Here is a 46,604-nt window from a genome sequence, read left to right as displayed (position 1 = left end):
GGGGTAGCCTCCGCGGGGCCCCCCACGTCGTGTTCCCCCACGTCCGCGCCCCCGCCCACCCGCGGGCGGGGCGCGCTGCCGTCGGACGGACCGGCGCCACCTGCGGGCCAGTCGAGCACGGGTGCGGAGCCGAGGTAGGCGCTCCATTCGGCCGTGAGGGTGCCGAGGTCGAGGGTCGCCAGCACCCGCTCGTGGGCGGCGAGGTGCGCGGCGGCGGTGTTCTCGGGAACCGCGTCCCGAGGGCCCCCGGCCGCGTACGCCTGCTCGATCTCCCGCTCCAGTACGGGCAGGGCGGCGCCGTCCACGGCCGTGCCGGGAGCCTGGACGACCAGCAGGGTGCCGTCCTCCCAGCGGTGGAGCACCGCGCTGAGCAGCGGGCCGTCCGCCGGGCGGGCCGGACCGGCGGCGCGGGCCTCGGCCAGCTTCAGGGCGCGGTCCACCGCCCCCCAGCCGGTGCCGGGCACCTCGACCGTCTCGACCCCGCCGGCCCGGAGCGCCGGGTGGAGCGGGGCCACCCGGTCGAGCGCGGCGGCGAGCCGCTGCGCGTCGACGCGGCCCGTCCCCAGGTACGCCAGCGTGGCGACGGGGGCGTCGGGCCCGGACGGGCCCGGACGACCCTGTGCCGCGGGGCGTTCCGTGCGGTCCGCCTGCTCTCTCGTATCCATGGCTGTTCCCCTCTTTTTCCTGTGCGCTTTCGGGTGCTCGGACGGGTCGGCCGGCAGCGGGCGCCCGGTCGCCGTCCTCCGCGCCCGTGGTGAGCCGTCCGGCGCCGGAGCCCGCCGACGCGGCCGTGCCGTACGCGGCGTCGAACCGGCCACGGGGCCCGCAGTCGGCCGTGGCGTCCGGAGCCGGCCGGGGAGCCGGCCGGTTGGTGCCGCCGGTGGCCGGTCGGCGTGGGCCGGCTCAGAGCACGGGTGCCTCCAGGACCCGTACGACGGGAGCCCGGTCACGTTCCGCCCCGACGCTCGCCACGGCGCCGAGCGGGACGGTGAGGACCGGGTCGGTGTGGCCGAACGGCAGGTCCGTCACGATGGGGACGTCCCCGGGGAAGGCGTCCAGCAGGATCCGGTGGAACGCCTCGTCCCGTTCGGGTGCGTGCGGGCCGCCCGGCGTCCGGCCGACCAGCACCGCCGTGGCCCGCCCGGCGATCCCCAGGTGCCTGAGCTGGGTGAGGCTCTGCTGGAACGCCGGTACGGACGCGCCGGCCGCGGTGCCCTCCAGGCACAGGACGGTCGGTCCGTCCGGAGGGCGCAGCCAGCGGGTGCCCGCGAGCACCCCGAGGGTGGGGACGTTGCCGCCGAACAGCACGCCCTCGCCCCGGCCCGGACGCAGCACGCGGGGACCGCCGGAGTGCCGGGGGCGCACCTCCTGGTCCGCGGACGCCCAGTCGCCGCACGGCTGGGTCCACCAGTCGGGCAGCGGCCAGACCCCGCCGGAACCGGCCGTCAGGGTCGCGCGCAGGTGGCTGGTGGTCTCGGGGAACGGCTCGGGCCACTCGCCGAACTGCGGGAGCAGCGCCGGACCGTAGAAGACCGTGGCGCCGGTCAGCGCCTGGTAGCCCAGCAGCAGAGCGGTGTTGTCGCTGTAGCCGACCAGGATCTTCGGCGGCAGACCGGCCAGCGGGTCGAGGTGCTCCAGCAGGTCGTTGGCGTTGTTGCCGCCGATGGTGGTGAAGACGGCCTCGACCTCGGGGTCGGCGAACAGCTCGATCAGCGCGCGGGCGCGCTCGCGGCCGGTGCCCGCGATCGATCCCGCGTACCGGCCCTCCGGAGCGAGCCGCACGGTGCAGCCCAGCTCCCGCTCCAGCGCGGCCACGGCCCGCCGGGTGCGGACCGGGAAGCGACCGGCGGCCCAGGCGCTGGTCGCGGCCACGCCGACCACCGCGCCGGGGGTCAGCCGGGGCGGCGGCAGTGTCCCGGCCGTGCCGGTGTTCCGTTCGCCGGTCACGAGGCGCCGAACAGGAAGCGCAGGGCGTTGCCGGACAGCAGCGCGTCGGTCTCCGTGCCGGAGAGCCTGAGCGAGCCGAGGATGCGGTCGAGCGCCTCGGGTATCTCCGCGCCCAGCACCCGCCCGTCGTCCCAGGGCTGGAGGTGCCACGGCGTGTCCAGGGAGAACATCAGCCGCTGTCCGTACCGGCCGATCAGCTCGGCCAGCCTGGTGTCGGCGTCCGCGGGCCCGGGGTCGCCCACGGTCCGTTCGCAGACGGCCTCCCAGGGCCCGAGGTCGGCGTACACGCCGGGCCGGGCCAGCACCTCGTCCAGGCCCGGGTTGAGGAAGCCCAGGTGGGCGATGCTGATCCGGGCTCCGGCGCGGACCGCGGCCTCGACGACCGAGTCCGCGATCTCCGCCAGATCACCGAGGCGTCCCTGGGGGGAGCAGTGCAGCACCGTGGGGACGTTCCAGCGCGCGGCCAGGTCGAGGTAGCCGCGGTCGACGTACTCGGCGAGCGGGGTCTCGGCGGCTGGCGGGTGCCACTTGAGCGCGAACACCTCGTCCGTACGGGTCTCGTAGTCGGCGGCGAAGTCCTCGGCCGAGCGGAACGGGTCGACCATCAGGGCGGTCAACGGCAGCCCGGCGGAGGCCGGGTTGTCCCGGCGGAACCGGGCGCACTCGTCGAGGAGTTCGAGGTTGCGCTCCCGGATCACGCCGCTGCACGTGGCGGGGTCGACGGGGGTGCCGGTCGGCTTGAACCTGCGGTAGTACGGCATCGGCAGCACCAGCGCACCGGTGACCGCGGGCGGTCCGGACGGCAGCGCGGCACCGAGCGAGGTGAGCAGGCCCATCAGCTCGTCGACCGACTGGCGGTAGGTGTGGTGCGAGTCCTCGCGGTGGTAGACGAGTTCGGCGCCGGCGTGTTCGTGCGAGCTGATCAGCGCGGGCCCGGTGGACAGCAGCGCGCGCGTCCGATCGCGCAGCCGGCCGGGCCGGTCCGGTGCGGTGGGGGCGGCCTGGACGAGGTCGGCGGGGAGCAGCCCGTAGACCACGCTGTCGACCCGCCCGCCGTGCGTCGTCAGGGCGCTGCGCAGCACCCCTTCACGGACGAACCCGGCCTTCTCGGCGACGCGTTGGGAGGCCCGGTTGCCGGTGGCCGCGAGGAGCGTGATCCGGCGCACCGGGGTGACCTCGAACGCCCAGGCCGCCAGGGCGCGCACCGCCTCGGGGGCGAAGCCCCGGCCGCGCGCGGCGGGTGCGGCCCAGTAGCCGATCTCCGTGGTGGACTCGGTCCAGTTGGTGGACTTGAGGCCGAAGCACCCGACCAGTTCGCCGCTCTCGGCGTCCTCGGCGGCGAACTGCACCCCGTCGCCGGAGAGCAGCGACGCGGGGGCGCCTTCGGTGCACCACCAGTGGGCGTGGTCGAGGGTGTAGGGGCGCGGCAACGGCAGCCACTGCTGGGTCAGTTCGTCGTCGCAGGCGGCCTGGACCGCCGGGACGTCCTGCACGGTGAAGGGACGCAGGACGAGCCGTTCGGTCCGCAGGGACGCGTCGGGAAACCTGGTCATCTCGCTACTCCTGGATGGGACTTGAGAATGCGGGTGCCGCGGTTCGGCGTTCGGGCCCGCCCGGTCGGCGGGTGTGTCCGGTGCGGGGTGTGTCCGGTGCGGGGTGTGTCCGGTGCGGGCGTCACTTCTCGCCGCGGAACTTGCGGCCCAGCAGCACCGAGTCCGCGGTCGCGCTCCCGCAGTGCGCGCACGGCCGGGTCGCGGCGGCGCCGTCCCCGCCGGGCGTGCCGAACACGCCGTACGCACCGCGCGGGCGGCCGATCACGTCGAGCACGTCCTGCGCCAGTGCAGCCGACACGCAGGCGTCCGCCGCGCAGAGCGGCAGCCGGGCCGCCGCCGGGACGCCGTCGAGGTCCGCCCGGGTGGGGAACCCGGTCAGATCGACCACCCGGGAGCGGTGCTCCTGCTCCCTGGTGCGAACCAACTCGCGTCCCAGTGATTCCAGTTCGGAGGTGACGAGATCCGCGAGCCGGTGTTCGGCGACCGGCTTTCCGGTGCCGGCGTCCTCGCCGAGGAGCAACTCCCCTCCGTCGGCCTGCTCGTCCCGGACGGTCAGGAAGAGCGGCGCGCCGTGGGCCCTGGCCCGGGTGACCCGGGCGGCGTAGCCGCGGTGGTCGTCGAAGACCGTGGCGCGCACACCGTGCGCCAGCAGCGCCTCGGCCAGAGCGTTCGCCCAGTCGGTCCCCTCCCGCACGGCGGGAACGACCGCGACCTGCACGGGGGCCACCGAGGGGTGGTACACCGGCTTGTCGGCCTCGGCGTGCGAGTGGACGAGCAGCGCCAGCACCAGCCGGGCGGAGAACCCGAAGTTGAGCATGGACAGGGCCCTGCCCTCGCTGCGGATGCCGAACGTGTCGCTGAACCGGGTGCCGAGTTCGTACACCGAGGTCAGCGTGGTGGACGTGCCCTCGGGCAGCAGGGTGACGACCTCGTGGCGGCGGTCCGCGTACACCCGTCCGTAGTCGGGCGCCTGGAGCCGCTCCACCGCGACGGTGGGCAGGCCGATGGCCGAGCAGACCCGCCCCGGACCGTGCAGCATGAAGTCGACGTCCGAGTCCGCGTCGTCCAGGAACGCGGCCTGCGCCTCGAAGAACGGCCAGACGAAGCGTTCCATCCACAGCGGGCGCATGCCGTGGCCCTCGTGGCGGCCGACGGTGCGGACCGAGGTGACGCGGAACGGCGGCAGGCGGCCCTCGTCGAGCCACTGCGCCATCACGGTGGAGATCTGTGCCTCGATGGTCGAGGCGAGCGCGTGCGGCGCGGTGCCGCCGTCCGCGCCGTGCAGCACGTAGATCCGGTCCAGGAAGCTCTTGATGGAACCGGCCTGGCGCTCCAGCACCTCCAGCGGCACCGCGGAGGGCAGCCCCAGTTCCTCGTAGCCGGCGTCGGCGAACAGCCGCCGGAAGCGGTCGAGGACGTGGGAGCAGAGTTCGTAGCCGTGCGGCAGCCAGCCGCTGGCGCCGGACACCGGGTACTTGGCGTTGATGATGTGGGACCGCTGAAGTGCCGCGGCATCCCCCGCCCACCGCTCGGTGCTCATCGTGCGGTCACCTCCGTGCCGCGCAGCAGCGCGTACTGACTGATGTGGAAGAAGGAGACGGACAGGGGCTGGAGCCGGTTGTCGGCGTCCATGTAGCAGGCGCTGTACTGCTTGGCGGCCGCCGCGGGCAGCCGCTCCAGGGAGGCGGTCACCCGCCCGTCGTGCCGCCAGACCAGCGCCGTGCCGCCGTCGCCCTCGCCGCTTCCTCCGCCCTCGCCGCTGCTGCCGCCGCCCTTCAACGCCCAGGTCTCCGGGGCGGGTTCGGCCGGTACGTCCAGCTCGGTGAGGATGCGTCCGATCAGTGCCGCCAGGTCGGTCTGCCGTTCCTGCGGTTCGGCGAGCAGTCCGTCCACGCAGACCAGGTCCTCGGCGTCCGGACCCGATCCCGCCACCGGTGCCACGGCCGGCCCGCCGGTCCAGTAGCCGACCGGGAGGTCCCGCCAGCTGAAGCGCTGCTTGGCGACGAGCGGAAGCCCGCGCAGGCACAGCCCTGCCGTCGGGTACCAGCCCTTGGGCTGGTCCGATCCGTGCGTGGTGAGCACGACCTTGCGCAGCTCCGGGTTCAGCCAGTCGCGCACGGGATTGGTGAGCAGCGGGGGCACGAGCACCGGCAGGTGCGTGCGGCGTACCGAGACCGAGCGCAGCAGCGGCTCGATCCGCAGCTGCGATTCCCGCAGCCGCTCCAGGGCCCGGCCGGTGAGTACGTAGTGGCCCTCGGGGCCGTACTCACGCCGGATCAGCCTGTCCTCGGCCGGGGCAGGCGTACTGCTGGGGGGCAAGAGCATGGTCAGTCCAGTGGGAGGGTGCGGCTCGCCGGGCCCTGGAGCGCAGGGCCCGGCGACGAGCGTCACGGGGTGAGGGAGACACCGTTGAGGCGCGGGGCGAGCTGGAGCTCGCGGATGTCCTTCTGCTGCAGGACCCACATCAGCCAGCGCTCGATGCCCAGACCGAAACCGGAGGTGTGCTGCGGGTGGGTCTCCTTCATCCGGACGTACCAGTCGTAGTCCTCCTCGGGGACCTCGTGGTGGGCGAGGGCCTTGCGGGTCTGCTCGCCGTCGATGTGGCGCTCGCCGCAGCCGACCGTCTCGCCGATGCCGAAGAGCAGGTCGCCGTTGAGCGCCGTGCGGCCCTCCTCGTCGCCGTACGCCTGGTAGAAGGGCACCGACAGGTGGTCGTAGTGGGTGACCCACAGGATCGGGCTGATCTCGTTGAGCAGGCGGCGCTCGCCGTGCCGGGAGAGGGTGCGCCAGCCGTTGTGGTGCTCCACGGCCTCCGGGTCGTCACCGAGGTGGGCGACGGCCTCCTCGAAGGTGATGCGCGGGAAGGTCTCCAGGCCGGCCATCTGCCGGAGGTGCTCGGTGGTGCCCGCGATCGCCTCGACGTCGTCGGCGTAGCGGTCGAGGACCGCCTGGGCCAGGCGGCGCATGTAGGCGTCGACGGCCTCGATGCACTCGTCGAGGCCACCCGGAAGCTCGGCCTCGCTGTGGAAGAACTGGTTGAGGTGGGTCTCGTCGGCGTCCTCGCCGCGGAAGCTCGGCATCAGGTACCAGCTGCCCGTGGGGCTCAGGCGACAGCCGTACTCCAGCATGAACTGCATGGAGTCGGCGAGGTAGGTGCGCTGCCCGAACAGGTCGATCTCCACCGGCAGCGAGTCACTGCCGAGGCCCATGGGGCTGGAGATGCTGTTGGTGGTGATCGGCAGGTGAACGGACTTGACGCCGCGCTCGCTCCAGAAGGCGGCGGTCTCCGTGGTGGTCAGGTCCTGGAGGTCGACCAGGGTGCGGAACAGCGGCTGGTCGACGATCTCCAGGAAGCGGTCCGCAGAGGGACGCCATCCGCCGTGGGTGTACGTGGGCGTAGCCAATTTAATTCCCCTTGAGTGAGATGCGGTTCGCGTCCCGGAATTGGACGGACCGTCGCAGACGGGCGCGATTTTCTCGGTGCGGTACTTCTGCCGCTTCCGCCGCGCACTGCCGTCTTTCTGTGTCTCCATCCTGGTCGACCGCCGGCCGAAAAGCAGCAGATTTCGCTGGCGCGAGGATGCCTGGCAGTTTGGTGCTCGGCCGGGGGAAAGGCGGAATGCAGAAAGAGGCCGGCGTCCTCAGGAATCCCTGAAGACGCCGGCCTCGCCGGTCGGAACACGCGGGCGGTCGTCCGCGCGTCCGCCGGTGGAAGAGAGGGCTAGCCCATGTCCACGGCGTGCATCCAGCCGTACGGATCGGCCTGCTGCCGGTACTGGACGGCAGCCAGCTCGTCCCGCAGCCGGGTGGTGACCTTTCCGGGCCGGCCGTCCCCGATCCGGGCGCGACCCGACGGCGTCGTCACCGCGCCGATCGGTACGACGGACGCGGCGGTGCCGCAGGCGAACGCCTCGGTGACGCGTCCGTCGGCCGCGGTGAGCTCGTCCACGGACACCGGCCGCTGGACCACGTCGAGACCGAGGCCGGCCGCGAGCGTGAGCAGGCTGTCCCGGGTGTTCCCGGCCAGGATCGTGCCCGACAGGCCGGGAGTGATCAGCTGGTCCGTGCCGTTCTCCCCGCGTCCGACGCAGAAGAAGTTCATCGCGCCGAGCTCCTCGACCCAGCGGTGCTCCGCCGCGTCCAGCCACAGCACCTCCTGGCAGCCGTTCGCCAGCGCCTCCGCCTTGGCGGAGAGGCTCCCGGCGTAGTTGCCCGCGCACTTGGCCGCCCCGGTACCGCCGGGAGCGGCCCGGATCTGGTCGGTGGCGCACCAGACGTCGATGGCCTGGTAGCCACCGGCGAAGAAGTAGTCCACCGGCGAGGCGATGACCGCGAACAGGTACTCCTGGGCCGGCCGTACGCCCAGACTCGGCTCGACCGCGACCATGAAGGGCCGCAGGTAGAGGCTCTGCCCGTGTCCCCTGGGCACCTCTGCCGCGTCGGCGCGGACCACGCGTTCGCAGGCGTCCAGGAACATCTCGACGGGCAGTTCGGGCATGGCGAGCCGCCGGGCACTGAGCACGAACCGGTCCGCGTTGGCACGCGGGCGGAACAGTGCGAGCGAACCGTCCGCCGCCGGGTAGGCCTTGAGCCCCTCGAAGACCGCCTGTCCGTAGTGCAGGGCCATGGCGGCCGGGGACAGGCTCAGCGGACCGTGCGGGACGAGTTCCAGCGGCGTCCAGCCCCCGGCGGGGGTCCACCGGGACACCACCATGTGCGGGGTGAAGTGGACGCCGAACCCCAGGGCGGGTGCGTCCGACCCCGTGCGTGCGGTCGGGCCGCCCGTTGCGGTGGTCACGGCGTCACTCGGCCATCTCGTAGGCGGGCAGCAGCGCGGCCTCCAGCTCGGCGGCCCGCTCCCGGAACTGCTCCTCGCTGTCCGCGCCCAGGACCAGCAGCAGGCACCACACGGACGGGTGCAGCTCGCCGATCTCGGACCCGGCGTGCCGCGACCGGACGGTGTCCAGCACGTACGGGAAGCGGGAGACCAGCTCGTCGGAGGGCTCCGCGACGATCGTGCCGGGCCGGTCCGGAGCGAGGTTGATCCAGCCGACGTACGGGTACGGCGGCTCCTGCAGCTCCAGCGGCTCGCGGCCCTTGCCCATGATCGCCTCGACCCACAGTTCGCGCAGGTCGGCGCCGAGCGGACCGAAGCTCTCGGGGATCGCGCCGCCCGCCACCCGGGTGGCGATCTCGGAGAACCACAGCTGCCCGTCGGCGCGGCGGAAGAGTTCGAGGTGGGTGATGTCGTCCGTGATGCCGAACCCGGTGTTGATGCGCTCGTGCAGCGCCTCGACCTCTTCGTACAGGGCCTGCTCGCGCTCGCGCGGCAGCAGGATCGAGCCGTTGTCCCGGCCCGGCGTCTCCACCAGCATGCGCGGCCGCAGGTAGCGGCTGACGCCGAGGACCTGGGCCCGGCCGTCCTCCCAGACGGCGTCGACGTGGTACTCGTCGCCGTCGATCGGCTCCTCGGCCAGGAGGAACTGGGCGAGCGTCTCCCGCCCGGCCGCGCGCAGGATCGCGGCGAGCTCCTCGGGACCCTCGACCTTGGAGGTGTCGACCGAACCGAGTCCGGCGGCGGGCTTCACGATGACCGGGAAGCCGATCTCCTCCTCGACCCGGCGGACCGAGCCCTCGACATCGGCCGTGGAGAGCGAGACGTACCGGGCACAGGCGATCCCGGCCTGCCGGGCGCGGTCCTTCATGGCCCGCTTGTCCCGCATCAGGACGGACTTCTCGATGGCCGGCTGCTCCAGCCCGAGCAGCGTCGCCAGGTACGCGGCGCTGAACTGGCTGAACTCGGAGAGGCTGAGCACCCGGTCGATCTTCACCCCGGAGGACCGGATCTCCACCGCGAGCTGGGCCATCTCGTCGAGCGCGTCGAAACTGCGGATCACGTAGTGCCGCTCGACCCTGGCGATCAGCTCCGGGTCGATGGCCCGGTTGGCCGCCTCCCACTCGTCGTAGACCAGGGTCACCCGGGCCCCGCGCTCAAGCAGCGATCGCAGGGTTGTCTGATCCCACCGGCACACCAAGACGTTCATTCGCTCTTCCCCTGCCTCTTTCCGTCAGCTCTCTTCGTCCGGCCGTCCCGGTCAGTCCCAGTTGAGGCTGTCCTGCGCGAGGGGGGCGGCGGCGGCCGTCTGCTGGATGGGGCTCCTGGTCACGTCCGCGGCGGCGGAATTCGCGGCGCTCAGCGCGAGAACGGCGGCAATGCCGGAAAGGACGGCGGCAGTACGAGTCAGGAGCTTCATTTCTTTTTCCCACCCTGGTTCACAGATACGGCAGAGTTCTCGTCGGCCCGGCGTCCGAACGCCGGCCGCGACCCCCTCTGGACAAAATCTTGCAACGCCCTCCGTCCCAGGCCAAGCGTTCCGTTTGGCATCTTCCGGTCTGGCACCCAGGTGCAATGCCCGCGGGCCTCGATCTGTTCTGAAAGCACCCGGAGTGTCCGGGTCCCGCGGTCCGCCCGCCCGGCCGTCGGTGCGGGCGGGAGCCGCGGACGCGGGGGCTCCGGTGCTCCCCCCGGCGGTCGGCCGCCGACCGGAAACCCGGCGGATCGATCTTGCGGAAGTTAGGATCCACGGTTGTGGAGCTGAGGCAGTTGGAGTACTTCGTCGCGGTCGCCGAGGAGCAGAACTTCACCCGGGCGGCCGAGCGGGTGCACATCAGCCAGTCCGGTGTCAGCGCCCAGATCCGCCAACTGGAACGTGAGCTCGGAGCCGAGCTGTTCGACCGGTCGGCACGCAGCGCCACCCTCACCGTCGCGGGAAGGGCCGCGCTCGGCCACGCCCGCGCGGTGCTCGCCGCCGCCGGGGCGGTCGGCCAGGCGGTCGGCGAGGTGACCGACCTGATCCGGGGCCGGCTCACGGTGGGGATGGTCACCGGCTGCACCCTCACACCGCTGTTCGACGCCCTGGCGGCGTTCCACCGGGCGCATCCCGGCGTGGAGATCTCGCTGCTGGAGGACAACTCGGACCGGCTCGTCGAAGGGGTCCGCGCCGGCACCGTCGACCTGGCCCTCATCGGGACCGCGACGGCCACCCCCGAAGGGCTGGACGCGCTGACGATCATCAGCGAGCGGCTCGTCGTGGCCGTCCCGGCCGGGCACCCCCTGGCGGAACGGCGCCGGGTCGTGCTGGCCGACCTGGCGGCCCATCCGGTCGTCTGCATGCCGCCCGGCACCGGCCTGCGCACGGTGCTCGACCGGGCCTGCGCCGCCCAGGGCCTCCGGCCCGTGATCGCGTTCCAGGCCAGCGCCGCCGACGCCATCGCCGACCTGGCCGCCCGTGGGCTCGCCGTCGCCGTCCTCAGCGAGTCGATGGCCGCCCGCTACCGCGACCGGCTCACCGCCCGCACCATCGACGACGTCGAGACCCCAGCACTGCTCGCCCTGATCTGGAAGGGCGCGCACGGCCCGGCGGTCCGCGAGTTGCTGGCCCACAGCCGGCAGGCGTTCGCCGGGCCCGCGGCCGGCTGAGGGACGGGTGCCGGTCAGGGTCCCGGTCCTGACCAGGGGTCAGAACCCTGACCGGCACCGCCGGGTCGGGCCGACGGCTCAGACGTGTGCCAGCGCCGTGGCGTCGTCGAGCGAACCGAGCCCGAGCAGAGACCGGCTCCGTTGCGCCAGTCCGTGCGCACTGATCCCGTAGTGGGCCAGCACGTCCAGCTGGGAACCGTTCACGATCGGCTCGTCGGGGATGCCGAGCGCCGCGAACCGGCAGGAGGTGCCGGCGGTCAGCAGGACCCTGCCGATCGCCTCGCCCAGCCCGCCGTGCACGCTGTGCTCCTCCGCGACGACCACCGCGCGGTGGGCCGCGGACAGGCGCACCAGACCGGCCTCGTCCAACGGCCGGATGGTCGGGATGCTCACCACCGACGCGCCGACGCCCTGCGCCTGCAGCAGGTCCGCCGCCTGCAGGCAGACACCGACCGTCTCGCCGGTCGAGAACAGCACGACGTCCTCGCCGGTGCGCAGCTGCGCCGGCTCGGTGATCGACGGTACGGCGGGCAGGTCGCCGTGGACGCACTCGAGCGGGCGCTTGCCCAGCCGGATGTACACGGGTTCGTCGGCGGCCGCGGCGTACTCCAGCGCGAGCTGCGTCTCGCAGTTGTCGGCCGGGGCGATCACCGTGATGCCCGGTATCGCGCGCAGCGAGGCGTAGTCCGAGATCGAGTGGTGGGTCGCCCCCAGCGGGCCGTAGCTGATGCCACCGCTGATCCCGATCAGGCGGACGGGGTTGGCGCAGTACCCGACGTCGACCTTGACCTGCTCCAGCGACCGCGCCGTCAGGAAGCAGGCGGGGGAGATGACGAACGGCTTCCGGCCGCACGCCGCCATGCCCGCCGCCACACCGACCAGGTTCTGTTCGGCGATCCCGATCTCGACGACGTACTCGGGGAACTGCCGCGCGAACGGCTCCAGCCGTCCTGATATCCGGGAATCCGCCGTCAGCACCCGGACCGTCGGATCCGACTCGGCCAGCCGGCGCAGCGTCCGGTCCAGCACGTCCAGGTTCGGCAGGCCGTCGGCGAAACCGTGGGCTTCGCTGAACGCGCTCATCGTCCACTCCTCAGCAGCTCGACCGCGTGGTTCACGTCCGCCACGGCGGTCGCGTACTCGGCGTCGGTGGGTACCTTGTGGTGCCAGCGGATGTTGTGCTCCATGTACGAGATTCCGCTGCCCTTGACGGTGTTCATGATGATGACTCCCGGCTTGCCCTCCTGGACCGGAAGCGAGGTCAGGGCCTGCTTCAGCGCGGTGACGTCGTGGCCGTCGACCTCGCGGACCGCCCAGCCGAAGCTCGCGAACTTGTCGGCGAGCGGCTCGGAGCGCATCAGGTCGTCCGTCCGTCCGGCGATCTGCAGCCGGTTGCGGTCGACGACCGCGACCAGGTTGTCCAGGCGGTAGTGTCCGGCGCACATCGCCGCCTCCCACACCGAGCCCTCCGCCAGCTCGCCGTCTCCGAGCAGGACGAAGACCCGGTAGTCGCGCCCGTCCTCCTTGCCGGCGATCGCCATTCCGGCGCCCAGCGACAGTCCGTGCCCGAGGGCGCCGGTGCTCTGCTCGATCCCGGGCACCTTGCGGGTCGCGTGACCGACCAGGTCCGAGCCGAACTTCAGGTAGGTGTCGAGCAGTTCCCTGTCGAAGAAGCCGCACTCGGCGAGCACCACGTACAGCGCCTCGACCGCGTGGCCCTTGCTCTGGACGTAGCGGTCCCGGTCCGGGTCGTCCAGTGCGTCGGGCGAGATGTTCAGGACCTCCTTGTACAGCACGTACAGGAAGTCCAGGCAGGACAGGCTGCCGGCCATGTGCCCGTTCCCGGCGTTGCGGATGAGATCGATGACGTCGATCCTCAGCTGCCGGGCCCTGATGGCGAGTTCCGTGTCGGTTGAATCGGTCATCCGCAATGCCTCACATTCCAACGACCGGTGGACGTTCGCATCCGTTTCTGCACCGTCCCGGATCACCTCGCCGGGACGCCGTCGAAGCCGCCCTGGTACAGCACCAGGTCGCCCTTGCGGAGGTGGCCCTCCAGCAGGACCCGGGCCGTCACATCGCCGCTCCTCGCGCCGACCGCGAGCTTGCGGTCGTAGTCGACGTCGAACTTCGGGTCGAACCGCCGCGTCCATTCGTGCATCGCGTTCGGGTTCCCGCTCCGGACGGACTCGTGCAGCCAGTACTCGGCGGCGTCCACCCGGCCCTGTGCGGCGAGCAGCCGCCACAGCCTGAGCTGCGCCTCGTCACACCCCAACGAGGCCGCGAGCGCGACCGGTTCCACCGCCTCGTGGCCGTCCTCGGCCGCGTACGACTGCCGGATCGCCTGCCGGCTGTCGACCGCGACGGACACCGGACGGTCGGGGAGGTCGACGCCGTCACCGGAGTCCGCACCGCCGCCGTGCAGCAGTTCCCGTTCCTCCCGCAGGACCGCCGACTCGAAGGCGGACAGGCCCTCGTCCGAGATCTCGGGGGTGTCCATGCCCAGCCGCTTGCGAAGCCGCCATGCCAGGATCCGGCCGAATCCGGCCGCTTCGCCGGCTGCCGCGTCGTACAGGTCGAGGGCGTCCAGGAACAGACTGCACACCTCGGCGGTCACGCCCAGGGCCAGCGTCGCGACGTGGGTGGCCTGGTCCCGAAGGGCCGACAACTCCTCGGCGCCGACCGGGACCAGGGGGATGTCGTTGAAGTTGAACCAGTGGGTCGGCGAGTTCCCGCGGCGGATGAACTCGGCGACGTTTTGCACGTAGGCACCCGCCACCTCGACGGCCGAACGCCGCGGGAGCACCGCGTCGGCGACCGCGCCGACCGAGATCTCGACCGGCGTCAGCAGCGACTGCGGCGGCAGCAGCCGGCGCCGCACCCGGTGAACGCGCTCCCGCCACTCGGCGGCGCTGATCGCACCCTCGCCGCCGGCTCCGGACAGCGCCAGCCTGTGCACCGCGATGGCGGTGTCCGTGGCCACGTCCAGCGTTCCCCACGAGTCCGCCTCCGTGCGGTACGCCAGCCGGACGTCCGTGCGGTCGTTGGTCCCGGTGCCGTCCGCCCCGGTGTCACCGGCCTCGATGCCGACGTCCAGATAGCCGGCCGAGGGCAGCGCGGGCGCCGGATCGACGATCTCGAAGCTGACCGGCTTGATCTTCTGGCTGGTCACGTGGTCGTAGCCGACCTCGGCCCGGCGCTGCCAGTCCTCCCCGTAGGTGCGGGCGAGGTACACCCGGCAGGCCGCCTCCGGAGGGGCGGGCAGCCGGATCGGGCCGAACGGATGGTCGACCAGCCCGTCCAGGTCGGCCGCCGGGAACCACTGGGCCGACCACCGTTCCCGGCAGGCCGGTGAGCTGAACGCGGCCCGGTCCTCGAAGGAGCGCCACGGGAAGATGTCGACGATGGGGTAGCGCGGCCGGCCGATGTTGCCCTCCGAACGGAGCCTGCGCCCGTCACCGGAGAAGATCTTGAGGTTGCCCATCCGGCCGAACGAGGAGAAGATCCCGCGCCGGGCCAGCACCGGCAGCACCTCCTGGCGGACCCGGGGGAAGTCGGCCTCGCTCACGCCCAGGTCGCCGTCGTCGTCCCAGGGGATCACTCCGCCGTGGCGGATCGCCCCCAGCAGGGTCCCGCCGGTCATGAAGTACGGGATCTCGTGTTCGCGCAGGACTTCGTCCAGAATCGCGTAGGTGCGGTAGAGCGAGTCGATGACCGGCTGGGCGGTCCGCATGTCCTGGTGTCCCATTCAGTGTCCCTCTGTCGGTCGGGTGGGTCGGGTTCGGTCTGGTCGGTCTGGTCGGCCGGGCCAGGCAGGTCAGGCGGGTCAGGGTCGGCCCGGCCGGTCAGGTGGGGCGGCGCGGCAGTGTGCACGCGAGCGGCCCGGCGGCTGTTCCGGCACGATCACTCCGGGGCACCGGAGAGGGCCGGGACGGGTGTCCGGCCGAGTTTCAGGAAGAGCGTCGACAGGCCTGACAGGAACAGCACGGCCGCGGCGACGGCGAAGGTCGCGCCGGTCCCGTAGAAGTTCGCCAGCACACCCCAGACGATGCCACCGACGCCCATGCCGCCCTGGAGCACGATCTGATAGATCGACATGCCCCGGGCGCGCATGTCGTCGGTCAGTGAGTGCTGCATCTCGGCGCTGAGCGTCGACAGCGCGGCGATCGCCAGGAACGCGGCGGGCAGCAGCGCGACGCAGGCGATCCAGAGGGTGTGCACCGAGGGCAGCACGAGGAGCGTCGCGGCGAACACCCAGCAGGCGGCGCGGTGAACCGCGTCCATCGAGAGGAACTTCCGCAGCGCAGGCAGGCAGAACGCCGTCACCCCGGCGCCCAGGCCGAAGGCGGCCAGCAGAACGCCGTACTCGCGCGAGCCGGCGTGCAGGGTCCGGGAGGCGTAGACCGGCAGGAGCGGCCAGATCACCCCGGAGACCGGGCCGAAGGAGACGAGCCGCCAGATGACGGTCGACTTCACCCGGCTGCTCAGCACGTCCACCACGGCGTCCGTGATCCGGCCACCGGTGCCGGCGGCCGGCGCCGGCACCGTCTGCTCGCGCCAGCGCCCGAAGACGACCGCGGTCACCAGGTAGCTCAGCGAGTTGAAGGCGAAGGCGCCGCCGATGCCGACGGCCTGGACCAGGGAACCTCCGGCGATCGGGCCGAAGATCCTGGCCAGGTTCATGCTCGTCCCGTTCAGGGCGGCCGCCTGCGACAGTTGCTCGGCCGGAACGAGTTGCGGCTGGATGGCGTACCAGGACGGTGCCATGACGGCCTGGCCGCAGCCGATCAGGAACAGGACGGCCAGGGCCACGACCGGCTGGACACTTCCGGCGAGCGCCAGCAGGACCAGCAGGACTCCGCCCGCGAACATGAAGAGCTGGGTGCCCACCAGGATGGGTTTCTTCCGGTGGCGGTCGGAGAACCGGCCGGCCGGCAGCAGCAGCACCAGCACCGGGATGATCCCGACCGCCTGCACGAGCGCCACCATGACCGAGCCGTACGGCAGCATGAACCACTGCAGGGCCGACGTCTGGGACCAGGTGCCGACGTTCGAGAACATCTGGGCCAGCCAGATCCGCCGGTACGTTCCGTCGGACAACGGGCCCAGTGCCGCCGCGCCCTTCACGCTCGCCATCGGCACCGTCACCCGCTGATCCGGGAGATCACGTCGGTGGTGGAGACGCCCTCCGTACGCGGCAGGTAGACCACTCGGCAGATCTCGGACAGGTGATCGAATTTCCCGGCCCAGTCGTCACCCATGATCAGAATGTCTGCTCCGTGTTCCCGAAGGTATTTCGGTTTGTCGGCGAGTGACCACTCGACGAAAGCGTCGTCGACGTGCCTGATCGCCCGGATGATTGCGATGCGCTCGGCCAGTGAGTAGGTCGGGGCTCGGCCCTTCTTGGTGATGCTCAGCTCATCGCTCGACACACCGACCGTGACCCGACCGAATTCGGCACAGCGTTGCAGAATCCGTATGTGCCCGATATGCAGCAGATCGAACGTTCCGAAGGTGAGTACTCTCATGACATCTCTCCCGGTGGCTGCCCGGCCGGCCGGTGCGATCGGCTCTCTAGCACTTGCCGGGCATTGCACCGCTGTAGCCGGAATGCCTTCCCCACGCTCGCGGCGTCACCAGCTGTCTCCGGCATCCGGTTCGATTCCGGCATCGACTCGTGCACGGCACGCTGCGTATTGACCGGGGTTCGCAGCTCCTGGTCCGCGTGGATGATCGCAAAGACTCCGGTCGCAGCGGCCTCGGTCGCTCTCGGGCTGGGACACGCGGTCGGCAGAGCGGTGACCGGTCCCCGCTGCTCCGGTACTCCTGCCGGACACCCCGTCGGGCGGCGCGGTCGGCGACGACCGGCCCCCGCGGTGCGCCCACCGAGCCGATGGCCGGTCCGACGACGGCGGCCGCCGGTTTCTGCGGAGCCGTCGAGTCGAGCGCGCCGGATCCGGCGGCAGCGGTCGGGCCGGTGCCGTCCGTACCAGCTTCGACTCGCGCGGAAATGCACGGGGCCGGCGCCCGGCCGGGGAGTTCCCGGTCGTCGACCATTGTGTTGTTGAAGTCGACGGACGTCACGTCATGCAGGGGGCCGGATAATCCGGCGTGATCCGACCCTGGGTGAACTCCGGTGTCGAAATGTTCGCGAAGGGTGCCAGGTTCGGCATTGCCCGTGGGGTCGAGAGTCGCGGATTTCGACGGAGTTGGTGCACTGACACTGTCCGCGCTCGGCCACTGCCTGCTTAACCCCATCAAACCCCCCAAGGTCTGCGCCCGTCGCCATAGCTCCCAGCATGACGCCACGGATTTCCCGATTTATTGGCTACCCGGGCGTACGCGTCAAGAGAAAACAACTGGGAGGCAAGTGAACCGTGGAAGGGCTTCGGCCGGTCCACATTGTCTGCATTGTCGGCACTGTCCAAGGGTGGGCGAAGTAGACCCGCAACAGGCAATGTCACGACCGCCGCAGTCGCTCCTCGTATGCGCCGGCGTCTCGCCCGGAGCCCGGCGGCCGACGATTAATAAGTTCGTGTTGTGACACCGGCTCCGCCGATGCGGTGGGCGACGTCCCGCCGAGGGCGCTTCAGCACTGGGCCGGCAGTGAGAGGCGGGCGTTGTGCCGGATGCCGTGGACGGGAGCCGGCGAGCCGGGGCCCCGAGAACCAGGTGGCGTCCGGTGCCGGCACGAGCGGAGGACGCGGCAGGGTGGGCGGCACCGCCGGCCGCACCCAGCGGCGCCACGTCCCCCGACTGCGGGCCGGCGACCCCATGCGCGGCGGCGAGGCGACCGGCTTCCTCGGCGGCGGCCACGCGCTGTCCCCGCACGGGCCATGAGGATGGATCAGTGCAGTCCCGCTACGACCACATCACCGCAGGGATGCGGCGGTCGCTCATGGCGGCGCTCACCGAGATGTGGGCGGAGGCGCTGGAGGCTCGCCGGGTGATGAGCCCAGGGTCGCCCGTGGCCGTCCTGGACATCCCGCTGAGGGAGCGCCAGTAGGGGCCGTCCTGGAGACGTTTTCCAAGATCTTCTCCGGGATTTCTCCCGAGCGGCCCCGGAAAGCCAGTCAGGGCCGGTCTCCCTTGCGGGAGACCGGCCCTGAGCTGGTCTTACTGGGTCGGGGTGGCGGGATTTGAACCCACGGCCTCTTCGTCCCGAACGAAGCGCGCTACCAAGCTGCGCCACACCCCGGTCTTTCCTTTGTTGCTTCCGTCTCCGTTGCAACGAGTAGAACTCTACCGGACGAGCGCCGAGAGGTGAAATCCGGTTCCTCGGGCGGTGTCGGAACGGCTCGCAGGGGGGTGGGCCGGGGGTGTCGGCGGGGTGGGTCAGGCCTTGGGGGTGAGGGTGAGGAGGGTGGCCTCGGGCGGGCAGGCGAAACGGACGGGGGTGTAGCGGTTGGTGCCGCAGCCGGCCGAGACGTGCAGGTAGGAACGGTGTCCGCCGGCCTGGTGGGTGGAGAGGCCCTTGACCCGGTCGGTGTCGAGGTCGCAGTTGGTGACCAGGGCGCCGTAGAAGGGGACGCAGAGCTGTCCGCCGTGGGTGTGCCCGGCGAGGATGAGGGGGTAGCGGTCGGCGGTGAAGGCGTCGAGCACCCGCAGGTAGGGCGCGTGCACCACGGCGAGCGAGAGGTCGGCGTCCTCGGAGGGGCCGCCGGAGACCTCGGCGTAGCGGTCGCGGCGGATGTGCGGGTCGTCCAGTCCGGTGAACTCGATGTCGAGCCCGGCGACCTTCAGCCGCCCCCGGGTGTTGGTGAGGTCCAGCCAGCCGGCCGCGTCGAAGCCGTCCCGGAGCTTCTCCCACTCGATGTGGACGGCGCCGGTGATGCCGCGCTTGCCGGTGCCGTCGGGGTTGTTCAGCCCGTGGACGCCGGTGCGCAGCGCCTTCAGGTAGCGCGCGGGGTTCTTCTTGGCGGGCCCGTAGTAGTCGTTGGAACCGAAGACGTACACGCCGGGGAAGTCCATGAGCGGCCCGAGGGCGTCCAGCGTGGCCGGGATGCCCTCCGGGTCGGAGAGGTTGTCGCCGGTGTTGACGACGAGGTCGGGACGGAGCGCGGCCAGGCTCTGCAGCCAGCGCTGCTTCTTGTGCTGTCCGGCGACCATATGGATGTCGGAGACCTGGAGCACCCGGATCGGCCGCGCACCCTTCGGCAGGATCGGGACCTCGACCCGGCGCAGCCGGAACGAGCGGACCTCGTAGCCGACGGAGTAGACGAGGCAGGCGGCGCCGGTGGCGGCGATTCCGAGGGGGACGGAGTACAGCGGTCGCATCGGTCCATGGTCGCAGACACCGAAAGCACGTGTGAACGGGCGGTTCCCGGTCCGACCGCCCCGGTGGAGCGCGCCCGGAAGGCCGATCTGACGGCCGGTCGGCCCTGCGGGCGCCGGGTGCCGGGTCGGGGTCCGGTGGCGGCTTCACGGCGCCCGGCGCGGGCTGCCGCAGCCGGTGCGGTCGGGTGCGGTCGGGCCGTCCCGGCGCGGTGGCGGGGCAGGGCGTGGCCGGGGCGGAGCGGTCGATCGGCGGGGCGCCGCCGGGGCCGGCGGCCGGACGGGTCCGCAGTCCGTCCGGGGAGGAGGGGGAGGGGCGCGCGGGGCGCGGGGCGCGGCGAAGCGGTGTGACGGTCCGTCGGGACGGTGGGGCGGGCGGGGGTTTCGCCCACCTCGCGGCGTCGCGACGCGAGTGCAGGGCGGTTATTCGTGAGCATCAGGTTTCGGCAGGTGGGACACTCATCAACATGACAACGCTCAAGGTGCAGCTGCAGGAGGACCTCACGGCTGCGATCAAGGCCCGGGATGAGCTGCGCTCGTCCACGATCCGGCTCACGCTGGCCGCCGTCACCAGTGAGGAGGTGGCGGGCAAGACGAAGCGCGAGCTCTCGGACGACGAGGTGCTGAAGGTGATCGCCCGGGAGGCGAAGAAGCGCCGGGAGGCGGCCGAGGCTTTCGAGACGGCCGGGCGAACGGATTCGGCGGCCCAGGAGCGCGCCGAGGGCGAGGTGCTGGCGCAGTACCTGCCGAAGCAGCTCAGCGACGAGGAGCTGACCGCGATCGTGGCCGCTGCGGTGGCGGAGAGCGGGGCGACCGGGCCGCAGGGCATGGGCGCGGTGATGAAGCTGGTGCGCCCCAAGGTCGAGGGCGTGGCCGAGGGCGGCCGGGTGGCCGCCGCCGTCAAGGCCGCACTGGCGGGCTGACCGGCCCGAACCGGGCGCGGGAGCGAACCGCGCGGACGGTCGCCACGCCGTACGGCCGCGAGACCGTACGAAGGACCTGGCCGCGGTTCCCCGCGGCACCGTGCGGCGGCCGTCGGCCGTGGCGCTTCACGGCGCTTCACGGTGTCCCATGGCGCCTCACGGCGCCCGACACGCCCCACGGCGGCCGGCGCCGTATGACGGACATGACGAAGGGGTGCCCCCCGTCCGGGAGGCACCCCTTCGTCGTACCGCAGGTGGTCAGTGGTGCTTGCCCGGCTTGCCACCGGTCGCGCCGCCGGCCCCGCCGCCGATGACGCCCGGCGGCAGGGTGAAGCCGCCGTCGATCAGGCCGGTGGTGCCGGTGCCGCCGGTGGCGGCCGTCCCGTCGCCGGGCGGCGGAGCGGGGGTGCCGGGGTCGGCGCCGGGGCCGGTGGCGCCGCCCGGGGGAGTGCCGGGGTCCGGGATCGAGACCAGCTGGAAGGTGCTCTTCGGGGTGCCGACGACGGCGTCGTTCATGGCCATCTGCCAGATCGGGCCGGGGCCGTCGGAGCCGTAGACGGAGCTGAAGTACTCGCCGCCGATCGTGATGTTGCGCATCGAGACGTTGCCGCCGGGGCCGCCGAGCCACACGGCGGTGGCCAGGTCGGGGGTGTAGCCGTTGAACCAGGCGGCGTAGCGGTTGTCGGTGGTGCCGGTCTTGCCGGCGAACTCGCGACCGTCATTGATCTTGATGTTGGCCGCGGTGCCCTTCTCGGTCACCGTCTTCAGCAGGGTGTTGACCCCGTCGGCGGTGGACCCGGCCATCGCCTGGTTGCAGTTGGCCTGCGGGACCGCCATCTTCTTGCCGTCGGCGCCGACCACCGAGCTGATCGCGATCGGGTCGCAGTACAGGCCGCGGGCGGCGAAGGCGGCGTAGACGGCGGCCATCCGCATCGGGCTGACCTCGACCGAGCCGAGGATCGAGGAGGGCACCTGCGGCAGCGTCTTGCCGCTGGCGAGGGTCTTGATGCCGAGCTTGTTGATCATCTGCTTCATCGGGCAGAGGCCGACCTCCTGGCCGAGCTCGACGAAGTAGGTGTTGACCGAGCGGGCCATCGCCTCCTTCATCCCGAACGGCCCGACCTCGGACGAGTTCTCGTTCTCGACCGTGCTGCCGTCGGCCTTCCAGGAGCCCTCGCAGGTGCTCATGGTCGGGTACGGGATCTTGAACTCGGAGGGGTACTGCTGGGTGATCGGGATGCCCGACTCCAGCGCGGCGGCCGCCAGGATCGGCTTGAAGGTCGAGCCGGGGGAGAAGCCGTTGCCGCCGCCCATCGCCGCGTCGACGTTGAGGTTGACCACGGTCTGGTGCTGCTTGTCGTCCAGTCCGTAGGGACGGGTCTGGGCCATCGCCAGGATCTCGCCGGTGCCGGGCTTGACCATGGTCATCGCGGCCGAGACGTCGTCCGTCGGGTTGACCTTGGTGGTGACCGCCTTGTACGCGGCCGCCTGCTTCTCCGGGTCGAGGGTGGTGTAGATCTTCAGGCCGCCCTGGCTCCAGAGCTTCTGCCGGTCGGCCTGGGTCTTGCCGAAGACCGGGTCCAGCTTCACCACGTGCCGGACGTAGTCGCAGAAGAAGCCCATGCCCGACTGGGCGGTGATGCAGCCGTTCAGCGGCTCCTTGTACTTGATGCCCAGCGGTGCGGCCAGTGCGTCCTTGGCCTGCTGGGGGGTGATGTGCTTGTACTCCAGGAGCTTGTTGATCACGGTGTTGCGGCGCGTCTGCGCGGCCTGCGGGTGCAGGATCGGGTCGTACGCCGTGGGGTTCTGCACCAGTCCGGCCAGCATCGCGGCCTCGGGGATGGTCAGGTCCTTGGCGCTCTTGCTGAAGTAGCGGCCCGCGGCCGCCTCGACGCCGTACGCCTGGTGGCCGTAGAAGGTGATGTTCAGGTAGTTGGTGAGGATCTGATCCTTGCTCAGGTCCTCCTCCAGCTTGATGGCGTACTTCAGCTCCTGGATCTTGCGACCCATGCTCTTCTTGGTGGCCTCCAGGAACGCGTCCTGGTCGTCGCCGGCCTTCTCCACGTTGACGTTCTTCACGTACTGCTGGGTCAGCGTGGAGGCGCCCTGGGCGGCGGAGCCGGACTCGGCGTTCTTGCTGGCCGCGCGCAGGATGCCCTTGAGGTCGATGGCGCCGTGCTCGAAGAAGCGGTTGTCCTCGATGTCGACCTGGGCCTGCCGCATGATCGGGGCCATCTGGTCCTTGGTGAGGACGGTGCGGTCCCGGTCGAAGACCTTGGCGATCACGCCGCCCTTGGCGTCGTAGATGTACGAGGCCTGGGAGAGCGGCGGGGTCTTGAAGTCGTCCGGGATGTTGTCGAAGCTCTCGGCGGTGTCCTTGGCGGTCAGCCCGAGTGCGCCGACGGCCGGCAGTGCCATGCCCGCGACCAGCAGTCCGGCCAGCACGCTGGTGCCCAGGAACTTGAGTCCGAGGCCGGCCTTGTCGACGGAGAGTCCCGGGGGTCGCTGAGGTGCCATGGGGAAACCCTACGTTGCCAAATACCCGGCGAGGGGGCAGGTGTTCGCCTACGCTTGTCACAAGACTGCGACAGCTTCGCTCTGTTCATCGTCATCACTCTTGTGAGTGATGAGCTTTGCCCGAATCGCCCCTGTTTGGGGTAGCTGGAATCGGGCCCCGTCGGCGATCTCATGGCAGAGCGTGACGAGAGTGGTCCAAGCGGCCCTGACAAGCCCCGCGACCTGCGATCACTCCAACGAGTGAGAAGTCAGATACCCATAGTCCGATCGGGTCATTTGAGATTGAGCCCGTAGGGGCTGTTGCACGCTGTCGTTCTTCCGTAACGTCCTCAACTGGCAACGGTGAATATGCCGTTGCCGCCGTGGGGGAGCCCCGATTCGGGAGAGGACGGCGCCGGCATGGGCTGGGTGGACGACTGGAGTGCGCAGGCTGCCTGCCGCACGAGTGATCCGGACGAACTGTTTGTTCAGGGGGCAGCACAGAATCGCGCCAAGGCGGTGTGCAGCGGTTGCCCGGTGCGCACCGAGTGCCTGGCGGACGCGCTCGACAACCGGGTCGAGTTCGGCGTGTGGGGCGGGATGACCGAGCGCGAGCGCCGGGCGCTGCTGCGCCGCAGGCCGACGGTGATGTCCTGGCGCAGGCTGCTGGAGACGGCGCGTACGGAGTACGAGGAGTCGCTCGCGACCGGTGTCATCCTCACCGACTACGCCCAGGCGGGCTGACCGGGGCCAGGCCGTGCGAGGGCGGGCGGCTCACTCCGTCCCGCCGAGGCGGTTGCCGATGGCACGCAGGCCGTCCAGGTCGTGCACGTCGCCGGGCAGTGCGCCGACCTCCACGATCGGCACGTCCGGGTAGACCGACACGAAGCGGTCCCGGGTGCGCCGTTCCCGGTCCATGATCTGCATCCGCTCGGCGTGCAGTCGGAGCAGCCCGGCGGCCAGCGCCTCGGCTGCCGGCGAGGAGTTCGGCGAACCGTTCTCCTCCAGGGCCTCGGCCGCCGCGAGTGCGCGCTCGGTCGTGAGCTGCGGCGCGTCCGTGCCGTGCACCCGGTTGAGCACCAGCCCGGCCAGCGGCATCTCGTCCGCGGCCAGCCGGTCCACGAAGTAGGCCGCCTCGCGCAGTGCGTCCCGTTCGGGCGCCGCGACCACCAGGAAGGCCGTGCCGGGTGCCTTGAGCAGCTGGTAGGTGCGGTCCGCCCGCTCGCGGAAGCCGCCGAACATCGAGTCCATGGCGCCGACGAAGGTCTGGACGTCGGTCAGCAGCTGGGCGCCGAAGATCTTTCCCAGCGTGCCGGTGATCAGGCCCATGCCGACGTTCAGGAACTTCATCGCGCTGCGTCCGCCGACCTTGGCGGGGGCGGTCAGCAGGCGGATCACCCTGCCGTCGAGGAAGGAGCCGAGGCGGTTCGGCGCGTCCAGGAAGTCCAGCGCGGACCGGGACGGCGGGGTGTCGACCACGATCAGGTCCCATGCGTCGGCCGCCCGCAGCTGGCCGAGCTTCTCCATCGCCATGTACTCCTGGGTGCCGGCGAAACCGGCCGACAGGGACTGGTAGAAGGGGTTCTCCAGGATCGCCTTCGCCCGCTCGGGCTCCGCGTGGGCCAGCACGACCTCGTCGAAGGTCCGCTTCATGTCGAGCATCATGGCGTGCAACTCGCCCGCCCCGGCGGTGCCCTTGACCGGGCGCGGGGTGTTGTCCAGCTCGCTGAGGCCCATCGACTGGGCGAGCCGGCGCGCGGGGTCGATGGTCAGCACGACCACCTTCCGGCCGCGCTCCGCCGCCCGCAGGCCGATCGCGGCGGCGGTGGTGGTCTTGCCGACCCCGCCGGAGCCGCAGCACACCACGATCCGGGTCTTCGGGTCGTCGATCAGTGCGTCGATCGCCAGCAGTGCCGTCATGCCGCCCCCTGTCGCTTCAGCTCGCCCGCCAGCCGGTAGAGACCGCCGAGGTCCACGCCCTCGCCGAGCAACGGGAGTTCGTACGTCGGCAGCCGCAAGTGCTGCAGCGCCGAGCGCTGTTCGCGCTCCAGCTCGACCCGCTCGGCGTGCTCGCGGGCCTGTTCGAGCAGCGGGTCGAGCAGCGGCTCGACCGCCGCGCGGACCGTCGTCGCGGCCCGGGAGCGCCCGCCCAGTCCGGCCTCGCCGAGCGCCCGGGCGACCTCCTCGCGGTGGTCCCCGTCGACCGCCGCCACCGCGGCGGCGTCCAGTACGGGTGGCCGGACCATGTTCACCATGACTCCGCCGACCGGCAGTTGGGCCTCCTGGAGCTCGGCCACGCCGTCCACGGTCTCCTGTACCGGCATCTCCTCCAGCAGCGTGACCAGGTGCACCGCCGTCTCCGGCGACCTGAGCACCCGCATCACCGCCTGCGCCTGCCCGTGGATCGGCCCGATCCGGGCCAGGCCCGCCACCTCGGAGTTGACGTTCAGGAACCTGGTGATCCGTCCGGTCGGCGGTGCGTCCATCACGATCGCGTCGTAGGCGCGGCGTCCGTCGGGGCCCTTGCGGCGGGCCGCCTCGCAGGCCTTGCCGGTCAGCAGGACGTCCCGGACGCCCGGTGCGATGGTCGTCGCGAAGTCGACGAAGCCCACCTTCTGCAGCGCCTTGCCGGCCCGGCCCAGCTTGTAGAACATGTCGAGGTACTCGAGCAGCGCCAGCTCGGTGTCGATCGCCAGCCCGAAGATCTCCCCGGAGCCCTTGCCCGGCAGGCCGAGCTGGGCGGGGGTGACGGCGGCGATCTTCCGCTCCTGGTACGGCAGTGCGGCGATCCCGAACATCTCGGCGATGCCCTGCCGGCCCTCGACCTCGATCAGCAGCGTCCGGCCGCCCTCGGCGGCGAGGGCGATGGCGAGCGCGGCGGCCAGCGTGGTCTTCCCAGTGCCGCCCTTGCCGCTGACGACGTGCAGCCGGACGCCCTCCCAGTCCCGGTCCCGCCCGCCGTCCGGTGCCCTCTCCCCGTCCGGTGAGCCGGTCCCGGGTGCCCCGGAGCTCCCCGCCGGGGCCTCCTCGGGGCTGGGTCGGTCCGCCTGGCCGGGAGTCCTCGCCACGCTCCGTCTCCGTCCGTCCGTTGGCCGGCACCCCTGGGTGCCCTCCCCGCGAGAGTAACCAGCGGGGGCTCCCGATGCGGGGAGCACCCTGGTACCCCGGCGGATTCCTGCCCGCTTTGTGGCTCACCTCACATCCGGGGCGGGCGGCCTCGCGGACGCGCTGCGTACCGCGCGGAGCAGTGGCCGGTCCTCGTCTAGAGTCAGCGCCATGACCAAGTGGGAATACGTCACCGTGCCGCTGCTCGTGCACGCCACCAAGCAGATCCTCGACACCTGGGGCGAGGACGGCTGGGAGCTCGTCCAGGTCGTTCCGGGGCCGAACAACCCCGAGCAGCTGGTTGCCTACCTCAAGCGGGAGAAGAGCTGATGAGCAAGGTTGAGGAGAAGCTGGCCGAGCTCGGTCTGACCCTCCCCGAGGTGGCCCCGCCGGTGGCCGCGTACGTCCCGGCGATCCGTTCCGGCGAGTACGTGTTCACCTCCGGCCAGCTGCCGATGGTGGCGGGCAAGCTGCAGCACACCGGCAAGGTCGGCGGCGAGGTCACCCCGGAGGAGGGCAAGGCGCTCGCGCAGATCTGCGCGCTCAACGCACTGGCCGCCGTGAAGTCCGTGATCGGTGACCTGGACCGGATCGAGCAGGTCGTCAAGGTGGTCGGCTTCGTCGCCTCCGCCCCCGACTTCACCGGTCAGCCCGGTGTGATCAACGGCGCCAGCGAGCTGCTCGGCGAGGCGCTCGGCGCGGCCGGCGTGCACGCCCGCAGCGCGGTCGGCGTCGCGGTCCTGCCGCTGGACGCCCCGGTCGAGGTCGAGATCCAGGTGCGGGTCAAGGCCGGCGCCTGACCTGCGGAGCAGCGCGGCCGGGGTCGGCAGTCGTCCGACCCCGGCCGCCGTCCGGCCCGTGGCCCGCACCGTCGGCGCCGACGGGCGAACCGCTGTCCGACCCGGACCTCTGTCCAAGCCGGGCCCTGCCCGCTTAGCATCCGGGCATGGATCATCGAGCACCGTCGCTCCCGATGCCGCCGTCCTGGCCCGCCCGGATCCGGGCGGTCGACTCCGGCGAACTGACCCCGCCCGTGCCGAAGCCGTCGGCCACGGTGGTACTGCTGCGCGACGGGGCCCGGGGCCCGCAGGTGTACCTGCTGCGCCGCCGCACCTCGATGGCGTTCGCGGGCGGGATGTACGCCTACCCGGGCGGCGGGGTGGACCCGAGGGACGCCGACGCCGAGCCGGCGTGGGCCGGGCCCTCCCCGCAGGAGTGGGCCGAACGGCTCGGGGTGGATGCCCGCACCGCCCAGGCGGTGGTCTGCGCGGCCGTCCGGGAGACCTTCGAGGAGGCCGGCGTCCTGCTGGCCGGACCCGACGCCCACAGCACCGCCGCACCCCGCGACTGGAGCGCCGAACGGGCTGCCCTGGAGGCGCACGAGCTCTCCTTCGCCGAGTTCCTGCAGGCCAACGGGCTGCTGCTGCGCAGCGACCTGCTGGCCGCCTGGGCCCGCTGGGTCACCCCGGCCTTCGAGGAGCGCCGGTACGACACCTGGTTCTTCGTCGCCGCGCTGCCGCCCGGCCAGCGGGCGGCGGTCGAGGTCGGCGAGGCCGACCGGGTCGCCTGGCTGCCGCCCGGGGAGGCCGTCCAGGGGCAGGCGGAGGGCCGGTACGGCATGCTGCCGCCCACCCTGACGGTGCTGCGCGAGCTGCTGCCGGTCCGGACGGCCCAGGAGGCGCTCACGGCGGCGGCTGCCCGGCGGATCGAACCCGTCCTCGGCCGGGCCACGGTGGCCGGTGACCGGCTGACGGTGCGATGGTCTGGGTACGAGGAGCTGACCATCGACGGCCACTTCCCGCCGTGACCCGCTGTGACCCGCCATGAACCGCTGTGACCCGCCGTGAACCGTCGGTCTCCGACGTGACCCGCTGTGAACCGGCCGACGGCACCGGTGCCGCCGTCCGCGATCCGCAGTCGATCCGCGAACCCAGGAAGGAACCCCGCCCGATGAACCACGACGATGTGGCTCTGCGCCCGGCCCACGCCCAGCCCGGCGGTGACCCGCTGACCCGTCCGCTCCCGGCCCGTACGCTGGCCGGCCAGTCCGCCGTGTGGGTCGAAGGGCCCGGCAAGCGCCGACTGGTGCGTGAGCTGCCGTCGCGCACACTGATCCGGATCAGCGAGGGCAGCCGGTGAGCGGTCTCCTGCCGGGTGACCCCGCCGCCACCATCGGCGGCGAGGCCACCTCCCGGGCGCTCTGCGTCCTGGCGCCCAACCCGTCGCCGATGACCCTGGACGGCACCAACACCTGGCTGCTCGCCGAGCCGGACTCCGACCTCGCGGTCGTCGTCGACCCCGGTCCGCTGCACGAGGGCCACCTGCGGCGGGTCGTCGACGCCGCCGAGCAGCGGGGCAAGCGGGTCGTCCTCACGCTGCTCACCCACGGCCACCACGACCACGCCGAGGGCGCCGCGCGGTTCGCGGAGCTGACCGGCACCGAGGTCCGGGCCCTCGACCCGGCGCACCGGCTGGGATCGGAGGGGCTGCACGGCGGCCAGGTGCTCGACATCGGCGGCCTGGAGCTGCGGGTGGTCGCCACGCCGGGGCACACCGCGGACTCGTTGACCTTCCACCTGCCCGCCGACGGCGCGATCATCACCGGTGACACCGTGCTCGGCCGGGGCACCACGATGGTCGCCCACCCCGACGGCAGGCTCGGCGACTACCTGGACTCGTTGCGCCGCCTGCACACGATGGCGGCGGACCACGGCGTACGGACCGTGCTGCCGGGGCACGGTCCGGTGCTCGCCGACGCGCTCGGCGCGGTCGACTACTACCTGGCCCACCGGGCCACCCGGCTCGCCCAGGTGGAGACGGCGGTCGAGGACGGCTGCCGGACGGCCGCGGAAGTGGTCGCCCGGGTGTACGCGGACGTGGACCGGGCGCTCTGGCCGGCCGCCGAGCTGTCGGTCCGGGCCCAGCTCGGCTACCTGGAGGACCACGGCCTGATCTGAGGCGGGACCCGAGGCGGGCCGGAGGTCTTCAGCCGGGTGGGGACCCGCACGGCGCGGCGGGGCCTCCCGCAGCCGACCCGGCCCGCTGCGACGAGTGCGCCGCGCGACCTGCCGATGGGGCGGAGCGGCCGGCCCACCGGCAGGTCGCGCGGCGCGGTGCTCTCCCGCCCCCGGGGGATCGGTCGGCCTGTGGGCACGGCCGAGCCGCGGCCCCGGGGATCGGTGGGGCCGCGGCTGTGAGACGCCTCAGCGGGAGCGGCGGGAGAGCCGTTCGACGTCCATCAGGACCACCGCGCGGGCTTCCAGCTTGAGCCAGCCGCGCCCGGCGAAGTCGGCGAGCGCCTTGTTGACCGTCTCGCGGGAGGCGCCGACCAGCTGGGCGAGCTCCTCCTGGGTGAGGTCGTGGGCGACGTGGATGCCCTCCTCGGACTGCACGCCGAAGCGGCGGGAGAGGTCGAGCAGCGCCTTGGCCACCCGGCCGGGGACGTCGGAGAAGACCAGGTCGGACATGACGTCGTTGGTCCGGCGCAGGCGGCGGGCGATGGCCCGGAGCAGCGCGATCGACACCTCGGGGCGGGCGTGCAGCAGCGGCAGCAGGTCGCCGTGCCCGAGACCGAGGAGCTTGACCTCGGTGAGGGCGGTGGCGGTGGCGGTGCGCGGACCCGGGTCGAAGAGCGAGAGCTCGCCGATCATCTCGCTGGGGCCGAGCACGGCGAGCATGTTCTCGCGGCCGTCCGGCGAGGCGCGGTGCAGCTTCACCTTGCCCTCGACCACGACGTAGAGCCGGTCGCCCGGGTCGCCCTCGTGGAACAGCGACTCGCCACGGGCGAGTGTCACCTCGGTCATGGAAGCGCGCAGCTCGGCGGCCTGGTCGTCGTCGAGAGCCGCGAAGAGCGCGGCACGCCGCAGAACGTCGTCCACGAGCTTCCTCCTGCTGGGTGTGGGGCGGTCCTTCTCGTCAAGACTGCATCACCAAGGATGACGCATGTCGCTCCGATCATATGAGGAGGGGGTGGGGCGCGGGGCGCGGTACGCGGCCATTTGTACTCACCGTGACCTTCGAATCCTGGGTGTGGCACCGCTGAGCGTCCGTACACGTCCGGTAAAGAGAAGGTCAAGGCGGCGCTGTCGAGGTCTGGACTGGACCAATAACATGCAGTCCAGTCCATGTTTGGACTGTAGAACATGTATCGACGTGAGTCGTCCTTCGGAACGGGAAGATCTGTGGCTATGGGGAGTGGCAGGCGAGGAGAGCTCAACCAGCCGGTGGCGGTGGTCGGCCTGGGATGCCGGTTTCCGCAGGCCGAGGGGGTGGACCGGTACTGGTCGCTGCTCATGGCGGGCACGGACGCCGTGACGCCCGTCCCGGTGGACCGCTTCGACATCGACGCGTACTACCAGGCGGAACCCGGCACCGCGGGCAAGACGGTGTCGCGGCACGGGGGCTTCCTGGCGGACGTCTTCGGCTTCGACGCCGGGTTCTTCGGCATCTCGCCCGCCGAGGCGAGGACCATGGACCCGCAGCAGCGGCTGCTGCTCCAGGTCGCCTGGGAGGCGCTGGAGGACGCCGGCATCCGCCCCTCCTCGCTGGCGGGCAGCCGGTCCGGGGTCTTCGTCGGGCAGGCCACCGCCGAGTACGCGGACCTGCCCCAGCCGCTGTCCAGGCGGGGCATCCACGACTCCGCGGGGCGCCGGATCCGGGCCGTGACCGCCGGGCGCCTCTCCTACGCGCTGGACCTGCGCGGTCCCAGCGTCGTCACCGACACCGCCTGCTCGTCCTCGCTGGTCGCCGTGCACTCCGCCCGGCAGAGCCTGCTGACCGGGGAGAGCGACCTGGCGCTCGCGGCGGGCGTCAACATCATCCTGGCCCCCGACGACGCGGTGGCGTACTCCCAGGCCGGGATGCTCGCCGCCGACGGCCGGTGCAAGTTCGGCGACGCCGCCGGGGACGGCTTCGTCCGCAGCGAGGGCATCGGCGTGGTGGTGCTCAAGCGACTGGCGGACGCCCTGCGGGACGGCGACGAGGTGCAGGCCCTGCTGCTCGGCAGTGCCGTCACCAACGACGGGCGGGCCAGCGGCTTCCTGCTGCGCCCCGCCGTCGACGGGCAGGTGGCGATGCTCCGCGCGGCCTGCGACAGCGCGGGCATCACCCCGGCGCAGCTGGACTACGTCGAGGCGCACGGCACCGGGACGGTGGCCGGGGACGAGGTCGAGCTGACCGCCCTGGCCGAGGCGTTGGACGGAGTGCGGCCGGCGGACCGCCCGCTGCTGATCGGGTCGGTGAAGTCCAACATCGGGCACGCCGAGGCGGCGGCCGGGATCGCCGGGCTGATCAAGGCGGTGCTGATGGCGAAGCACGGCAGGGTGCCCGCCTCGCTGCACTACCGCACCCCGCACCGGCTGCTCGCCGAGGGCACGCTGCCGTTGCGCCTCGCCGAGGCGAACCAGCCGTTGCGGCCCGCCGGGCGGACCGCGCTGGTGGGAGTGAGCTCCTTCGGCCTCTCGGGGACCAACGCGCACGTCGTGGTCGGGGCGTACGAGCCCGCGGCCGATCCGGATCCGGAGCCGGAGAACGCCGTGTCGGAGAACGCCGTGCCGGAGGAGGCTGCGCCGGAGGCCGCCACGCCGGGCCGGCCCGAGCTGCTGGTGCTCTCCGCGCGCTCGCCCCGGGCGCTGCGGCAGCTGGCCCGCGCGTACTCCGGGCACCTGGCGGGAGTCGGACGCGGGTACCCGCTGCGCGACGTGTGCGCGAGCGCCGCGCTGCGCCGCGATGCGCAGCCGTACCGGCTGTGGGCGGTCGGGGCGGACCACGACGGGCTGGCCGAGACACTGCGGGCGCTGGCCGACGGGGAGGAGACGCCGGACGGCGCGCTCGGCGCGGAACCGGCGGCGGACGGGGCGCCGACCGTGTTCGTCTTCCCCGGCCAGGGCTCCCAGTGGGTGGGCATGGGCCGCGAGCTGCTGGCCCAGTGGCCGGCCTTCCGGGCGGCGATGGAGGACTGCGACCGGGCGGTCCGGGCCGAGACCGGCTGGTCGCCGCTGGCGGCGCTGGCCGCCGGGGACGGTGCGGTGGGCGGCGGGGTGGCGGCGGTGCAGCCGGTGCTCTGGGCGATGGAGGTGGCGCTGGCGGAGGTCTGGCGCAGCCACGGGGTCGAGCCGCGGACCTGCCTGGGCCACAGCATGGGGGAGAGCGCCGCCGCCCGGGTCGCGGGGGCCCTGACGGTGGCGGACTCGGCCGCGGTGATCTGCCGTCGCAGCGCGCTGATGGCCCGGCTGTCCGGCCGGGGCGCGATGCTGGTGGTCGAACTGCCCGGTGACCAGGCGCGGGCGCTGGCCGACCGGTCCGGACCCGAGGTGGCGCTGGCCGTTGAGAACTCCCCCTCGTCCAGCGTGCTGGCCGGTGACCGGCAGGTGCTCGACGGGATCGCGGCCGACCTGCGGGCCCGCGGGGTCTTCTGCCGTCCGGTGAAGGTGGACGTCGCCTCGCACTCGCCGGGCATGGACGTCCTGCGCGAGGACCTGCTCGCCGCGCTCGCGGACCTGCGGCCGGGGCCCGGCACCCTCGAACTGTTCTCCACCGTGCACGGCCGCCCCGTCGAGGGCGGCGAGCTGGACGCCGGGTACTGGATGGACAACCTGCGCAGGCCCGTGCGGTACGCCGAAGCGGTGGCCGGACTGGCCCGGCGCGGGGAGCACGTCTTCCTGGAGATCAGCCCGCACCCGCTGCTCACCGCCGCGACCGAGGAGAGTCTGGCGGCCGCCGGGGCGGTGCCCCGGGTGGTGCCGAGCCTGTACCGGGAGCAGTCGGAGACGTCGGCGATGGCCAGAGCGGCGGGCCGGCTCTTCACCCACGGCACCCGGGTCGACTGGCGGCGCTGGTACGGCCCCGGCACCCGGCGGGCGCCGCTGCCGACCTACGCCTGGGACACCGAGCAGCACCGGGAGGAGCCCGCTTCGGCCGAGCGGAGCCCGCGGCGGGCCGGGTCGCCGGAGCGGAGCGTGTTCCTGCCGCTCGGCCGGGTCGGCGGGACCGCCTTCCGGGGCAGCATGCCGCTGCCGGGGGCGGTGTACCTGCTGGCCGCGCTGAGCCGTGCCGCCGGTGCGCCCGGCGCCGAGGGCCGGTGGGTGCTGGAGGAGGTCCGCTTCGGCTCGGAACTGGTCGAGGAGAGCTGGGCCGAGGGGCTGCGGGTGCGCTGGCGGCCGGTGGCGGCCGCCCGCCGGGCCGGGGCCGAGCCGTGGGAGACCACCGTGCACGCGGTGGGACCGGGCGGCGACGCGGTCTTCGGGCTGCACGCCCGGCTGCGGGCGGGAGCCCCCGACGGCGGTCGGCTGCCGTCGGGGCACGAGAACCGCCTGGACAGCGCGCTCACCCGGTGCACGGGCTACCTTTCGGCGGACGCCTTCCTGGCCGTCGCGCGCGAACGGGGGTACGAGATACCGCCCCACCTGCGGACCGTCCGGCGGATGTGGCGCACCGAGGGCGAGTCGGTGGCCCGGATGTCCCGCCCGAACACGGCGGGCGGCTGGGGGACGGCCGAGGGCGCGGGCGGGAGCGCGCGCGACGACGCCCGGCACGGCGTCGCCCGGCAGGGCGCGCACTGGGAGGCGGCGCTCCAGCCGCTGCTGGCCACCTTGCCGGGCGCCGGGGCGGCCGACGCCGACGGGAGCACCTATGTGCCGACCGGGATGGCCAGGGTGAGCCTGGCCGTGCCGGAACTGCCGGCCGACTACTGGAGCCTGACCCGGTTCACCCCCGCCGACCAGGACGGTCCCGACCGGGCCGACGTCACGCTGATCGACGCGGACGGCGGCGTCCTGGCGGAGTTCTCCGGCATCACGCTGCACCGCCTCACCGGCAGGACCGCCAGAGCCGCGGCCGTTCCCGCGCTGTTCGGGGCGGTCCCCGCGGTCGAACCGGGCCGGGTGCCGCCGCAGCTCCCGGCGCCGGCCGGGACCGGGCGGCCGGTGACGTCCGGGCAGGAGGCACCCCAGCCGCCGGCGGTCGGTCAGGACGCGGTGCTGGCCCGGGTCGCCGCGGTGCTGGGACTGCCGGTGGCGCGGCTGGACCGGCGCAGGTCGCTGCGGGAGCAGGGGCTGGACTCGATCATGGCGGTCCAGCTGCGCCGCCGGCTGGAACAGGAGTGCGCGGTGCCGGTCTCGGCCGACCGGCTGCTGGGGCCGGAGAGCGTGGCCGAGCTCTGCGCCGCGCTGGTATCGGATGCTTCGGATCAAATATGTACTGCAGGCCAAGATTGTGTTCTGGTATAAATTTCCCAGGGGGCTGTCAGCGGTCGGCCGGTAGCACCACCGAGGCGCAGGGGAGATGCAGCGGATGGAGAGGCCGACCGCGACAGCGGCACCGGGGCGGCGCGAGCGCAACAAGCAGCGGATCAGGGAGCGGGTCTACCAGGCCGCCCTGGAGCTCTTCGCCGAGCAGGGCTACGACGCCACGTCGGTCGATGCGATCGCCGAGCGTGCCGATGTCGCGCGGGGGACGTTCTTCAACCACTTCCAGCGCAAGGAAGACCTCATCACGGAGTGGGGTGAGCGACGGCGCGCGCGGCTGAAGGCCGAGTTGGAGGGGGACGTGTACGCGGAGGGGGGCGAGTTCGAGCTCCGTCTGCAGCGCTGCATGACGGTGCTCAGCCGGATCAACGAGGAGGAGCGGCACACCACGCCGGCCATGCTGCAGGCCTGGGTGCAGGCGGGCCAGCCGTTGCTGGAGGAGCCGTACGCCGCGCTCATCTTCGCGGAGATCGTCGAACGGGGGCGGGCCGGAGGGGAGTTCGCCCCCGACATCGACGCGGTCCGGGTCGGGAACATCCTGCGGGACACCTACCTGGGTGCGCTCTACCGCTGGACGAGGGCCGAGGAGCAGCGGCCCCTGCACAGCGAGTTGGACGAGATCCTGGCCATCGTCCTGAACGGCATCAGGAGGAGCCCCGACGCGTGCTCCTGCTGAGGCCGACCGCCTCGGGAGGAGAGCGCCTCAGGGCGATGTGGGCATGAGGGAGTCAATGCCGCGAGAACAGGTCGAACCGTCGGTGCAGCACGGATCGGCAGGCCGGGACGGTTGGCGTGTCCTGGTGGTGGAGAGCGACCCGCGCGCTGCCGGGCACCTGGTCCAGAGCCTGCGCCGGCACGGCCACGAGGCCCTCTGGGCGGACACCGGCGGCAAGGCGCTCCGGGCCTACCGCAGCGCCGACATGGTGCTGCTCGACCTCGACCTCCCCGACCTGGACGGCCTGGAGGTCTGCCGGGAGATCCGGGCCGCCGGTGACACCCCGGTGATCGCGGTGACCGCCCGGGGCACCGAGCTGGACCGGGTGCTCGGCCTCCAGGCCGGTTCGGACGACTACCTGGTCAAGCCGTACGGCTTCCTGGAGTTGATCGCCCGGATGGAGGCCGTGATGCGACGGGTCAGGCCGCGTCCCGCCGTCGCCAGGACGATCACCCGCGGTGCGCTGCACATCGAGCCGGGCTGCCGGGAGGTCAGCGTGGCCGGCCGGCCGGTCGAGCTCACCCGCAAGGAGTTCGACCTGCTGCACCTGCTCGCCTCGCAGCCCGACGCGGTGGTCCCCCGGGCGCAGATCGAGCGTCAGGTCTGGGGCAACGCCGAGGTGAGCCGGAGCCGGACGATCGACACCCACGTCAACAGCCTGCGCAACAAGCTGGGCGCCGGGACCTGGATCGTCACCGTACGGGGAGTGGGCTTCCGGTTCGGCCACGGCTGACCGGGGTGCGGCGGGCCCGTGGCGCGCCGCGGGGCCGGGAACACGGTGACCCGAGACGGTGCGAGCGCCCCTTGAAGCCCCGGGCCGCCCGGGCCGCCCGGGTCCCTCCGGCCCCCGACCGGCTCGACGGTATCGATCGACCGCCGAACCGGCCTCCTTGGCAGGACAGTTGACAGCAGGCCCGACAGAGGGGAGGGGACGGTGCGCGAGGGGCTGGTCGTCCTCGGGCTCGGCGGCGTCGGCCGCGCGCTCGCCCGTACGGCGTGCCGTGCGGGATGGCGGGTCGTGCTCCTCGACCGGGACGAGCAGGCGGTGGACCGGATGCTCCGCGAGGGCTTCGCCGCGACCACAAAGGAGCGGGTGCTCGGCACCGTGGGGACCGTGGCGATCTGTGCGGCGGTGCCGCAGGCCCGGGACGGCGCGTTCGACCTCTCGGCGGTCAGGTGCGCCTCGGAGGCGGTGAGCCGGCACCTGCGGCCGGGCGCGCTGATCGCGCTGGAGTCCGTCGGCTGCCCCCGGATCGCCGAGGAGGTGGTGCGGCCGAGCCTGGAGCGGTCCGGTCTGGCCGCGGGCACGGACTTCCGGCTGGCCTGGTCGCCCCGGTGGGACGATCCCGCCCTCGGGCAGCCGAAGGTCGTCACCGGTCTGACCGCGCGCTGCGCCGACGCCGCCGCCTCCTTCTACGGGACCTTCCTGCCGAGGGTGCGGCAGACCGCCGCCGGCGGCTGTGCGGTGGGCGCCCCGCCCGGCGGCTGCACGGCCGCCGGCGGCCGGGAGGGCGTGCCGCGTCAGCGCGGCGCGAACGGCCGGCCCTGAACACCGGCGGCGCGGGGAAGCCGTGCGGCCGGCCCGCTGCGGAGGTGCACGGCCGCTCGTGCGGCTCCCCGCGCCGCCGGGTGGCGCACGGTCAGCCGGCGGAGACGACCTCGGCCTTCTCGATCACCACCGACTCCTTCGGGACGTCGCCGTGGCCGCCCTTGCTGCCCGTGCTGACCGAGCCGATCCGGTCCACGACGTCCGTGCCGGCGACGACCTTGCCGAAGACGGTGTAGCCCCAGCCCTGGGTGTTCTTCGCGGTGAAGTTGAGGAAGCCGTTGTCGACCAGGTTGATGAAGAACTGGGCGGTGGCCGAGTGCGGGTCGCTGGTGCGGGCCATCGCGGCGGTGTAGGCCACGTTGGTCAGCCCGTTGTCGGCCTCGTTCTGGACCGGGGCCTGGGTCGGCTTCTGGGACATGCCCTCGGTGAAGCCGCCGCCCTGGATCATGAAGTCCTTGATCACCCGGTGGAAGACCGTGCCGTCGTAGTGCCCGCTGCGGACGTAGGACAGAAAGTTCTCGACGGTCTTCGGGGCCTTGGCCGAGTCGAGTTCGAGGTCGATGTCGCCGAAGTTGGTGGTGAGCCGAACCGTGGTCATGGTTTCCCTTTACTCGGTGGGTAAGTAGGGAACAGCTTGTCACGGACCGCCCCGCGTCCCGGGGGATCCTCCCGAACGTGCCGCGCCGGGCCCCGGCCCCGGGCGGTACCGGGCGGGGTCAGCCGGAGACGTCCTTGCGGGTCGCCGCCAGGTAGCCGACCAGGGCCAGGATCGCCACCGTCCAGCCCGCGGTGACCGGACCGAGGCCGAGGTCGAGACCGCCGCGATCGTGCGAGACCGCCATCCAGTCGGCGAACGAGGCGCCCAGCGGGCGGGTCAGCACGTAGGCGATCCAGAAGGACGGGACCGCACCGAGGCGCAGCCACCGGTGGGCGACGGCGGGAACGGCGATCAGCACGGCGAACGCGATCCCCGAGGCCAGGTAGCCCAGGCCCATGGTGGTCGCGGTCAGGTCGCCCGCCGCGGTGCCGAGCGCGAAGGTGGCCAGCACGGTGGCCCAGTAGAACACCTCGCGCCGCCGGGTGTGGATGCTGTGGATCGACAGCGTCCGCTCGGTCGCGAACCAGACGCCGAAGACGGCCGCCAGTGCGAGCAGGAAGAACGGGGTGGACACCAGGTACGGCACGCCGAGGCCGACGTGCAGGACGTCGGCGGCCATCGTGCCGAACACGCTGACCATGACGATGGTGGTCCAGTAGATCCAGGCCACGTACCGGCGGACGGCGAACTGCACCGCCAGCGAGGCCACCAGGGCGACACCGCCGAGCGCGACCGCGACCATCGGGTCCATCACGTGCGCCAGGTAGTCCGAGGCGGTCTCGCCCATCCCGGTGGTGAGCACCTTGATGATCCAGAAGAGCGCCGTCACCTCCGGCACCTTGCTCATCGTGTGCCGGGCGGAGGACAGCGGGCCGTTCTGCCGGAGTTGGGCGGTCGTCATGGGCCGCAGAATCCCACACCGTTTCTGAAGCCAACCTGAAGACGGCGGCCGAGCGGGCCCGGGGGCGGGCTGCTCCCGGGCCGCGGCCCCGGACCGGCCGGCGTACGCGGCAGGACCGCTACCTCATGACGGGCAGCACCTGTTCGTCCGTCCGGCCGGCCGCGGACTCGATGAAGGCGACCGGGTCGGGCACGCCGGCCAGCAGGCCGCGGGTCGCCTCCAGGGCGGCGGCGGGCGGCGGCGGACCACCGACCGCCGCGATCAGGTCGAGCAGGTGGACCGTGGCCTCCATGACGGCGATCTCGCCGAGCGCCCCGAAGGTCACCGTGCCCAGGATCGGATGCGCGACCACGGCGGTCGGCGGTACGTCCGCGAATGCGGCGAACGCCTCCGGTCCCTCGACGGCGAACCGGTCGACCAGCTCCTTCGGCGACAGCGCCCCGGCCGCCTGGCGGGCCTGCTCCTCGATGGCCGGGGCCGCGACATGGGCGACGCCGCCGGGCCGGTTGTAGATCCGCAGGACCTCCGCCCCGCTGGTGACGGCGGCCGGCTCCTCGGTCAGGGCGCCCCTCAACTGGCCGAACAACTCCGGGTCCGGCGCGACATGGGCGAACAGCGCCTGCACCGACCAGCCGGGCAGCCGGGTGGGGGCCGTCCAGTCGTCGGGCCCCAGCTGCGCCCCGCGTTCGGCCCAGGAGTGCCACAGATCGGTCAACATCCGGCTGTTCGCATTGATATGACGATTCATCAAAACCTCCCCTGTCGGGTCGAGTCTACGAGTCGGCCGGTGGCCGCCGACGGCCTGCCCGGCCGGAGGCCGGAGGTCACGTACGAGGAGCACGCCTTGACGGAGCGGACGGGGCCTCGCCCGGGGCCGCGTCCAGGCGGCCGGGGAGGCCGAAGAGCGGGAAGAGGGTCTCGGTGTCGAGGAAGGAGTTGAGGCCGACGATCCGGCCCGCCGACATCTCGATCACCTGGAGCGCCCACGGCTCGTGGCCGCCGCCGGGACTCGGCCGGTACTGGCCGAAGGCGGGGGTGCCGTTGGCCGTGGTCGCGACCAGCCGGGAGCCCCGGCAGCCGCTGCCGGGACCGAGCAGCCACTCGCGGATGTCGGCGTGCCCGCGCAGCCAGAGCTCGTACGGCGGCATCGACAGGGTGGCGTCCTCGTGCAGCAGCGCGGCCAGCCCGTCCATGTCGTAGCCCTCGAAGGCCGCGACGTAGCGGGCCAGCAGTGCGGTCTGCTCCTGGTCCATCGGCCGGACCGGGTCGGTGGCCGCCGGCTGCTGCGCCGCCAGCGTCGAACGGGCCCGCTGCAGCGCGCTGTTGACCGAGGCCACCGTGGTGCCGAGCAGTTCGGCGACCTCGCTCGCCGGCCAGCCGAGCACCTCGCGGAGGATCAGTACCGCCCGCTGCTTCGGCGCCAGCCGCTGCAGCACCGAGACGAACGCCAGCCGGACCGACTCGCGCTGCGCCGCGATCTCCGCCGGGTCCCCGGAGCCCGCCACCACCCGGCCGTCGGGCACCGGGCCGATCCACGTCACCTCGGGGCGCCGGGAGAGGCTCGCCGTCGCCACGGTGGAAGGGCCGGCCAGGTCCATCGGGCGGGCCCGGTTGTTGCGGCCGTTGAGCGCGTCGAGGCAGACGTTGGTCGCGATCCGGTACAGCCAGGAGCGCAGCGCCGCCCGTCCCTCGAAAGCCCGGTGGCCGCGCCAGGCCCGGATCATCGTCTCCTGGACCGCGTCCTCGGCCTCGAAGGCAGAGCCGAGCATGCGGTAGCAGTACCCGGTCAACTCCCGCCGGTGCCACTCCAGCTGGAGCTCCAGCGGCCGGTCGGCACCGCCCGCCGTGTCGCCCTCCGCCGCAATCCTGAGATCGGCCATCGATAGCCCCCCGTCGACTTCCCGTCGGCACGCACCGTACTGGACGCCACCGACAGTCCGGCCGCCCCCGTACCGGGCCGGTCCGGGTGGAGGCCGCCGGGCAGGAGTTCGCGGCCCGGGGGATCTCGGTGAACAGCATCGGCCCCGGCCCGGTGGACACCCCGCTCTTCTACGGTCAAAAGACGCCGGAGCGGGTCGGGTTCCACGAGTCCCGGGCCATGGGCGACCGGCTCACCAAGATCGAGGAGATCGTTCCGGTCGTGAAGTTCCCTGCCGTGGAGGGCTGGTGGATCACCGGCCGGACCGTCTTCGCCGGCGGCGGTTGCACCACCCGTTGAGCGGCGCCCCGTCGCGGTCCTCCCACACACGACCTCCACCGTCTGTGGGAAGACTGTTCACAGCAGCCCTGTGGCACGCCATACTTGGCCAATCGCCCCGGGAGCATCCGCTGTTCTGCGTGCACGGGACGCGGTCGCCGTAGCGGTCGGCAGTCTTCCGGTGGAGGAGTGGGGTGGAGCTGGTGAACCTGCGTGGATCCGAAGGGTATTCGTATTCCCGGGCACGTGCGGCGCCGGAGTCCACTCTGTCCGAACAACCCGGCTCCTTACCGGGATTGACGGCCGGGTCGGGCAATCCCGGGCGGGCGGTCGGCGGATGTCATGTCCTCGACCCGGCCGGTGGCGGCTGCCGTGCGGCGGGCTTCGGGGCTGGTCAGGGCCCTGGACCAGCGCGGTGGCCCGGTAGTGACCGCGGTTCCCGCCGCACCGGATCTGGCAAGAAGCTGCCAGTCGGTTGCACATTCTTTGCGTGTCATGCAGTGATAGTGGGCGATGGCAGGACTGCCTCCGGATCGGTTCCGAGCAGTGCCAATCCGGACCGGCCCACTGCCGGTCTCGGTACGTGGATGGAAAGCAAGGGGACGGGCGGCCAGGTCTACAGTTCGCCGGGAGTGGCGGCGTTGACTGCCGGGCGTGGGGGGCGAACGGGTACACGCTTTCGGCAGGGCGATTTCGGCACTCCGGATATCTCTGAAAATCTTGGTGAAATCAGGGTGGGGTGCGATCCGCAGCGGTTGCGCGCCGACTCGGGGTTTCCTCGGTTCGCAGCTGAGTGAGGGGATCGACGATGATGCCGGGGGGAAGTGTGAAAGCCCAGCGGGGAGACTCCGACCAGCAGGGGCTCAGTCACGAGGAGCAGGAGAACCGTCCCCGGCCCGCCGACGCGGCGTTCCTGGGTGCGGTGGAAGAGGTGGACCAGGCCCTCCTCCAGGCCCGCTCGCTCATCGACTCCATGGAGTCCTACCGGCGGCGCAGCGGTTCACCGGGGCGCCTGCTGGTGATCGAGGACCAGACGACGCTCGAGGAAGCCGTCGGAAACCTCGTGGTCGGCACCGTCCGCAACGTCAGCGCGGTGGTGCCCGGGGGCGGTTCGGAGGCCGAGATCCTCGGCGCGGCACTGGCCTGCACCAAACAGGTGGCGGCCGAGGAGGCGGCGGTCCGGCTGCTCTTCTCGCCGCGGGCGATCCGGCAGGAGCCGGCCCGGGAGGCCGCGCGCCGGATCCCCAGGTGCGAGGTGCGGGTCTTCGACAGCGCCCTGCCGGAGGCCGTCGTGGTGGACACCGGGGTGGCCCTGGTCTGGTCGGACCTGGGCGCCGGGGGGCGCCGGGTGTCGCTGGTCCGGGACGCCGCCGTGGTCGGCGCGCTGACCTCGCTGTTCGCGGTGGCCTGGGCCAACGCGTCCCGTACGGCGGCCAGGCCGGCCCTGGGCGGGCGGGTGCGGACCGAGGTCGGCCGGCGGATCCTGGAGGCGCTCCGGGCGGGCCAGACCGACGAGGTGGCCGCGCGCGAGCTGGGGGTGCCGCTGAGGACCTACCGCCGCCACGTGGCCGACATCATGCGGGAGATCGGCGCGAGCTCGCGGTTCCAGGCCGGTGCGCGCGCGGTCGAGCTGGGACTCCTCTCGGACGGCGAGTAGCGGACGGAGCGCGGCGGACGGCGCGCGGCGCGCGGCGCGGTGTGCGCGGTGCACTTCGTCCGGTGCGGTCCGGTGCGGTCCGGTGCAGTGCGGTGCAGGGGGTGATCGGTGCCGGGGCAGGCGGTAGTCCCCGGTGGCGAGCTGGGCCGATTCCGGTCGGGGGACGGGAATCGGCCCGACCAAACAAAGGTGCTGGTAACGACTTGCGGGGCGGTAATGGTCGAGCCTTACGGGGAGACGGATTCGCTGGTGGCCGAAGGCGGATCCGGGGGTGATGAATCGGTGGTCGCGGACGACGAGTTCGGCCGGGCGCTGGTCAATGTCCGCGGCCTGATCGAGACGGCGGTGTCCCGGTACCGGGACTGGTCCCTGAAGAGCCGCCTGGTCGAGGCGCTCGAACCGGGTACCGGGCCGGTGCGGGAGGCGCTGGTCGAGGTGATCACCGGCGTGGAGTGCTGCGTGGACGTGGTGATCGCGGCCGAGGCCAGCCGGGCGGCGGAACTCTGCGGGGATCTGCAGGTGCTGCTGTCGGGGCTGGGCCGGGACATCCGGGTCCGGGTGCTGTGCACGCACGCGGCGCTCGACCAGGGTTTCCGCCGGGAGCAGTTGGGGGACGGGTACCCGATGGAGGTCAGGGTGGCCCGGATCCCCTTCCTGGAAGCGGCCATCGTGGACGGTCGGGGTGCGGTGGTGCGGACCGACTTCGGCGCGCAGGCGTCGGTGGTGCGGTCGCTGGTGGTGATCGAGGCGCTGCAGGCGCTGTTCGGCAGCGCGTGGCGCAACGCGGAGCTGCTGGGCGACCGGATCGACCTCGGCCGCTCCGTGCGCAACGACTTCGCGGGCCGGATCCTCGGATCGCTGCACACCGGTGCGACCGACGAGGTGGCCGCCCGCGAGTTACGCGTCTCGGTCCGCACCTACCGGCGGTACGTGGCGGAGATCCTGGACGCGCTGGGCACCAAGTCCCGTTTCCAGGCCGGTGTGCTGGCGGCCGAGGCGGGGCTGCTGCCGGTGCGGCCCGCGGCGGTCGGAGGGGCCGGCCGGCCCGCGTCCGGCCGGCCGGTCCGCCATCGCCACCTGCTGGCGGCGCGGGGTGCGGGGCGGTTCGAACCGGCGACCTCCGGGGCCGTGGCAGGAAGTGGCCAGTGATCCGGTTCTGGTGAACTCGCTGCGGGAACAGTACTACTGATGAGTAGTCAGCTGTGACACCTGTTCGGCAGCGCGCTCGGCGGCGAGCGGCCGGGAACTCGGAGATGCCATGGGGCACTACAAGTCCAACGTCCGCGACCTGGAGTTCAACCTCTTCGAGGTGTTCGGCGCCGAACAGCGCTACGGCGTCGGCTGCTTCACCGAGATGGACCCGGCCACCGCCCGGAACGTGCTGGCCGAGGTGGAGCGGCTGGCCGTCGGGCGGCTGGCCGACTCGATGGTCGAGTCGGACCGGAACCCGCCGGTGTTCGATCCGAAGACCAACTCCGTCACCCTGCCGGAGAGTTTCAAGAGCGCCTTCCACGCGTTCCTGGACGCGGAGTGGTGGCGGCTCGGTCTGGCGGAGGAACTGGGCGGTACGCCGTGCCCGCCGTCGCTGTTCTGGGCGATGGCGGAGCTGGTGCTCGGCGCCAACCCGGCGCTGTGGATGTACGGGGGATTCCCGTCGTTCGCCTCGGTGGTCCGGCGGCTCGGCACCGAGGAGCAGTGGCAGATAGCCCAACGGATGGTGGACCGGCGCTGGGGCGTCACCATGGTGCTCACCGAGCCGGACGCCGGTTCGGACGTGGGGGCGGCCCGGACCACGGCGCGGCGGCAGCCCGACGGCTCGTGGCACCTGGAGGGCGTCAAGCGGTTCATCACCGGCGGCGAGCACGATCTGGCCGAGAACATCGTCCACTTCGTGCTGGCCAGGCCGGAGGGCGCGGGTGGCGGGACCAAGGGGCTGTCGCTCTTCCTGGTGCCGAAGTTCGACTTCGACTGGGCGACCGGCGAGCTCGGCGAGCGCAACGGCGTCTACGCGACCAACGTCGAGCACAAGATGGGCCTGAAGGCCTCCACCACCTGTGAGCTGACCTTCGGTGCGGGCCGGCCGGCCAAGGGCTGGCTGCTCGGTGAGCGGGCCGACGGCATCCGCCAGATGTTCACCATCATCGAGTTCGCCCGGATGCTGGTCGGCACCAAGGCCATCGCGACGCTGTCGACCGGCTACCTCAACGCCCTGGAGTACGCCAAGTCCCGGGTGCAGGGCCCGGATCTGACGGCCTTCGCCGACAAGTCCTCGCCCCGGGTGCCGATCACCCGCCACCCGGACGTGCGCCGCTCGCTGATGACCCAGAAGGCCTACGTCGAGGGCATGCGGGCCCTGGTGCTCTACACCGCCACCGTCCAGGACCGGGTCATCGAGGCCGAGCGCAGCGGCCTGCCGGCGGCGGACGCCCGGCGGCTGAACGACCTGCTGCTGCCGATCGTCAAGGGCTACGGCTCGGAGAAGTCGTACGACCAGCTGTCCCACTGTCTGCAGACCTTCGGTGGCTCGGGCTACCTGCAGGACTACCCGATCGAGCAGTACATCCGGGACGCCAAGATCGACAGCCTCTACGAGGGCACCACGGCGATCCAGGCCCTGGACTTCTTCTTCCGCAAGATCGTCAAGGATGGTGGCCTCGCTTTCGCCGCGCTCGCCGGCGAGATCAGGGAGTTCCTGGACACCTCGGACGCCTCGGACGCCTCGGCCGAACACGACCTGCTGGCCGGGGCGCTGGACGATCTGGAGGCGATGCTCGGCGCGATGCTGGGGCGGCTCACCGATTCGGCCGAGGAGCCCCGGAACATGTACCGGGTCGGCCAGAGCGCCACCGCGCTGCTGTTCGCGGCCGGGGACGTCGTGGTCGGTTACCTGCTCCAGCGGCAGGCCGCCGTGGCGGCCGCGAAGCTGCCCACCTGCTCGGCCAAGGACCGGCCGTTCTACCAGGGCAAGGTCGCGGTGGCCGGGTTCTTCGCCCGTACCGTCCTCCCCCAGGTGGCCGCGCAGCGGCGGATCACCGAGGCGACCGACCACTCGCTGATGGAGCTGCCGGAGGCGGCGCTCTGATCCGTGCGCGGGGGTGCTCTGTCAGGCGCGCCCCCCGCGCACGGTGCTCAGTCGGACCCGCCGCCGTAGGGGCATCCGCCGGCGGCGGACTCCGGCGCTGCGGGCTCCGGTGCCGCAGGGTGCAGGGGAGCCGGCCGCCCGGCGGGGCCGTCCGGCCGTCCGCGCCGCTCGACGCGCATCGGCAGCCCGCCCTTCGGGCGCAGGGTGACCATCGGCTCCTCGACCGGCGCGGGCCCGTCCACCGGCCGCAGCCGGGCCTGCTGGGCGAGGGTGGCCAGCACCACGTGGCCGTTGAGCAGCGCGTGGTGGTTCCCGATGCAGACCCGGTGGCCGGCCCCGAAGGGCAGGTAGGCGTGGCGGGGGATCCGGGCCTCGCGTTCGGGCGAGAACCGGTCGGGGTCGAAACGCTCCGGGTCGGGGAAGTAGTCGGCCCGCCGGTGCAGCACGTACGGGCTGAACACCACGGCCGTGCCCGCCGGGATGCGGTGGCCGAGCACCTCGACGTCCGCGGTCGCCTGCCGGGTGAACATGTAGACGGGCGGGTAGAGGCGCATGGCCTCCTTGAACACCTGGAGCGCGTAGGGGAGCCGGGGCAGGTCCTGGAGGGTCACCGGGCGGTCCCCGAGCACCTCGTCCACCTCGGTGAGCAGCCGCTCGTACGCCCGGGGATGCCCGGCCAGCAGGTGGAAGCTCCAGGTCAGCGCGGTGGCAGTGGTCTCGTGGCCGGGCATGAACATGTTCAGGGCCTCGTCCCTGATCTGCCGGTCGCCGATCGGGACGCCGTCCTCGTGCCTGGTCTCCATCAGCAGGTTCAGCCAGTCGTCCGGCCGCCGGGTCATCGCCCGCCGCTCGGAGAGCAGGGCGTAGAAGGTCCGCTCCAGGCGGTCGATCGCGCGCCGGTAGCGGAGGTTCGCCGGGGTCGGCCACTCGATGGTCAGCGGGACCAGCGCGCTGGCCTGTGAGTCGAATCCGTGGATGGCGTCGGTGAGCGCGTTGCCCAACTCGTCGGCCTCGTTGAGGATGTCGCGGCTGAACAGGTTCTGGCCGACGATGCCGAGGACCACCTTGACCATCTCCCGGCGGACGTCGACCACCCGGCCGTCGGCCCAGCCGGCCGCCACCGTCCGGGCGACCCGGGCGGGGACGTCGGTGGAGGTCTTCACCGCGGCGGTCCGGAACCGGGGCTGGATGATCCGCCGGTTGCGCCGGTGCTCCTCGTTCGTCGCGGTCAGCAGCCCGTCGCCGAGCAGCGGCCGGGCGAAGGAGCGGAACCGGTCGGTCTTCTCGAACAGGCCGCCGTGCCGGATCAGGATCTCGTGGATCAGCTCGACCGAGTTGGCGAGGTAGAGCTCCTGTCCGGCGATCGTGTAGCTGCCGAGGTCTCCGCAGTCCTGGAAAGTGCGGGTGAAGAGGGAGAGCCGGTCCTGCTTGAACTCCCAGGTGTTCCCGATGACGGGACGCCCTTTGATCTTCGGCACCGTCGGGTTCGTCCGGGTGCGGGCTTGAGCCATTTCCCCTGCCTTTCCGTGGCGGAACGCAGTCGAATGCGACGTCCGGGTCTCGGCAGAATTCAAGCGCGCGGCGGGGCGGGCGGCAATCGGCCGGACAGCTAGTTGCCAGCCGGACATCTTGCTGCCAGATCCTGGGGGGTGGCAGCTGGACGACCCTATGGTCGGTTCGGTATCTCATGGCCGGATGCGGTGTGATTCGCCGGTCCGCCCTGAATTCGACCGGACGTCAGGATGAGCTGCTGATGAATACCTTGCTGACCGGGGGGTCCGCGAAGGACCGGGTGGCCGAGCTGCACGATCTGCGGGAGAAGGTCCGCCGGGGCCCGAGTGAGAAGGCGACCGAGGCGCAGCACGCCAAGGGGAAGCTGACGGC

At 72.3% G+C, this 46,604-nt stretch carries 40 protein-coding genes, 1 tRNA gene and 2 pseudogenes; 18 read left to right on the top strand and 25 right to left on the bottom strand.

Translation table 11 applies throughout. The features are described from left to right. From ACFC1R_RS18610 to ACFC1R_RS18570, 9 genes and pseudogenes are all read right to left on the bottom strand, one after another. Positions 1-665, bottom strand: a pseudogene (locus ACFC1R_RS18610) (hypothetical protein); the annotation flags it as partial. A 238-nt stretch (positions 666-903) separates the two neighbouring features. After that, positions 904-1,947 carry a S66 peptidase family protein gene (locus ACFC1R_RS18605; RefSeq protein ID WP_375939806.1) on the bottom strand — a complete coding sequence of 348 codons (1,044 nt, stop codon included), beginning with the start codon at positions 1,945-1,947 and terminating at the stop codon, positions 904-906. Further along, positions 1,944-3,500, bottom strand: a complete 1,557-nt coding sequence (locus ACFC1R_RS18600) for a GNAT family N-acetyltransferase (protein WP_375939804.1) — start codon at positions 3,498-3,500, stop codon at positions 1,944-1,946. The genes ACFC1R_RS18605 and ACFC1R_RS18600 overlap by 4 nt, the downstream gene beginning before the upstream one ends. 121 nt (positions 3,501-3,621) lie before the next feature. Then, positions 3,622-5,040, bottom strand: a complete 1,419-nt coding sequence (locus tag ACFC1R_RS18595) for a His/Gly/Thr/Pro-type tRNA ligase C-terminal domain-containing protein (protein WP_375939802.1) — start codon at positions 5,038-5,040, stop codon at positions 3,622-3,624. Next, complete coding sequence (locus ACFC1R_RS18590; RefSeq protein ID WP_375939800.1) at positions 5,037-5,825, bottom strand: hypothetical protein; 789 nt, start codon at positions 5,823-5,825, stop codon at positions 5,037-5,039. The genes ACFC1R_RS18595 and ACFC1R_RS18590 overlap by 4 nt, the downstream gene beginning before the upstream one ends. A gap of 62 nt (positions 5,826-5,887) precedes the next feature. Further along, positions 5,888-6,904, bottom strand: coding sequence for an amino acid--tRNA ligase-related protein (locus ACFC1R_RS18585; RefSeq protein ID WP_375939798.1), 1,017 nt, complete (start codon positions 6,902-6,904; stop codon positions 5,888-5,890). 317 nt (positions 6,905-7,221) lie between these two features. Further along, a complete protein-coding gene (locus ACFC1R_RS18580) occupies positions 7,222-8,298 on the bottom strand; it encodes a branched-chain amino acid aminotransferase (RefSeq protein ID WP_375939796.1) in 1,077 nt (358 codons plus the stop codon). Positions 8,299-8,302: 4 nt separating this feature from the next. After that, positions 8,303-9,544, bottom strand: coding sequence for an acetyl-CoA carboxylase biotin carboxylase subunit family protein (locus ACFC1R_RS18575; RefSeq protein WP_375939794.1), 1,242 nt, complete (start codon positions 9,542-9,544; stop codon positions 8,303-8,305). A 51-nt stretch (positions 9,545-9,595) separates the two neighbouring features. Continuing rightward, a complete protein-coding gene (locus ACFC1R_RS18570; protein WP_375939792.1) occupies positions 9,596-9,754 on the bottom strand; it encodes a hypothetical protein in 159 nt (52 codons plus the stop codon). A 335-nt stretch (positions 9,755-10,089) separates the two neighbouring features. Here ACFC1R_RS18570 and ACFC1R_RS18565 point away from each other — a divergent pair, with 335 nt between their 5' ends. After that, the gene (locus ACFC1R_RS18565) at positions 10,090-10,980 is read left to right on the top strand and encodes a LysR family transcriptional regulator (RefSeq protein WP_375939790.1); all 891 of its coding nucleotides are present in this window, start codon (positions 10,090-10,092) and stop codon (positions 10,978-10,980) included. A 78-nt stretch (positions 10,981-11,058) separates the two neighbouring features. Here ACFC1R_RS18565 and ACFC1R_RS18560 read toward each other — a convergent pair whose 3' ends face one another. From ACFC1R_RS18560 to ACFC1R_RS18540, 5 genes are all read right to left on the bottom strand, one after another. Next, entirely contained in the window at positions 11,059-12,063 is a 1,005-nt protein-coding gene (locus ACFC1R_RS18560) for a transketolase family protein (RefSeq protein ID WP_375939788.1), read from the bottom strand. Beyond that, positions 12,060-12,905, bottom strand: a complete 846-nt coding sequence (locus ACFC1R_RS18555; RefSeq protein ID WP_375939786.1) for a transketolase — start codon at positions 12,903-12,905, stop codon at positions 12,060-12,062. Before ACFC1R_RS18555 ends, ACFC1R_RS18560 begins: the two co-directional genes overlap by 4 nt. Positions 12,906-12,967: 62 nt before the next feature. Then, entirely contained in the window at positions 12,968-14,728 is a 1,761-nt protein-coding gene (locus tag ACFC1R_RS18550) for a LicD family protein (protein WP_375939784.1), read from the bottom strand. Positions 14,729-14,883: 155 nt separating this feature from the next. Next, entirely contained in the window at positions 14,884-16,116 is a 1,233-nt protein-coding gene (locus tag ACFC1R_RS18545) for an MFS transporter (RefSeq protein WP_375939782.1), read from the bottom strand. A gap of 8 nt (positions 16,117-16,124) precedes the next feature. Further along, a complete protein-coding gene (locus ACFC1R_RS18540) occupies positions 16,125-16,508 on the bottom strand; it encodes an adenylyltransferase/cytidyltransferase family protein (protein WP_375939780.1) in 384 nt (127 codons plus the stop codon). A gap of 1,198 nt (positions 16,509-17,706) precedes the next feature. Here ACFC1R_RS18540 and ACFC1R_RS18535 point away from each other — a divergent pair. Together ACFC1R_RS18535 and ACFC1R_RS18530 are read left to right on the top strand one after the other, a co-directional pair. Then, positions 17,707-17,805 (top strand): annotated as a pseudogene (locus ACFC1R_RS18535) (glycosyltransferase family 2 protein); the annotation flags it as partial. Positions 17,806-17,830: 25 nt separating this feature from the next. Then, entirely contained in the window at positions 17,831-17,986 is a 156-nt protein-coding gene (locus ACFC1R_RS18530; RefSeq protein ID WP_375939778.1) for a hypothetical protein, read from the top strand. A 118-nt stretch (positions 17,987-18,104) separates the two neighbouring features. Here the strand turns inward: ACFC1R_RS18530 and ACFC1R_RS18525 are convergent. Further along, positions 18,105-18,178, bottom strand: a tRNA-Pro gene (locus ACFC1R_RS18525). Positions 18,179-18,315: 137 nt separating this feature from the next. Next, the gene (locus ACFC1R_RS18520; RefSeq protein ID WP_375939776.1) at positions 18,316-19,257 is read right to left on the bottom strand and encodes a metallophosphoesterase; all 942 of its coding nucleotides are present in this window, start codon (positions 19,255-19,257) and stop codon (positions 18,316-18,318) included. Positions 19,258-19,721: 464 nt separating this feature from the next. On the opposite strand from ACFC1R_RS18520, the gene ACFC1R_RS18515 reads away from it, so the two are divergent. Further along, positions 19,722-20,177 (top strand): GatB/YqeY domain-containing protein, encoded by a 456-nt coding sequence (locus ACFC1R_RS18515; protein WP_375939774.1) that lies wholly within the window; start codon positions 19,722-19,724, stop codon positions 20,175-20,177. Between the two features lie 258 nt (positions 20,178-20,435). Here the strand turns inward: ACFC1R_RS18515 and ACFC1R_RS18510 are convergent, their stop codons facing one another. Then, positions 20,436-22,694 carry a transglycosylase domain-containing protein gene (locus ACFC1R_RS18510; protein WP_375939772.1) on the bottom strand — a complete coding sequence of 753 codons (2,259 nt, stop codon included), beginning with the start codon at positions 22,692-22,694 and terminating at the stop codon, positions 20,436-20,438. A gap of 399 nt (positions 22,695-23,093) precedes the next feature. Between ACFC1R_RS18510 and ACFC1R_RS18505 the strand changes: the two genes are divergently transcribed. Beyond that, positions 23,094-23,417, top strand: coding sequence for a WhiB family transcriptional regulator (locus ACFC1R_RS18505; protein ID WP_033333275.1), 324 nt, complete (start codon positions 23,094-23,096; stop codon positions 23,415-23,417). 30 nt (positions 23,418-23,447) lie between these two features. Here the strand turns inward: ACFC1R_RS18505 and ACFC1R_RS18500 are convergent, their stop codons facing one another. Next, on the bottom strand, positions 23,448-24,593 hold the full coding sequence (locus ACFC1R_RS18500) for an ArsA family ATPase (RefSeq protein ID WP_375939770.1): 1,146 nt from the start codon (positions 24,591-24,593) through the stop codon (positions 23,448-23,450). Beyond that, positions 24,590-25,600 (bottom strand): ArsA-related P-loop ATPase, encoded by a 1,011-nt coding sequence (locus tag ACFC1R_RS18495; protein WP_375939895.1) that lies wholly within the window; start codon positions 25,598-25,600, stop codon positions 24,590-24,592. The genes ACFC1R_RS18500 and ACFC1R_RS18495 overlap by 4 nt, the downstream gene beginning before the upstream one ends. A gap of 349 nt (positions 25,601-25,949) precedes the next feature. Here ACFC1R_RS18495 and ACFC1R_RS18490 point away from each other — a divergent pair, with 349 nt between their 5' ends. The 5 genes from ACFC1R_RS18490 to ACFC1R_RS18470 all read left to right on the top strand — a co-directional run bounded on the left by ACFC1R_RS18490 (position 25,950) and on the right by ACFC1R_RS18470 (position 28,735). Further along, positions 25,950-26,108 carry a DUF4177 domain-containing protein gene (locus ACFC1R_RS18490; RefSeq protein ID WP_095874066.1) on the top strand — a complete coding sequence of 53 codons (159 nt, stop codon included), beginning with the start codon at positions 25,950-25,952 and terminating at the stop codon, positions 26,106-26,108. Then, positions 26,108-26,578, top strand: coding sequence for a RidA family protein (locus ACFC1R_RS18485; protein ID WP_045303667.1), 471 nt, complete (start codon positions 26,108-26,110; stop codon positions 26,576-26,578). The genes ACFC1R_RS18490 and ACFC1R_RS18485 overlap by 1 nt, the downstream gene beginning before the upstream one ends. A gap of 146 nt (positions 26,579-26,724) precedes the next feature. Further along, positions 26,725-27,585: an NUDIX hydrolase gene (locus ACFC1R_RS18480; protein ID WP_375939767.1), complete on the top strand. Its 861-nt coding sequence runs from the start codon at positions 26,725-26,727 to the stop codon at positions 27,583-27,585. A gap of 143 nt (positions 27,586-27,728) precedes the next feature. Further along, the gene (locus ACFC1R_RS18475; RefSeq protein ID WP_375939765.1) at positions 27,729-27,917 is read left to right on the top strand and encodes a hypothetical protein; all 189 of its coding nucleotides are present in this window, start codon (positions 27,729-27,731) and stop codon (positions 27,915-27,917) included. Further along, positions 27,914-28,735: an MBL fold metallo-hydrolase gene (locus ACFC1R_RS18470; RefSeq protein WP_375939763.1), complete on the top strand. Its 822-nt coding sequence runs from the start codon at positions 27,914-27,916 to the stop codon at positions 28,733-28,735. The genes ACFC1R_RS18475 and ACFC1R_RS18470 overlap by 4 nt, the downstream gene beginning before the upstream one ends. A gap of 246 nt (positions 28,736-28,981) precedes the next feature. Here ACFC1R_RS18470 and ACFC1R_RS18465 read toward each other — a convergent pair whose 3' ends face one another. Next, entirely contained in the window at positions 28,982-29,656 is a 675-nt protein-coding gene (locus ACFC1R_RS18465; protein ID WP_045303663.1) for a Crp/Fnr family transcriptional regulator, read from the bottom strand. 309 nt (positions 29,657-29,965) lie between these two features. Here ACFC1R_RS18465 and ACFC1R_RS18460 point away from each other — a divergent pair, with 309 nt between their 5' ends. The 4 genes from ACFC1R_RS18460 to ACFC1R_RS18445 all read left to right on the top strand — a co-directional run bounded on the left by ACFC1R_RS18460 (position 29,966) and on the right by ACFC1R_RS18445 (position 36,285). Then, a complete protein-coding gene (locus ACFC1R_RS18460; RefSeq protein ID WP_375939761.1) occupies positions 29,966-34,003 on the top strand; it encodes a type I polyketide synthase in 4,038 nt (1,345 codons plus the stop codon). Positions 34,004-34,067: 64 nt separating this feature from the next. After that, positions 34,068-34,697, top strand: coding sequence for a TetR/AcrR family transcriptional regulator (locus ACFC1R_RS18455; protein ID WP_375939759.1), 630 nt, complete (start codon positions 34,068-34,070; stop codon positions 34,695-34,697). Between the two features lie 55 nt (positions 34,698-34,752). Next, positions 34,753-35,469 (top strand): response regulator transcription factor, encoded by a 717-nt coding sequence (locus ACFC1R_RS18450; protein WP_375939757.1) that lies wholly within the window; start codon positions 34,753-34,755, stop codon positions 35,467-35,469. A gap of 201 nt (positions 35,470-35,670) precedes the next feature. Next, entirely contained in the window at positions 35,671-36,285 is a 615-nt protein-coding gene (locus tag ACFC1R_RS18445) for an NAD(P)-binding domain-containing protein (RefSeq protein ID WP_375939755.1), read from the top strand. Positions 36,286-36,376: 91 nt separating this feature from the next. On the opposite strand, the gene ACFC1R_RS18440 is transcribed toward ACFC1R_RS18445, so the two are convergent. From ACFC1R_RS18440 to ACFC1R_RS18425, 4 genes are all read right to left on the bottom strand, one after another. After that, positions 36,377-36,883, bottom strand: a complete 507-nt coding sequence (locus ACFC1R_RS18440; RefSeq protein ID WP_375939753.1) for a peptidylprolyl isomerase — start codon at positions 36,881-36,883, stop codon at positions 36,377-36,379. A 118-nt stretch (positions 36,884-37,001) separates the two neighbouring features. Beyond that, positions 37,002-37,784, bottom strand: coding sequence for a hypothetical protein (locus ACFC1R_RS18435; protein ID WP_375939751.1), 783 nt, complete (start codon positions 37,782-37,784; stop codon positions 37,002-37,004). A 118-nt stretch (positions 37,785-37,902) separates the two neighbouring features. Then, the gene (locus ACFC1R_RS18430; RefSeq protein ID WP_375939749.1) at positions 37,903-38,502 is read right to left on the bottom strand and encodes a maleylpyruvate isomerase N-terminal domain-containing protein; all 600 of its coding nucleotides are present in this window, start codon (positions 38,500-38,502) and stop codon (positions 37,903-37,905) included. A 106-nt stretch (positions 38,503-38,608) separates the two neighbouring features. Then, positions 38,609-39,664: a sigma-70 family RNA polymerase sigma factor gene (locus ACFC1R_RS18425; RefSeq protein WP_375939747.1), complete on the bottom strand. Its 1,056-nt coding sequence runs from the start codon at positions 39,662-39,664 to the stop codon at positions 38,609-38,611. Positions 39,665-39,750: 86 nt separating this feature from the next. Here ACFC1R_RS18425 and ACFC1R_RS18420 point away from each other — a divergent pair, with 86 nt between their 5' ends. The 4 genes from ACFC1R_RS18420 (at position 39,751) to ACFC1R_RS18405 (ending at position 44,720) form a co-directional block, all read left to right on the top strand. Then, positions 39,751-40,002 carry an SDR family oxidoreductase gene (locus ACFC1R_RS18420; RefSeq protein ID WP_375939745.1) on the top strand — a complete coding sequence of 84 codons (252 nt, stop codon included), beginning with the start codon at positions 39,751-39,753 and terminating at the stop codon, positions 40,000-40,002. A gap of 805 nt (positions 40,003-40,807) precedes the next feature. Next, positions 40,808-41,638 (top strand): hypothetical protein, encoded by an 831-nt coding sequence (locus tag ACFC1R_RS18415; protein WP_375939743.1) that lies wholly within the window; start codon positions 40,808-40,810, stop codon positions 41,636-41,638. Between the two features lie 216 nt (positions 41,639-41,854). After that, positions 41,855-42,787, top strand: coding sequence for a LuxR family transcriptional regulator (locus ACFC1R_RS18410; RefSeq protein WP_375939741.1), 933 nt, complete (start codon positions 41,855-41,857; stop codon positions 42,785-42,787). 109 nt (positions 42,788-42,896) lie between these two features. Beyond that, positions 42,897-44,720, top strand: a complete 1,824-nt coding sequence (locus ACFC1R_RS18405) for an acyl-CoA dehydrogenase (protein ID WP_375939739.1) — start codon at positions 42,897-42,899, stop codon at positions 44,718-44,720. 47 nt (positions 44,721-44,767) lie between these two features. On the opposite strand, the gene ACFC1R_RS18400 is transcribed toward ACFC1R_RS18405, so the two are convergent. Beyond that, positions 44,768-46,198 (bottom strand): cytochrome P450, encoded by a 1,431-nt coding sequence (locus tag ACFC1R_RS18400; RefSeq protein ID WP_375939737.1) that lies wholly within the window; start codon positions 46,196-46,198, stop codon positions 44,768-44,770. Positions 46,199-46,604 lie beyond the last annotated feature (406 nt).

The organism is Kitasatospora sp. NPDC056138, assembly GCF_042264695.1.
In the GTDB taxonomy this organism is placed as follows: domain Bacteria; phylum Actinomycetota; class Actinomycetes; order Streptomycetales; family Streptomycetaceae; genus Kitasatospora.
The sequence above is the reverse complement of the archived record's forward strand: the minus strand, read 5'-3'. Positions and strand labels throughout refer to the sequence as shown.

What these genes read in the sequence shown, in the direction of transcription:
- ACFC1R_RS18545 (WP_375939782.1), bottom strand. Translation starts at nt 16,116, where the DNA reads ATGGCGAGCGTGAAGGGCGCGGCGGCACTGGGCCCGTTGTCCGACGGA.
- ACFC1R_RS18575 (WP_375939794.1), bottom strand. Translation starts at nt 9,544, where the DNA reads ATGAACGTCTTGGTGTGCCGGTGGGATCAGACAACCCTGCGATCGCTG.
- ACFC1R_RS18485 (WP_045303667.1), top strand. Translation starts at nt 26,108, where the DNA reads ATGAGCAAGGTTGAGGAGAAGCTGGCCGAGCTCGGTCTGACCCTCCCC.
- ACFC1R_RS18475 (WP_375939765.1), top strand. Translation starts at nt 27,729, where the DNA reads ATGAACCACGACGATGTGGCTCTGCGCCCGGCCCACGCCCAGCCCGGC.
- ACFC1R_RS18425 (WP_375939747.1), bottom strand. Translation starts at nt 39,664, where the DNA reads ATGGCCGATCTCAGGATTGCGGCGGAGGGCGACACGGCGGGCGGTGCC.
- ACFC1R_RS18450 (WP_375939757.1), top strand. Translation starts at nt 34,753, where the DNA reads ATGCCGCGAGAACAGGTCGAACCGTCGGTGCAGCACGGATCGGCAGGC.
- ACFC1R_RS18490 (WP_095874066.1), top strand. Translation starts at nt 25,950, where the DNA reads ATGACCAAGTGGGAATACGTCACCGTGCCGCTGCTCGTGCACGCCACC.
- ACFC1R_RS18435 (WP_375939751.1), bottom strand. Translation starts at nt 37,784, where the DNA reads ATGACGACCGCCCAACTCCGGCAGAACGGCCCGCTGTCCTCCGCCCGG.
- ACFC1R_RS18555 (WP_375939786.1), bottom strand. Translation starts at nt 12,905, where the DNA reads ATGACCGATTCAACCGACACGGAACTCGCCATCAGGGCCCGGCAGCTG.
- ACFC1R_RS18505 (WP_033333275.1), top strand. Translation starts at nt 23,094, where the DNA reads ATGGGCTGGGTGGACGACTGGAGTGCGCAGGCTGCCTGCCGCACGAGT.
- ACFC1R_RS18540 (WP_375939780.1), bottom strand. Translation starts at nt 16,508, where the DNA reads ATGAGAGTACTCACCTTCGGAACGTTCGATCTGCTGCATATCGGGCAC.
- ACFC1R_RS18520 (WP_375939776.1), bottom strand. Translation starts at nt 19,257, where the DNA reads ATGCGACCGCTGTACTCCGTCCCCCTCGGAATCGCCGCCACCGGCGCC.
- ACFC1R_RS18570 (WP_375939792.1), bottom strand. Translation starts at nt 9,754, where the DNA reads ATGAAGCTCCTGACTCGTACTGCCGCCGTCCTTTCCGGCATTGCCGCC.
- ACFC1R_RS18590 (WP_375939800.1), bottom strand. Translation starts at nt 5,825, where the DNA reads ATGCTCTTGCCCCCCAGCAGTACGCCTGCCCCGGCCGAGGACAGGCTG.
- ACFC1R_RS18500 (WP_375939770.1), bottom strand. Translation starts at nt 24,593, where the DNA reads ATGACGGCACTGCTGGCGATCGACGCACTGATCGACGACCCGAAGACC.
- ACFC1R_RS18430 (WP_375939749.1), bottom strand. Translation starts at nt 38,502, where the DNA reads ATGTTGACCGATCTGTGGCACTCCTGGGCCGAACGCGGGGCGCAGCTG.
- ACFC1R_RS18405 (WP_375939739.1), top strand. Translation starts at nt 42,897, where the DNA reads ATGGGGCACTACAAGTCCAACGTCCGCGACCTGGAGTTCAACCTCTTC.
- ACFC1R_RS18560 (WP_375939788.1), bottom strand. Translation starts at nt 12,063, where the DNA reads ATGAGCGCGTTCAGCGAAGCCCACGGTTTCGCCGACGGCCTGCCGAAC.
- ACFC1R_RS18410 (WP_375939741.1), top strand. Translation starts at nt 41,855, where the DNA reads ATGGTCGAGCCTTACGGGGAGACGGATTCGCTGGTGGCCGAAGGCGGA.
- ACFC1R_RS18600 (WP_375939804.1), bottom strand. Translation starts at nt 3,500, where the DNA reads ATGACCAGGTTTCCCGACGCGTCCCTGCGGACCGAACGGCTCGTCCTG.
- ACFC1R_RS18455 (WP_375939759.1), top strand. Translation starts at nt 34,068, where the DNA reads ATGGAGAGGCCGACCGCGACAGCGGCACCGGGGCGGCGCGAGCGCAAC.
- ACFC1R_RS18440 (WP_375939753.1), bottom strand. Translation starts at nt 36,883, where the DNA reads ATGACCACGGTTCGGCTCACCACCAACTTCGGCGACATCGACCTCGAA.
- ACFC1R_RS18460 (WP_375939761.1), top strand. Translation starts at nt 29,966, where the DNA reads ATGGGGAGTGGCAGGCGAGGAGAGCTCAACCAGCCGGTGGCGGTGGTC.
- ACFC1R_RS18510 (WP_375939772.1), bottom strand. Translation starts at nt 22,694, where the DNA reads ATGGCACCTCAGCGACCCCCGGGACTCTCCGTCGACAAGGCCGGCCTC.
- ACFC1R_RS18595 (WP_375939802.1), bottom strand. Translation starts at nt 5,040, where the DNA reads ATGAGCACCGAGCGGTGGGCGGGGGATGCCGCGGCACTTCAGCGGTCC.
- ACFC1R_RS18550 (WP_375939784.1), bottom strand. Translation starts at nt 14,728, where the DNA reads ATGGGACACCAGGACATGCGGACCGCCCAGCCGGTCATCGACTCGCTC.
- ACFC1R_RS18515 (WP_375939774.1), top strand. Translation starts at nt 19,722, where the DNA reads ATGACAACGCTCAAGGTGCAGCTGCAGGAGGACCTCACGGCTGCGATC.
- ACFC1R_RS18480 (WP_375939767.1), top strand. Translation starts at nt 26,725, where the DNA reads ATGGATCATCGAGCACCGTCGCTCCCGATGCCGCCGTCCTGGCCCGCC.